The sequence below is a fragment of the Sphingomonas sp. PSPC2-2 genome (assembly GCF_049897725.1).
GTDB lineage: Bacteria > Pseudomonadota > Alphaproteobacteria > Sphingomonadales > Sphingomonadaceae > Sphingomonas.
On the sequence record NZ_JAFCWU010000002.1, the window covers coordinates 448140 to 495754 of the forward strand.

A 47615-nucleotide genomic window follows, 5' to 3' on the forward strand; every position below is an offset into this window, starting at 1 on the left:
CGCGACGCATAAGACGTCGGCCGGAGAGTGACGATGCTGCAGCCAAGCGGCGAGAGACCGCCACCCTTCGTCTGCTCGTGCGTTGACGCGACTGACCGTTTGAAGACGGCGTATCAGCAGAAGGAAACGAGCGCATGACGGATACAGCAAGCGACGCTTTCAAGGAGACAATCGCCGATCCGGCCAAAAAGGCGGCGGAATCGATTCGCGACGCCGGCACGAAGATCGCCGAGAACAGCGCCAGTGTGGGGCTTAAGTTGCTGGACCAGGCCGAAACCAACACGCGAGAGGCGTTTGCCGCGATGCGCGCTGCCGCCTCAGCCAAGGATCTTTCGGAAGTGATGAAGATTCAAGGCGAATTTCTGCGCGAACAGGGCAGCCGCAGCATGACCCAGGCGCGCGAAATCGGTGAAGTGATCCTGCAATTCGGTCGCGACGCAGTGGGGGCAGTGCGCGGGGACGCGTGACCGGACAAGGGCGCTCGCTCCGGGTGCCCTTGTCTGCGGACAATAAGGGGAGGGTCAGGCTGGGTCCTCGGCAGTCCGGGATTTCCCGGCAACGGGCATATCATGGCTGAGAATGGTGAGGTCATAGGCCGTCCCGGCGCGATCGCGGACTTGGCCTTTGAGCAGCGCCTCGGCGCGGAAGCCCAGGCTCTCGAACAGCATCACCGATCCTATCTGATCCGGGGTCATCTGTGCGGTCAATTTGGTGAGGCCACGGTCCATCGCGATCGCGTAAATGCCCTCCAGCAAATCGCGGCCCAGCCCGGCCCCCCGCTTCTCCGGCGAGACGAGCAAACGGACTTCGCCGACATGGCCGCTCCAGCCCAGCGGGTCGCGCACCAACGCCGCCGCGCCGACCAGCCTCCCCTGATCGTCCTCGGCGATGAGGCTGTCGATCGCACCTTCGCCGATCGCCTCAACCCAGGCGGCGATCACGCGCGGATGCCGCAAATCGCGCCCGAGGAACAACAGATCGTGCTCGGGCAAGCGTTCGGCAAACGCTTGCATCGCCGTTTCGTCTTTTGCCGCGAACCGGCGAATGTGATGGCCCATGCTGATCGTTTCCCCAAAGCCCCACGATCAAGCTCGGCCTATGCCACCCGATCGACCGCCCCGGCAGCGAGGCTGGCACGCCTGCCTGCGATTGTCACCTGTGTCCGACGCAAAATGTTGGCGCGCACCGCCTGAGGTGCTCAAGGGCGCGGCGCGGTGGGTTGCGGTCCCGTCGGCGTGACATCCAAGGCCGCATCCCCGCCCAGCGCCCGGTACAGCGTCACCCGATTGGTTGCGCCGGTCAGCCGCGTCGTAACCAGCGAGCGCTGCGCCGAATAGAGCGAGCGTTGCGCGTCGAGGCTTTGCAGGAAGGTGTCGATGCCGCCGCGATAGCGCGCGTCGGACAGGCGGTAATTGTCCCCTGCGGATTTGGTCAGCGCCTCTTGCGCCGCCAATTGGTTGCCGATCGTGCCGCGCCGGGCCAGCGCATTGGCGACTTCCGAAAACGCCGTCTGGATCGATTTTTCATAGCTGGCGAGCGCGGAATCGCGTTGCGCCTGCGATTGCGCGACACCCGCGCGACCGGCACCGGCGCGGAAGATCGGATAGCTTACGCTCGGCGCAACCGAGTAGTTGAAGGCACCGCCGGTAAACAGGTTGCTGAGCGAGGTACTGGCAAGGCCCGCCAGAGCAGTGAGCGAAATGCGCGGGAACAGTGCCGCGCGCGCCGCCCCAATCTGCGCATTGGCGGCGCGCAGCGTATATTCCGCCTGCACCACGTCGGGGCGGCGGAGCAGGATGCCTGAATCGAGCCCGGCTGGCAGGTCGGCGATTGTCGGGGCGGCTTCCTCGATCGACGTCGGCAGCAAAATGGGGTCGACCGGGGCACCAACCAGCAATTGCAAGGCGTTGATGTCCTGCGCGACGGCGGTGGTCTGCGTTGCAAGATCGGACAAGGCGGTTTGCTGCACGATCTGCGCCTGGTCGAGATCGGTGCGCGGCGCGATCCCGCCATCGAGCCGTGCCTTGGTGAGCGTAACGCTGCGCTGCGCGCTGGCCGCGGTATCGCGCGCGATCTTCAACAGGCTCTGGTCCGAGGCATAATTGAGCCAGGCGGAAGCGATGTCACCGACCAAGGTCAGTCGGGTTGCGCGCGCGGCGGATTCGGTCGCGAAATAGCTGTTCTGCGCGGCGGTGGTCAGCGAGCGAACGCGACCGAACAGATCGATTTCGAACGCCGTAATGCCCAGGCTGGCCGAATATGTGTCGCGAACCCCCGATCCGCCGGTCGTTGTGCCGCCGCTCGTCGATCCGCCGGTGCTGCCCGAGGAGACGCCACTGGTCCCGTTGTCGCGATGGCTGAAGCTGAGCCCGCCATCGACTTCGGGCAACAATGCCGCGCGCTGAATGCGATATTGCGCCCGCGCCGTCGCGATATTGGCGGCCGCGATCCGTAGATCGCGATTGTTGACCAGCGCCTGCTCGACGATCTTTTGCAGGCGCGGATCGCGGAAAATGTCGCGATAACTGACGCTCGGCAGCGCCGCTTCGCTCTGTTTCAGATACGCATCGCCGACGGGCCAACTCGGCGGCACGGGCAGATCTGGCCGCACATATTTGGGGGCCATCGAACACGCTGCGAGTGACGTCAGCGCGATCAGCGGGATGGTTTTGCGGATCATGCCGTCGTCTCCGGCTGGCCTGGGGCCGCAGCGGGCGGGGTGGGGTGTTCGTGGTGCAGATGCTTCAACACGTCGCGTGTGCCCCGGCGGACCAGCACGAAGAACAGCGGAATGTAGAAGATCGCGAGGATCGTCGCGGTCAGCATTCCGCCGATCACCGCGGTACCGATGGCGATGCGGCTGTTTGCGCCCGCGCCGGTCGAAATGGCGAGCGGCAGCACGCCGAAGATGAAGGCGAAGCTGGTCATCAAAATCGGCCGCAAGCGAATGCGCGCAGCCTCCAGCGCAGCCTCGATCACGCGCTTGCCCGATTTTTCGGCCTGTTCCGCAAATTCGATCATCAGGATCGCGTTCTTCGCGGCAAGGCCCATCGTCGTCAGCAGCCCGATTTGCAAATAGACGTCGTTCTGCAGCCCGCGCAGCGTGACCGCGAAGATCGCACCGACCAGCCCGAGCGGGATGACCAGCAGCACCGCGATCGGGATCGACCAGCTTTCATACAAAGCGGCAAGGCACAGGAACACGACCAGCAGCGAAATGCCGTAGAGGAACGGTGCCTGTCCCGAGGACAGTCGTTCCTGATAGGACAGACCGCTCCACGCCACGCTAATGCCGGGATAGTGCGCGGCCAGTTCGCTCATGCGGTTCATCGCCGTACCCGAGCTGGTGCCCGGGGCGGCCTGGCCGGACAGCTCATAGGACGAGATGCCCGAGAAGCGGGCGAGCGTCGGCGGGGTCTTGCTCCATGAAATGGTGGAGAAAGCGGAGAAGGGGGCCATTTCCCCGCTCGATCCGCGGACATACCATTGCGCAAGATTCTCAGGGGCCGCGCGGTACTGCGCGTCGCCCTGGACATAGACGCGTTTCACCCGACCGCGATCGTTGAAATCGTTGACGTAGCGGCCGCCCCAGGCGGTCGCCAAGGTGGTGTTGACGTCTGACTGGGTGAGCCCGAGCGCGCTGAGTTTCTGCGCGTCGAGATCGACCTTGAGCGTCGGCTGATCGTCAAGGTCGGTTGGGCGCACGGCGGCCAATGTCGGATCGGCGCGCGCCGCCGCAAGCAAGCTGTCGCGCGCGGCCTTGAAATCGGTGCGGCTCAGCCCGCCGGTATTCTGCAACTCCATCGTAAAGCCGTTGGATTGCCCAAGTCCGCGCACGATCGGCGGGACGGTCGCGTAAAATTCGACGTCGCGCAGCCCGCTCAGGGCCTTGGTCGCGCGTTGGGTGATCGCGTCGGCCCCGTTGACCGCGCCCTTGCGATCGGCCCAATCCTTGAGCGCGATGAAGCCGCGGCCGGCATTCTGCCCGCCGGCCACGCCGCCGCCGCCCGAGCCGGCAACCGTCAGAAATCCGTCCACATTCTTGGCCTCTGGGCCGGAGAAGTATTTCTCGATCTGCATCTGCGCCGCGCGCGTCTGGTTGATCGTCGCACCGGGGGCGAGGTTGAACTGGATCTGCGCGATGCCCTGGTCCTCGGTCGGCAGAAAGCCGGTCGGCAAGCGCACGAACATGATCGCGAGGATCGCAACGACCCCGGCGTAGATCAGCAGGAACAGCCATTTGCGGTCGACCACGCGCGACACGGCATTGCCATAGCGCGTCACCATGCGGTCAAACCCGGTGTTGAACCATTCCGAGGCGCCGCGCGTCTTGCGGTCGAGCCAGCTCTCTTGCTTCGTTTTGTCCTTACGCTTCAGCAACGTGGCGGTCAGCGCCGGGGTCAGCACGAGCGCGACCAGCACGGACAGCCCCATCGCCGATACGATGGTGATTGAAAATTGCCGGTAGATCACGCCGGTCGAGCCGCCGAAAAACGCCATCGGCAGGAACACCGCCGACAGCACCAGTGCGATCGCGATCAGCGCGACGGTGATTTCGTCCATCGACTTGATCGTCGCGTCGCGCGGCGACATTTCGGGATGTTCGTCCATCAGGCGTTCGACATTCTCGACGACGACGATCGCGTCATCGACCAGCAAACCGATCGCCAGCACCAGCCCGAACAGGGTCAGCGTGTTGATCGAAAACCCAGCCAGCGAGAAAATACCGAAGGTGCCGAGCAGCACGACGGGCACCGCAATCGTTGGAATCAAGGTCGCGCGCCAGCTTTGCAGGAACACGAACATGACGACGACGACCAGCGCGATCGCTTCCATCAGCGACTTTTCGACTTCCTCGACCGACAATTTGATGAACGCGGTCGAATCCTGCGGAAAGCTGTAGGCATAGCCATTGGGGAAGTTTTTCGAGGCGCGCTCGATCTCGCTCTTCACCAGTTCGGCGGTGCTGAGCGCATCCGCGCCCGGTGCCAGGCTGACCGCGAGACCTGCGCCGGGATGGCCGTTGACACGGCTGGTGATGCCGTAATTTTCCGAGCCGAGCTCGATCCGGCCGACGTCGGACAGCCGCACCGTCGATCCGTCGGGCTGGGTCTTGAGCACGATCGCGCGGAACTGGTCGGGGGTCGACAGGCGCGACTGCGCCGTGACCGTGGCGTTGAGCACCTGTTCGGGTCCGTTGGGCGTGCCGCCGATTTCGCCGGCCGCGACTTCGGTATTTTGCGCGGTAATCGCGTTGACGACATCGCCCGGGATGAGGCTGTAGCTGGCGAGCTTGTTGGGATCGAGCCACACGCGCATCGCATATTGCGCGCCGAACACGTTGATATCGCCGACACCCTTCAGCCGGCCGATCGAATCCTGCAGGTTGGAAACCAGATAGTCCGACACGTCCTGGTTGGTGGTGCGATCGCTGGTGTCGTAAATCGCGGCGATCAGCAGGAAGTCGGGGTTCGACTTGGTGACGGTAATGCCCTGCTGCTGCACTTGCTGCGGCAGGCGCGGCAGGGCTTGCTGGACCTTATTCTGCACCTGCACCTGTGCGATGTCGGGATCGGTGCCCTTGGCGAAGGTCGCGGAAATGTTGACCTGGCCGCGCGAGGAGGAACTGGTGCTGAAATACAGCAAGCCATCGATGCCGGTGAGCTGTTGCTCGATCACCTGTGCGACCGACGTTTCCAGCGTCTCGGCCGATGCGCCGGGATAGGTCGCGCGGATGTTGACGTTGGGCGGGGCGATATCGGGGAATTGCTCGACGGGAAGCGTATAGATCGCGCCGATCCCGCCAAGCATGATGATGATGGCGATGACCCAGGCGAAGATCGGCCGGTCGATGAAAATGCGCGAGATCACGGGCGGTCAGCCCTTCGACTTGTCAGAGGTCGGTGCCTTGATCGTCTGCGGCGTATCGGCATTGACGGGTTTGATCGGCTGGTTGGGTTTCACCTTGCCGACGCCCTGCGTAATCACTTTGTCGCCTGCGTTCAGGCCGTCGGTAACGACCCAAAACGTACCCTGTGTGCGTGGCGCGACGACCGTCTTCTGGATCGCCTTGTTGCCGGGCCCGACCACGAACACCGTCGCATTGCCCTTGGGGTCGCGCGATACCGCTTGCTGCGGCACGAGGAAGGCCTTGGTATCGATCGACTGCGCAAAGCTGGCGCGGACGAACATGCCGGGAAGCAACAACCCCTGGGGGTTGGGGAAGCGCGCGCGCAGCGTAACGGTGCCGGTTGCGGGATCGACCACGACTTCCGAAAATTCGACATCGCCGGTCGGGCCGTAATTGCTGCCATCCTCAAGCTTCAGCTGCACATCGGCGCGGGTCGGAATAGCCCCGCCCGACGCGAGCGCACGGCGCAGGCGCAGCAGATCCGCGCTCGCTTGCTGGATGTCGACATAGATGGGATCGAGCCGCTGGATCGTGGTCAGCGGGCTCGTCTGGCTTGCCGTCACCAACGCCCCTTCGGTGAAGAGCGAGCGGCCGATCCGCCCGGTGATCGGGGCAGGGACAGTGGTGAAGCGCAGGTTGATCTTCGCCGTATCGAGCGCGGCGCGATTTTGTTGGACGGCAGCCGCCGCTTGGCGCGCGACTGCGGTGGCGTCGGTATAATCCTGTTTGGCGACCGCTTCCATCTCGACAAGCGGCTTATACCGATCGGCCTTCGCCTTGGTTGCCTCGGCATTGGCGGCAGCGCTGGCGAGGTTGGCCTGCGCCTGATTTGCCGATGCGCGGTACAGGCTCGGGTCGATCTGGTAGAGCGGCTGGCCCTGGCGTACCAAAGCCCCTTCAGTGAAAAAACGATGCAGGATCAGGCCGCTGACCTGCGGCCGCACCTCCGAGCTTTGATAGGCGGCGGTCCGCCCGGCAAGTTCGGTGACGATCGGCACACTGGTTGGCTGCACGACGACGAAGCCGACTTCGGGCGACCCCTTGGCGGTGTTTTTCTTGTTCTGCGACGCAGCGCCGCAGCTGCAAAGCAGCAGGGCAGAACCGCCAAGGAGCGCAATTGTTTGCAGGGGGAAAAACCGAACCGTCATTGCTGTCCACCGCTCCGGGCCAAGTCGGCGCACGGTGGATACCCTGCGCAATCGTCGCCAAACGTTGTCTGTTAGGGATTGTTCCGGGCCCGGATCAACTGTCTCGGTTCGGCCCTAACCGACTCTATTGCGGCGCAACATGTCACCGCAGCTTGGCGATGGTCAACCCATCGGCCTTCGCGCGGTCCTTGGTAGATTCCTCGCTGCGCTTGAGCGCCTTTGCAATGGCCTTGAGCGCCATCCCCTTCTTTGCGAGGGTGTGGAGCTTCTGGATCTCGTCGGTGGTCCATGGTTGCCGGTGGCGTTCGAATCGATCTTCGCTCATAGCGGCGCGCTACCCCAATCGCGCGGCCTGCGCCAGCGTATCGCATGCGTGACACACTCTTGCGACACTTGGCGGCTAGGCGGCCAATATTGTCTCTAACCTCCATCGACGGATTTGTTATGGCTGCCACCACGACCTTGCTGACGCTCGCACTCGCGGCGACCCCCGCGCTGGCCAGCGCGCAGGCGGCACCGCAGCCGGGCCAGGCACCGCAGGCACCGGCCAAATCCACCCAGCCTCCGGCGTCGGACGATAATGAGGACGGCCCCGACATCGTCGTCCAAGGGGCCAAGCAGCCGGGCGCGGTGATTGGCGACATCCCGCCCGAGCAACAGTTGGGCCCCGCCGATATTCGTTCCTACGGCGTAAGCTCGGTCTCCGAATTGCTGACGGAACTGGCACCGCAGATCCGCAGCGATCGCGGCAGCGGCGGCGCGCCTGTCGTCCTTATCGACGGCAAGCGCATTTCCGGATTCGCAGAGATTCGCGATTTGCCGACCGAGGCAATCGCCCGCGTCGACATCCTTCCGGAGGAAGTCGCGCTGAAATATGGCTATCGCGCCGATCAGAAGGTGGTCAATTTCGTGCTGCGACGGCGCTTCCGCGCGGCGACGGTCGAGCTGTCGGACAAAAGCGCGACTGAGGGCGGTCGCGACACACCACAAGCCGAACTCGATCTGCTGGCCATTGCCAATAAGGGGCGGGTCAACCTGCACCTGGAATATCTGGCATCCGACGCGCTGACCGAGAGCGAGCGCGACATCCTGCCCACCACCAAAGCGTCGGGCACTGGCGGCAGCTCCACCAGTACGGTCGATCAACGCCCGTTTCGCACGTTGCTGCCCTCGGGCCGCACGTTCAACGCCAACACTACCTATGCGCGGACCTTCGGTGCCGTTTCGGGCACCCTGAACGCGACGCTGTCGGCAACCGATACCACGGGATTGCTTGGGCTTCCGGCCGACGCGGTGGTCGTCAACGGCGTGCCGAGCGGCAATGTCACCCCGCTCAAGCAGCGCAACTCGACCGTTGGAGCGCATCTCGGCACGGCGTTCAACGGGGCGCTGGGCGGGTGGCAATGGTCGGTTACCGGTGCCTATGATCACAATGAATCGAAGACCTTTACCGATACCGGGCTCGGGTCCGCCGCCGCTTTGGCACCGGTCAATCGCGGCTATTCGACCTCGGACGAGGGACAAGTGGACCTTCTGGTCAACGGCGCTTTGTTCAAGCTGCCGGCGGGCGAAGTCTCGACCAGCGTGCACCTCGGCGGCGATATCAGCGATTTCAGCAGCACGTCGTATCGAGCAGGACTGATTTCGCCCGGAAGTGTGTCGCGCAATACCGCCAACGGCCAGCTCAATATCGACGTGCCACTGACCAGCCGCGCCAAGAATGTGCTGCCGGTGATTGGCAGCCTGTCGGTCAACGGCAATGTCGCGGTCGATCAACTGTCGGACTTCGGCACGCTGACGACACTTGGTTATGGGCTCAATTGGTCGCCGGTGGTGCCGCTGCGGATCATCGCGTCGGTCACCGATCGCGACACCGCACCAACCGCGCAGCAACTCGGCAACCCGCAAGTGGTGACGCCCAACGTGCCGGTCTTCGATTATGTGCGCGGCGTGAATGCCGTCGTGACGACGGTTTCGGGTGGCAACCCCAATCTGATCGCGAGCAACAGCCATACGCGCAAGCTGGGTGTCACGCTAAAGCCATGGAGCACCAAGGACCTGTCGCTGTCGGCCAATTATGTCGATGTGCGTACCGAGAACCCGGTCGCCAGCTTTCCGAGCGCGAGTTCGGCGATCGAGACGGCATTTCCATCGCGCTTCACCCGCGATGCCGATGGCAACCTGCAGCGGATCGACACGCGGCCGATCAATTTCGCCGAGACCAGCCGGTCGGAACTGCGCTGGGGCATCAATTTCTCGGTGCCGCTGAAATCGAAACTGCAAAAGCAAATCGAGGCATGGCGCGCGGGCAAGGGGCCCAATCCGTTTGCTGGGATCAAGGTCCCCGACAGCGTCGCGCGGCAGATCGCGCAGGCACGGGCGGAGCGCGGCGGTGGCGCGGGCGGTCCAGGTGCGGGTGGCCCCGGCGGTCCCGGTGGCCCCGGTGGCGGTGGTGGGGGACGCGGCGGCTTTGGCGGGGGCGGGGGTGGCCGTGGTGCGCCGGGCGGCCGTCTGCAATTCGCGCTCTACCATACGTGGCATTTCACCGATCGCGTGCTGGTGCAGCAGGGTGGCCCGTCGCTCGATTTGTTGCGCGGCGATGCGATCGGCGGCAGCGGCGGTCAGCCTCGCCACGAACTGGAAGGGCAGGCCGGTTACAGCAATAACGGCATCGGCGTGCGTCTGTCGGCGAATTGGCAGAGTGCCACCAACGTCAATGGCGGCACCGCCGCCAATCCGCAGGACTTGCATTTTTCGGATCTGGCGACCGTCAGCCTGCGTCTGTTCGGCGATCTCGGGCAGCGGCTTGAGCTGGTCAAGAAGCACCCCTGGATGCGGGGAATGCGCGTCGCGGTCGCCTTCGACAACATCTTCGATTCGCGCCAGCGCGTGACCGATTCGAATGGCACGACGCCGGTCGCCTATCAGCCCGATTATCTCAACCCGCTGGGGCGGACGGTGCGGGTGTCGATCCGCAAGCTGTTCTTCTAAAGGTCGATAGCGGCCATGCTTTTCTGGCATGGCGGCTGAACGGCGCGGGCGGTTGACGCGCGGGGCGGTGGCCGTAAGTGAGGACGCACGTTTCCAGGAGTGTCCGCCATGAAGACCCGCGCCGCCGTCGCCTTTGAAGCCAAGAAGCCGCTCGAAATCGTCGAACTGGATCTGGAGGGGCCGAAGGCGGGCGAAGTGCTGGTCGAGATTATGGCGACCGGCATTTGCCATACCGATGCCTATACGCTCGACGGGCTCGACAGCGAGGGCCTGTTCCCCAGCGTGCTGGGGCATGAAGGTGCTGGCATCGTGCGCGAAGTCGGTGCGGGGGTCACCTCGGTCAAGCCGGGCGACCATGTCATCCCGCTCTACACCCCCGAATGCCGCCAGTGTAAATCGTGCCTCAGCGGCAAGACCAACCTGTGCACCGCGATCCGCGCGACGCAAGGGAAAGGGCTGATGCCCGACGGCACGACGCGGTTCAGCTATAAGGGCCAGCCGATCTTCCACTATATGGGCTGCTCGACCTTTTCGAATTTCACGGTGCTGCCCGAGATCGCTGTCGCCAAGATCCGCGAGGACGCGCCGTTCAAGACCAGTTGCTATGTTGGCTGCGGCGTGACGACGGGTGTTGGCGCGGTGGTCAACACCGCCAAGGTGCAGGTCGGCGACAATGTCATCGTGTTCGGTCTGGGCGGGATCGGGCTCAACGTGCTGCAGGGCGCGCGGATGGCGGGCGCAAGCATGATCGTCGGCGTCGACATCAACCCCGACCGCGAGGAATGGGGCCGCAAGTTCGGCATGACGCATTTCGTCAACCCGAAGGATGTGGGCGACCTGGTCGCGCACCTCGTCGCGCTGACCGATGGCGGCGCGGATTATACTTTCGATTGCACCGGCAACACGACCGTGATGCGCCAGGCGCTGGAAGCGTGCCATCGTGGCTGGGGCACCTCGATCATCATTGGCGTGGCCGAGGCGGGCAAGGAAATCAGCACGCGCCCGTTCCAGCTCGTTACCGGGCGCAACTGGCGCGGGACCGCGTTTGGCGGGGCCAAGGGGCGCACCGATGTGCCCAAGATCGTCGACTGGTATATGAACGGCAAGATCGAGATCGACCCGATGATCACGCATGTCCTCTCGCTTGAGGAGATCAACAAGGGGTTCGATTTGATGCACGCAGGCGAGAGCATCCGCAGCGTGGTGGTGTATTGAGCGCCTTGCGCCTCCCCCGTTGGGGAGGCGCAGCGGTTATTGCCGCGCCCGCAGGGTAACACCGATGACGCGCGGGTCGCTGGGAGTGCCGAGGATCAGGCCGGAATTGCCCGCCTGGATCGTCAGATTCTGGATGTAATTGGCGTTGAACAGGTTGCGCACGAACAGCGCGACTTCGAGCCCGCTTTTGCTGCGCAAGCCGAGGCTGGCGTTGGTGACGTTATAGCCGTCGATCAACGTGTATTTCGACAGGCTGGGGTCGCCATAATAGCTGGTGCGCCAGCTTGAATCGGCGTGCAGGATCAGCGCGGCGCTGCCCACCGGCAGCGTGTAGTCGCCGCCGATCGTGGTCGACCATTTCGGAAGTCCGGCGAGCGGACGACCAGTCAGGTTGCACGCCGTGGTCGCGGCGGTCTGCACCTCAAGCGGGCAGGGGCCAGCGGGATAGTTCGCATACGTGCCATGTGCATAAGCGACGTTGCCGCGCAGTTGAAAGGCGCGGGTGACGTTGGCGGTAACATCGGCCTCGAAGCCCTTCACCGTCACCTTGGGAATGTTGGAAAGGTAACCGCGCAGCGCCACGGTTTGCGAACTGTCGACGATCGTCGCCTGAAAATCGCGGACATCGGTGTAATAGCCTGCGAGATTCGCCACCAACCGGCGGTCGAACAGCGCCGCCTTGATCCCGCCTTCATAGGTGGTGTTGAGCTCGGGCCGGATTACGGCGGTGGTCAGCACCGGCTGGTTGGCGGTGTTGAGCGGCAGACCCGACAAGTTGATCCCGCCCGATTTGAAGCCACGCGCATATCCGCCATAGAGCATCACGGTGTCGGTCGCCTGCCAGGCGAGATTGGCGCGGCCGGACACGTTGCTCTCGCGGTCATGCGCGACATAGCTTTGCGGGCGCAGCACGCCGAGCCGCGCGTTGAGCAGCGTCGTATTGGTCGTGGCGGGGCCGCCGAACACGGTGGTGTCGTACGTACCGTCCTTAATTTCATAGGTGTGGCGCAGGCCGCCGGTCAGGGTAAGGCGCGGCAGGATCTTGTAGTTGAGCTCGGCAAAGGCGGCATAGCTATCTTCCTTCAGCCGGGTGTGGCCGTCCGTGCCATAGCCGTCGAGCAAATTGGCGGGCACCGCGACGGCGGGCGTGCCGGTGGTCTGGCCGATCAGATAATAAGCCGCCGCCGGGCCGTAGATGCTGATCGGCTCTCCCGTGATTTTCTGGTCGAAGAAATACAGGCCAGCGACATAGCCGAGCCGATGCTCGCCATTCGAGGCGAGCCGCAGTTCCTGGCTATATTGATCCTGGCGCGACGGGATGTGCTGGCTGAGCTGGACCGGGATGCCGGTATAATCACGGTCATTGGCGGCATCCCAGTTCCAGAAGCGCCACGCGCTGACCGAGGTGAGAGTTGCGAAACCGACATTCCAGTCGGCAATCGCCGAGACGCCGCCTTCATTGGTGTTCACGCCCAAGGCTGCGTCGATATCGGTGACGCGGTCATACGGGTTGGTGCTGGGCGGGGTGTAGTTGAACAGCGCCGCCAGCGCCGGATATTGCCGGGAAGGGGCCCGCAGGCTCTGGCCGACGCGCAGATAGACCTGGGTGCAGCATTCGCTTTCGAAATTGGTGAAATCGCCGGTCACGCGGAGCTGGAAATCGGCGGTCGGCTTGAACAGAATTTGCGCGCGCACCGCCTGATTGCCGATGCCGTTTTCCTTGGCACCGGTGCGGACATTGTCGATCACGCCGTCGCGCCGCGTGACCAGTCCCGACAGGCGGAAGGCGACGGTATCGCCGATCAGCGGCCCCGAGGCGGAGGCCTTGGCCTGGACGAAGTTGTAGCTGCCAACCGACAGCTCTTCGCTCGCTTCTGGGGTGAAGGTCGGCGCGCGGGTGGTGATGGCGATTGCGCCAGCAGTGGTGTTCTTGCCGAACAGCGTGCCCTGCGGCCCGCGCAGCACCTCGATCTGCTGAATATCCGAGAAATCGAACGCGGCGGTGGCGGGGCGGGCGTGATAGACTTGGTCGACATAGAAGCCGACGCCGGGTTCCAGCCCGTCATTGGCCTGGCTGACCGCGACCACGCTGCTGCCGAGGCCGCGGATGGTGAAGGCGGTGTTGCGCGGGTTGGCGGAACTGTAGTTGAGCGCGGGGACCAGCAAGCTCAACTGGCTGGTGTTGACGGTGTAGGACCGGTCGAGCAGCGCGCCGCCCACCACCGACACGGCGAGCGGCACCTTTTCGAGATCCTCCGCCCGCTGGCGCGCGGTGACGACGATGTCGCTATTGGTATCGAGGGCGGCGTCGGCTTTGGGTGCGTCGGCGTCTGGCCGGGCGTTGGCGACACCGGGCATAAGCGCCATCACGGCAGCCACCGAGACGGTGGCGATAACAAAGGTCGACGGTCGCATACAAATCCCCAGCTTTGACCTGCGGTGCTCCGCATTGGCGACTCGCTATATATAGCCGGATATAGATATTGGTAGCGGCGGTCGGTCTTGTGCTGCTTTTACAGCACGATCCTCCTCATTTCAGCGTCGGGATCCAAGCAGCGTTGGAGCAGGTCAGGGCGTGCAATAGTGGTCGAGAAAGGCCTGATGCGTCGGCATCCGCGCAACCGCGCTTGCGATGTTGCCCTTCAGGTCACCGAGCGCGCGCTGCATATGCTCGATGCTGAGCATATGCCCCATATGGTGATAGCTGGCGGGCTCCAGCCGTTGCCCGAGCATCACCTGCAACCAGGAATCGGCCTGGAACAGATCGTCGGCGGTTTGCGGGGTGAGCGCGGCTTCGCGGAACAGCGCGATGCGCTGCGCGAGCGTCGCCGGGATGTCCATCGTGCGGCAGCGGTCCCAGAACGGATCGTCGCTGCGCTCGGTCAAATGATAATGCAGGATGATGAAGTCGCGCACGCGCTCCAGCTCGGTTTCGGCGAGCGCGTTGTAATGCTGCACCAGTGCGGGCTTGATGCCGTTGAACGGGAAGGACTGGATCAGGCGGGTGATGCCGATCATGATGAGGTGAATGCTGGTCGATTCCAGCGGCTCGACGAACCCGCTGGCGAGCCCCAGCGCAACGCAATTCTTGTCCCACACGCGTTTGCGGCGACCAGTGACATAGCGGATCAGCCGCGGGTCGGTGATGGTCTCGCCGTCGATGTTCGCGAGCAGCTTGTCGTGCGCGGCGTCGTCCGACAGATAATCGCTGCAATAGACCAGGCCATTGCCGACGCGGTGCTGCAGCGGGATCTGCCATTGCCAGCCAGCCTCATGTGCGATCGCGCGGGTATAGGGCAGAGCGGGCTGGACGGCCTTGGTCTGCACCGCAAGCGCGCGGTTGGTGGGCAGCCAGTGGCTCCAATCCTCATAGCCCGCCTTCAGCGTCTGTTCGATCAGCAGCCCGCGAAAGCCGGTGCAATCAATGAACAGATCGCCTTCGATCCGGCGGCCATCGGCCAGATCGAGCGCTTCGATAAATCCCGTTTCGGGATGCTGATGAACCTGGCCGATCTTGCCCTCGACGCGGGTTACGCCGCGCGCCTCGCTGAACTGGCGCAGGAAGACGGCGTAGCGCGATGCGTCGAGATGATAGGCATAGTTGATCTTGGCGTCGGGGCCGGTGGCGAACTTGCCCGCTTCGGCTGCGGTCAGCTCGAAACAATAGTCGCCCAGCGCGCCGCCGGTGCCCTCGGCGCGCGCGCGCAGCCACATATGCTGGAAATCGCCCATCCAGATCGACTGGCCGACGCGACCGAAGGAGTGGATGTAGCGATCCCCCCGCCGCGCCCAGTTTTCAAAGGCAATGCCGAGTTTGAAGGTCGCTTGCGTCGCGCGCATAAAATCGCGCTCGTCGATCTCGAGGAAGCGGTGGAAGGTGCGGATCGTCGGGATCGTCGCCTCGCCGACGCCGACGGTGCCGATTTCGTCGGATTCGATCAGTACGATGTCGAGCAATGGCCCCAGATGCTTGGACAAGGCCGCAGCGGCAACCCAGCCAGCCGTGCCGCCGCCAGCGATGACCACGCGCTTGATCGTCTGCGTATCGGCGCGGGGAGGGGCGGCGGTCATCGGTTCAACCTTTGCAGCAAATGCGCGCGCAAGCGGCGGGCGGTCAGTTCGTCGAGCGGCGCGAGCGGCCCGCGCGCCGCTTCGGGAAGATGGTCGGCCGCAGCATCGGCCGGGCCGAACACATAATGGTCGAACAGCGCGCGCCATGCCTGCTTTTCGGTCAAAGGGCGGTCGCGCAGGCTGAGCAGGCCGTGCAGCAGCGTGGTCATCGGCGTGTCGAGGAAGCGCGGGGCCGCATTCCACCAGTAATTGACCAGCACGTTGAAGGCATCCAGCGCCTCGACATTGTGCCACCACAAGGCCGGATAGACGAGCACGTCGCCGGGTTCGAGATCGAACACCTGCGCGGTCTCGAGCGCGGCGGCGAAGCGCGGGTAGCGATCGAGATCGGGCGCACGGAGATCGACCATGCTGACCACCTGTCCGCCGGGGGTCGGCTCGAGCGGGCCGGGATAGAGGTTGGCGACCTGATCGGGTGGGAACAGCGTGAAGCGCCGCCGCCCGACCAGACAACAGGCGATGTTGTTCGACATGTCGTAATGCGTGGCCGCCGTGGTGCGATTGCCGATCCAGATGCTCGCCAGCGGCGTGGCACCGCCAAACGCCTCGGGTGGAAGGGCCAGATCGTTTTCAGCACGAAAGCCGGGGAGATAGGTGTCGAGGTCGGTCGAGCCGACATACAGGGCCTCTGCATGAGGATCGTCGCGGGTGGCGAGCATCCGGTCGAGAAAGGCATCGAGCTTCACGCGCGTCGCGGTGAAGTTCATCGCGGTCATGTCGGCATTGTAGAAGAACCGGCCGCCAATCTCGGGCGGGCCGCTATACCCGACCACCGCGGTGCCGGTGTAGAAGGACTTGAGATAGGCCACCGCCGTCTCGGGCCCCTCAAGGCCCTTGGCGACCAGCGGCCAATCCCGCACCAAGCCGCGCAGGACGACAGGCTGCTGCTGCGCGATCAAGCGCGCCGGATCGAGCAGCGGCTCCGGCGCGGGGGCGCTCATGCCGGGACCGGCGCGGCCGTTTGGGGTTCGCCCAATTCGGCGCGGCGCTTGCGGTTCTTGAGCTCGATCAATCGCGCGACATTGCCGAGCGATGAGGCAATCTGAAAGGCATGCCGCAAATAGCCGCTCTGGTTGAGCGCGTGCAGCGCCGTGGCGTCGAGCCGGGCCAGACGATCGGTGCCGATCGTGAAGCAGCCGGGCACATCGTACCGGGTATGCGCGTCGAGTGCGATTTCCAGCGTGACGGGTTCGATCAGATCGGCCTGTTCGAAGGCGGCGAACATCGCGTCGTGCTGCTGATGCCCGTCGTGGATGACCTGCAACACCCGCACGATATGGTCGAGATACGGCGACGATCCGCCATGCGGCAGGAACACGGCCTGTGCATTGGGGCTTTGCGGTGCAGCGGCGATGCGCGGATGGTCGAGATCGACATGCAGCATCGGCTCGCGCCGCGCCTGGCCGTCGACCGTGCGATCGACCAGGCCAATCAGGAACGGCCCGCGCTGGTGGATCACCGGGATGTGCCGCGCCTGCCAACCGGTGATATCGAGAAACAGATTTTCGTCGCGGTCGAGCCCGAGCAGCGCGACTGCGTAAAACGTTCCCGCGTCGTCGCGGCGGAACAGAATGGGATAATCGCGCTGCGCCTCATCGATTTCGCCGGGAAAGAGGACGCATTCGTTCACCGCATCGCCAAAGAGAGCGGAATAGCCGATGGCGACGCGCAAATCGGCATGGGCGATGGTGTCGAGAAGAACCGTGTTGGTCATACGCTGTGGTAATCGCCGATCGGGATTGCGCCAAGCGGCACGCGATCCGTGCGACCGAAAGCCTCCAAAAAATTACCGGGTGCTCCGCTTCCGAAGCACCCGGCAAGGTGGAGGAAATCAGAAGCGGTAGCGTGCGCCGAACAGGAAGCGGCGTTGCAATTCCTGGGCGAACCAGACGTTGCTTTCCGAGCGGCCATAGGTCCGCAGGCTCGCATTGGTCAGGTTGATGCCTTCGACCGACAGCGCGATCTTCTTGTTGAGATCGTAGCTGATGTTCATGTCGAGCTGGCCGAACGCCTTGGTGTAGACCGGGTTCTTGTAGCTGTCGCGGTTGAGCTGCGACAGGAACTTGTCACGCCAATTGTAGCTGAGCCGTGCCGAAATGCCGTGCTTGTCATAGATCAGCGTGGCGTTGGCGGTGTTGCTGAGGCCAGTCAGCGCGAACTGATCGACATTGGGGTCGCCGCCATTGTTGAAGCCAACGTCACCCTTCACATACGTGAAGCTGCCCGAAACACCGATGCCGGTCTGGCCGAAGAAATATTGGCCGGCGATTTCGAAGCCGTAAATCTCCGCATCCTTGTTGTTGATCGGGCGCGAGATGGTGAAGTTGTACAGGGGATCGGACGACGAACCGTTGATGTCGACCGCTGACAGGATCTGGTTGACGAAGGCCTGGTCGACCGTCTTGGTGACCGAGCTGTAATGCGCGTTGAACTGCGTCGCCGCCGCCGCTGCGCCATCCCGCTGGATCAGCGCGGAATAGGTGAACAGGTTGACGTCGCTGATATCGGCACCCAGCGCACTCAGCGCCGCCTTGGCCGTTCCCGACAGCGTTCCCGCAGCCCCCGAGCTCGGATCGCGCAGGCCGAACAGCGAGCCGTTTGAAAGCCCCGTGCCGATGAAATTGTGCACGCGTTTGTCGAAGAAGCCCGCCGAGAAATAGCTGTCGGGCTTGAAATAATATTCGAACGACAGATCGAAATTGTCCGAGATCAGCGGCGCGAGATTGGTGTTGCCGGTGTTCGCGGTGGCGACGCCGCCGATCGCGGTTGGCCGCGACGGTGCGAAGACGCTCGTCGAGGCGAACAGATTGTCGTAATTCGGTCGCGCGATCGTCCGGCTGGCCGAGAAGCGACCGATCAAATTGCGCTTGAGTTCGACCTGGAAATCGAACGACGGCAGGATATTGTCGTACGATCCATAGCCGCGCAGCGTCTGCGGCGTGGCTCCGACGCTGATCGTGAAGTCGTTATCGGCAACCCAGGCAATCTGGTTCGGCACCGCCTGCAGCGAAATCGCCTCGTCCTTGGTGTGTTCATAGCGGGCACCGGCGACGAGCGTCGCATTGTGCCCTGCGATCTCGCCCTTCCAGGTGACCTGGCCATAACCCGCGTAGATCGTTTCCTTCACGGTGTTGTTCTGGCTCGCGGTGATCGACACCGCGTTGCCCTTTGCGGCATAAGACGACGACAGCGCATTGTAGAGCGTCAGCGCGTCGCCGCGGAACGCGATCAGATTGGGACCGGTGCCCTTTGGATCGTAGCTGTTGAATTTGCACAGCAGACAGAAGTCCTTGAGCACGCCCGGCGCGATCTTCTGGACGTCGCCGGGGAAATCGACGCTCCAATTGCCCAGCGTCTGCTGGGTCGAGGTCAATTGCTGGTTGGTGTCGGTATCGCGATAGAGACCGCCGAAATCGAAGCGGCTGCCGCCTCCCAGATCCCAGCCGAAATCGGCGCGGATTTCCTTGACCTTCTGGCGCTGGCTGGTGGTGTAGGTGCGCCCGATCGACGAGCCGACATCGTTCACGTCGAGTACGCCATTATGGTTGCCGCCGGGGATCGACGCATCGCTGATCGAGATGTCCTGCACCGGGATTTGACCGCTATAATCGACCGAGTGCGCGGTGATGACGTTGGCACCGAGACCAACCAGCGTCGAGCTGGTGCCGTTGCTGTTGTTGGGCAGCACCGACGATTTGCCGTAATGGCCGTCGATCGTCAGCGTGAAATTGTGCGCGATGTCCCACTTCGCGTTGAGGCCGTAATCCTCAAGCTGGTTCTTCTGCGCGCGCGCCTGTTGCTCGAAGCCGGTGTCCTTCACGCCGGCAATGGTCTCGTGCAGATAGGTAGTGGTGGCGACCGCCTTGTTGCTGTCGAAGGTGACGACGTCGAACGGGCGGTTGAACCAGTTCGATTCATCCGAGCGCTGCTCGTCCTGAAGCGTGCGCGCAAACAGCGCGTCGGCGGTGATGGTCAGCGCGTCGGTCGGCTTGAACTGGACGATCGCCTGGCCGTTCAGACGCTGATATTTGTCGTCCGAAAAATGGTAGCGGCTGTCATTGGGGACCGAGACCAGCTGGTTCGGGTCGCTCGGCTTGTTATTGATCTTGGTCGCGGCGTTGACGAAGCCGTTGCTGGGGTTGAGGAAATCGGCGAGCGTGCGGATATTCCAGGCGTTCGACGTCGCCGACACGGTCGAGAAATGCCGTTCCTGATAGCTGCCGAACAGCGACACGCCGAAGGTCTGGTCGGGGTTCGACCAGCTCGCCAGCCCGGTGATTTCCGGGGTGACTTTCGAGCCGCAATCGACACAGTCATTCGCGCTGGTGTCGTAGTTGAGCTTGCCGCCGAGCGTGCCGTTGAAGCCCGACTGGCGCGAATCGAGTGGACGCCGCGTCACGACGTTGATCGTCGCACCGATACCGCCTGATGGGACCGCGGCACGGCCGGTCTTGTAGACTTCAAGCGTCTTCACGCCTTCCGACGCAAGGTTCGAGAAATCGAACGAGCGCGTCACACCGACGGTGCCGTCGGCGCTTTCGTCGCCGCCCACCGTCTGGACGTAGGACGAGGCCAGCGTACGGCCATTGAGGGTGACGAGATTGAAGCTCGGGCCGAAGCCACGCACGGTGACCTGCGCGCCCTGGCCGTTGACGCGGTCGATCGATACGCCGGTGATGCGCTGCAGCGATTCCGCGAGGTTGGTGTCGGGAAACTTGCCGATATCTTCGGCTGAAATCGCGTCGACAATGCCGGTCGAATTGCGCTTGATCGCGATCGACCGCTCAAGGCTGGCGCGGACGCCGGTGACGACGATGTCGTCGCCCGTCGTCGAGTCGGCAGTCTTGCTCGCGTCCTGCGCCGCCGGCGTGCTCTGCGCATGCGCGGCCTGCGGGAGCGCGAGCCCCGCAGCAAGCGCTACTACCGAAGCCGACCAGACGTAAGCCGACGCTTGACCAAAGCCCTTCATTGAGCCCCCCTCCCAAAATGACGTGGCCTTATCTGGCCACTGAAACCCCATGCCGAGCCCCCAACGAGTTCGACATGATGAGCGCTACCAGATTGTCTTACGTTGTCAACAGCGCTTTGTCGCGTTGCGGGCCTGCGGGCGATCGCCTCGGCGCAGCCTTGCAAACAAAAATCATATGGTGCGGCGCACAAAATCACAGGAAATTCGCCAACTTCCCGGCGTGCTGAGGCGAAGGCAGGGCGCAGGGGAGGAGGTGCCGCCCGCCCGTGGGAGTCCGGTTCGGCATTCCTCGATGCGGCTGCGATGGTGTCAACGTTATCAGAGGCATCTAGCGCGCGGGGTTTTGTTCTGGTCTATTGCGGGCGGATCTGGGTTTGAGTGGCATGAAACGAACGACGATTGTTGATGTGGGGCGGCTGGCAGGGGTTTCGGCCAAGACCGTATCGCGGGTTCTGAATGACGAGCCGCATGTCAGCGCAGCGGTAAAGCAGCGGGTTCGGGCCGCAGCCGATGCGTTGGATTATCATCCCAATGTGTTTGCGCAGGCGCTGGTCCGCCGCAAATCGCATATGATCGGGCTGGTCTATGAAAATCCGAGCCCGAGTTATGTCGTCGAACTGCAAAAGGGCGTGCTGGAGCGGCTCACCAACGAACGCTATCGGCTGGTGGTGATCCCGATCCGATCGGTGCAGGAAAATGCCGCCGAGGTGGTCGGCCTGTTGCGCTCGGCTGCGCTGGATGGGGTAGTGCTGGCTCCGCCTGCGTCGGATCATCCGTTAATTCTCAGTCAGTTGAAGGAAGCGCGTATTCGCTGCGCGCGGATCGCGCCGACACGCATGATTGAGGCTGCGCCCAGCAATCTGGTCGACGACGTCGCTGCTGCGCGCGAGATGGCGGCCTATGTGATCGGGCTTGGGCATCGCGAAATCGCGATCATCCGCGGCGACCCGACACATCCGTCGACCGAGGCGCGCATGCTTGGCTATATGCAGGCCTTCCATCAGGCGGGTCTCGAATTGCGCTTCGACCGGATCGAGCCCGGCATGTTCACCTTCGACAGCGGGCTTGCGGCCGGGCGCAACATCCTCGCACGCGCTGACCGTCCGACTGCGATCCTGGCGCAGAATGACGATATGGCCGTGGGCGCGATGATGGCTGCACGGGAGATTGGACTGTCGATTCCCGAGCGATTGTCCGTCGTTGGTTTCGATGATTCGGAGGTGTCGCGAATCACCTGGCCGCGCCTGACCACGGTGCGCCAGCCGGTGTTCGAAATGGCGGTGGCGGCGACGGAAATGGTGATCGCGCAGCTCGAGGATCGCGAGCCGCTGGCCCGCGTGTTGCATTCCCATACCCTCCTAGTGCGCGAATCCGCTGCTCCGCCGCACGCCTAGCCAAATGCTAAATCGCTGGGAATCTTGGTATTATGCTGCCGGCGACCTTGGCTTCAATTTCGTGTGGCAGTCGATCGAACTGTACCTTCTGTTTTACTATATTCGCGACCTGGGCATGGCACCGGGAGTTGCTGCGGGGATTTTTCTTGCTGGCGCTGCGGTCGATTGGGTGACCGATCCCCTGGTCGGGGCGGTGGCCGATCGGTTGGCACCGCGCGTTCCGCTGCGCGCGTGGGTATCGGTTGGAGGCCCGCTTTCGGTGCTGCTATTGTGCCTGGCTTTCGCACCGCCGCCGGTGCCTGCGGCATGGGTGCCGGGTTATGCGCTGTTGACCTATTTGGGGCTGCGCTTCTTTTATGGCGTCGGAAATATTCCTTATGGCGCGCTGACTGCACGGATATCGCCCGACGCGAACGATCATATGATATTGACCAGCGCGCGCATGCAGGGGGCAGCGCTTGGAGGCTTGATCGCGGCCCTGACCTACGCGTTGCTTCCGACCGGGCGGGTTGGGGGCGCGGATTTTCGGTTGGGCGCGCTCATTCTCGCGGGATTGGCGATGCCGGCTTTTCTGGCGACGAGCTGGGGCACGCGGGAGCGCGTGGCCCCCCCTGCGACCGCTCGCCTGCATCTTGGTCGCACCATCGCCGAAATGTTCACGCTGGTGCTGCGATCCTCCGCGTTGCGGCGGCTGATGGCCACGATTTTGATGGTCGGGTTGGCTGTTACCCTGCTCAACAAGTCGTTGCTGTTCTTGTTCGACCAGGTCGGGGCCGCCGATATCGGCTATTACGTTGCATTGAGCCCATCATTGTCGCTGTTGTTGACGGCACCGCTCTGGAGTCGACTGGCTGAGCGCATCGGGCAGGCGCGCACCTTGCGTTTGGGCGCGGTGCTGCTGTTTCTGGCAATCTTGTTGGCTTTTGTCAGCCAGGGCCTGGCGTCGATGCTCGTTTGCATCACGCTGTCGATCATCGCGGTCCAGGGGATGTCGGTCATGTTCTGGTCGTTGGTTCCCGGGGCGGTAGCGGCGTGTGAACAGGAGGCGCATGCTGCGGGATATGCGGTGCGAGTCTATGCGGTGGCGACGATCACGCGCAAACTGGCTCAGGCGCTCGCGCCGCAATTGATCGCGATCGCGCTGTTCGCGCCGCATGGGTCGATCCTCATGATCCTTGCGGCAGTCGCCTTTCTCACGGTTCTGGTGGTTACCTTTTTCCCGCCTGTCGAAGAGCGTGCGATCACGGCCGGGCCTTGACAGCGCGTTGTCAACGTTGTCAACAACGCGCCACGGATCCGCCGTTCAGGTGATGACCGGTTTTCTGGAGGAGGGGGCATGATCCCGAAGCTTGCGGTTTGCGCTGCATTTTCCGTTGTCGCCGGTGCAGGTGCGCTGCCCGCCGCTGCGCAGGTGGCGACCCCCGTCGTGCACCCCGCCCTCTGGCCCGAAGCCGTGTGGCCGGTGGCGGCAAAGCGCGATGACGAAGCGCGAATCGCGGCCCTGCTTGAGCATATGACGGTAGAGGAAAAGGTCGGTCAGGTGATCCAGGCCGACATTGCCAGCGTCACGCCTGACGACGTGCGTCGCTATCATCTGGGCTCGGTCCTCAATGGCGGCAATTCCGGGCCTGGCGGTGACGATTTCGCGCTCGCGCCGAAATGGCTGGCCTTGGCCGACGCCTTTTATGATGCCTCGGTCGATCGGTCTGCCGGAGGATCGGGTATCCCGATCCTGTGGGGCATCGATGCCGTCCACGGGCATAGCAACATCATCGGTGCGACGTTGTTTCCACAGAATATCGGGCTTGGTGCGACGCGCGACCCTGCGTTGATCGAGCGGATCGGTGCCGCGACCGCCGCCGAAATCCGCACCACCGGCCAGGAATGGACCTTCGCGCCGACCATCACCGTGCCGCAGGATTATCGTTGGGGGCGGGCTTATGAGGGCTATTCCTCCAATCCCGATCTGGTCGCCAGCTATGTCGGACGAATGATCGTCGGCCTGCAGGGCAAGCCCGACGGCAGCCGCATTCTGGCGGGCCCGCACGTTCTGGCGAGCACCAAGCATTTCCTCGCCGATGGCGGCACCTTCGAGGGACGCGACCAGGGCGATGCCAAGATCAGTGAAACCGATCTGCGCGACATTCACGGCAAGCCGTATCTCCCCGCCATTGGGGCCGGGGTCGCCACCGTGATGACCAGCTTTTCAAGCTGGCAGGGACAAAAGATCGCGGGCAGCAAGGGGCTGGTCACCGACGTGTTGAAGGGCCGGATGCATTTCGGCGGGTTCGTCGTCACCGACTGGAACGCGCATGGCCAGATTGCCGGGTGCAGCAACGAAAGCTGCCCGCAGGCGATCAACGCGGGCGTCGACATGTATATGGCCCCCGATAGCTGGCGTCCGCTTTACGCCTCGTTGCTCGCGCAAGTGAAGGACGGCACCGTGCCGATGACGCGGCTCGACGATGCGGTCGCGCGCATTCTGCGCGTGAAGTTCCGGCTCGGCCTGTTCGAGGTCGGCAAGCCCTCAACGCGTCCGCTTGCGGGCGACTGGAGCGTGCTTGGCGCGGCGGCGCACCGCGCGATTGCGCGCGAGGCGGTGGGCAAGTCGCTGGTGCTGCTCAAGAACAACGGTGTCCTGCCGCTGAAGCCACAGGCCAACGTCCTGGTCGCAGGCGATGGTGCCGACGATATCGCGCGGCAATCGGGCGGCTGGACCATCACCTGGCAGGGCACCGGGCTCGACAATAGAAAATTCCCCGGTGCGACCAGTCTTTGGGCCGGCATCGAAAACGCGGTCAAGGCAGGCGGTGGCCATGCCGAATTCGCGCCCGACGGCACGTTCAAGACGCGGCCCGATGCCGCGATCGTCGTGTTTGGCGAAACGCCCTATGCCGAGTTCCAGGGCGACATCAAATCGCTGCAGTTGCGCGCCGACCTGCGCGGGCCACTGGAGACCATGCGCCGTTTGAAGGCGCAGGGGATCCCGGTCGTGGCGGTGATGCTGACCGGGCGACCGCTGTTCGTAAACCCAGAACTGAACGTCGCCGACGCGTTCGTCGTCGCATGGTTGCCCGGCACCGAAGGGGCGGGGGTGGCCGACCGGTTGTTTGCCGCCAAAACCGCCGCCGCGCCGTTCACCGGCAAATTGCCCGCCGCCTGGCCGATGACCGCAAAGTCTGGCGATGCCCCGTTGTTTCCCTTCGGTTACGGCCTGACCGGACGAGAGGCCGCGATGCCTTGGAGGGCTTTGCCGGAGGACCCCGGTGTCGCCGACGCCGGGACCGATGGCGTCTATTTTACAGCCGGGCGGGCAACGCCGGGCTTTTCCCTGGAAATTGGCGATGGTAGCGGTTCCGGCACCCGCATCGCCACCGTGCCCGCGCAGGCGCTTGGCGGGCGCGTAAAGGTGACGGCAGTCGACTATGGCGTGCAAGAGGGCGCGCGGCACGTCTCCCTCGCTGGCGGCGGGCCGCAGACGATTGCAGTGCAGGCGACGGAGCCGCTTGATCTCGGGCGGCAAAACAATGGGGACGTGATGCTCGTCACGACGCTGCGGGTCGATCGACCGGTCGGATCGGATGTGACATTGGGGGTTGCGTGCGCCGGGGCGTGTCGCGGCACCGTTGCCATTCCGGCCGCCGCGCTCCCGGTGGGGAGCTGGCGCTCGATCGCCGTTCCGTTCAAATGTTTCGGCAAAGCCTCCGAGATGACCCGGGTTGCTGCGCCCTTCGTTCTGCGGACCGCATTGCCGCTGGAGATCAGCGTGGCACGGATCGCGACCGGGATGAATGCCGATACAGTTTTGCGGTGTGGAGGATAATACCGGGCGAGCTTGCGCCGGATTCGGTGCCGAAATGGCGAGCGGCAGTGGCGGCAAATTACCGAGAATGCGTTGACCTGTCGCCCACGAATGTGCCAGTGACGCCGGATCGACGACGCGGCGGGCAGCGAGGGAGATAACCCCTTCGATTTGCACGCAACGCGTCGGCTTTGCGGGTGTAGCTCAATGGTAGAGCAGAAGCTTCCCAAGCTTACGACGAGGGTTCGATTCCCTTCACCCGCTCCATCCTACCATCCACCGACGTCCATGCGGGGCTTTGCAACCCGCTGAAATCCGCGGTATTTTCTCTCCATCGGGCCAGTGAAGGTTGCGCGCATCCATGCGTAGCCGGGCAGATTGGGGGCCTTTCGGGGGCCTCAACCGAGCTGGTCAATGTGGGAGGCCCCCAAAGTGGGGGCCTCGTGTCAGGAGACCCGGAGAATATGGCACTGAGTGACATGGCGATCCGCAAGGCAAAGCCGCGCGAGAAGCCTTACAAGCTGGCGGATGGCGGCGGGCTCTATCTGCAGGTTCAGCCGAGCGGCGGGAAGCTGTGGCGGCAGAAATACCGGATCAACGGCAGCGAGCGAAAGCTGAGCATCGGACCCTATCCGGAAATCAGCCTCAGCGAAGCCCGGAAGCGACGCGATGCGGCGCGTGAGCAACTTGTCACCGGCAAGGACCCCTCGCGCGAGAAACAGAGGGAGAGGCTGCGCGCGCAAACCCTCGCCGCGTGCACCTTCTCAATCGTCGCCGCCGAATATTGCGACAAGCGCAAGCGCGACGGGCACAAGCCCTGGGCACCAGCGACCGCTGCCCGCAGCGAATATTTGTTGAGCCTGTTGGAGAGCTCGATCGGACGGCTCGCGATCACCGACATCGAACCTGCTGACGCGCTCGCCGCCATTCGCCGGATCGAGCGCAAGGGCAATCTGGAGAGCGCCCGGCGCACGCTGCAACTGGCGGGCGCGGTCTTCCGATACGCCGTCGCGACGGCGCGTCTGGCGTCAGACCCGACGCGTGATCTGCGTGGGGCGCTGGCGGCGCCCAAGGTCACGCACTACGGCGCCATCATAGAGCCGAAACGGGTCGGCGCACTGCTGCGCGCCATCGATGGCTATGAGGGCTTCGGCATCACCAAGAATGCGTTGCAGATCGCGCCGCACGTCTTCGTCCGCCCCGGTGAGCTACGCCACGCGGAATGGAGCGAGTTCGATCTGGAAGCTGGCCTGTGGATTATCCCTGCCGAGAAGATGAAGATGCGAAAAGCCCACCATGTCCCACTGTCGCGGCAGGCAGTCGAACTCTTTAAATATCTGCAAGGGATCACAGGGCCTTCGGGTTATGCCTTTCCCTCGGTCCGCAGCCGGGCGCGGCCGATGAGCGAGAATACTCTGAATGCGGGACTGCGACGGCTGGGCTATACCAGCGACGAAATGACCGGTCATGGATTTCGCGCGATGGCAAGTACCCTCCTCAACGAGTCCGGAAAGTGGTCGTCCGACGCCATCGAGCGCGCCCTTGCGCATGGTGATAGCGACAAGGTGCGCGCGGCTTATCATCGCGGGGCCCACTGGAAAGAACGCGTGGAGATGGCCCAATGGTGGTCGGATTACCTCGACGACCTGCGCAAACAGGATAGCAAATCCAGGGCAGCGGCCTTTGGGACGATCGACATCGTCGTCCTCGACGTGTCCGAATCCGCCGCTTCAGGGCCCAAAGTCGTTGCCTAAGGTTGTCCCATCGGCAGGGGCCGACCCCGACGATCCCACGGCGCTATTGGCGAATAGCGAGCTTGGGCGGCAATGGCTCGCGCAGTTCGAACCCGCAGATGTCGAGACAGCAAAGCGTCTTCTAAGCGCACTGACGCTCGTCTCTCATAATGCCTTTGAACGTGCCATTACCGCGCAAATCGTTGCTGAGGCCGAGAAGGTTGACGGCTCCGTCGCCCTTTATGCGACACGGGAATGTGATGATGAACTGGACTTGTTTAAGTTTGCAAAGGGCGGTGAAGGCGCCAAAGCATTGGACGCGGTCGATCGGGGAGCAGACTTGGGAAGCGAGGCGCGCGTCGCTGCTATCATTCGAAACCTCGCGAAAGTGAATTCGGATAAGCTGCTGAATCATCCGACGCTCGAAGTCATGCGCGAGAAACGGTGCCGCTCAATTTTTGTGATCGACGATTATATCGGATCCGGAAAAAGGACGGCAGATTTTCTCAGTGCAATCTGGCGATCCTCAGCAATCAAGTCTTGGCACAGTTTAAAGTGGATCGACTTCGTCTCCATCGCATATTCAGCGACTGCGCGAGGCGGTGCTCGCGTCTGTCGGCAAAGAATGCATCCGCGCCTCGTTCTTGAGCGCGATTGCCCTACCTATCCAGAAATGCCCTGGAGGGCGGAAATCAAGGACGAGGTACAATCTCTTTGCTGGCGTTACGGAGCCAGGACGTCACGGCGATCGATGCGCCTAGGATTCGATAAAGTGATGGCCGCGCTCGTTTTCGAACATGGCTGCCCAAACAATGCGCCTGCGATTCTGTGGGCACCGACGCCCGTCAATAAAAAATGGATGCCGCTATTTCCCGACCGCAGCGTCGTTCCTGATCATGCCTCGGCGTTTCCGCCCGACATTCTGGCACGCGATACGGCCGGCCTGCTTGTGGATCTCAAGCCAGCGGGAAGCGTGGACGAGGTCAAACTTCGAGCAAGTCCTCTTGGCGACGGTGGGATAGCTTTACTCGCCTTACTGGGCCAAGGCGTCCGAACGCGCTCAGCGCTCGCATTTACGACCGGTTACACTGCTCTCGAATGCACCCGTTTGCTCGATCAATGTACGCAACGGGGCTACATTTCAGCCAATCTTCGCCTCACGGCGGCGGGGCGCGCGGAACTGGCGGAAGCTCTGAAGGGTGACCCGGCTGTTTCCCGGGTTCCCGAGCGAGGCGATGATTGCTATTATCCAAGACAGTTGGGGGGGCCACATGGAGGCTAGTGCGCGCCGTCTCATTTGGCGGTGCATAGACGGGTATCCAGCTGTATCCGTTGGGGCGCGGATTACCGTTGCTCTTAGAACAAGTCCACGCTTGGCAGGAGGTTGCGTACGGCTTCTCCGCGAGCGTGAGCCTTCGGGTTCAGCCGCACGCATCCGCCTGCGGCGGAGATCAAAGTAGTCCTCCATGTGGTCTCCTCAACGCTACATTGAACACGGCCTGACCGAGGGGTACGATGCGGAGCTCGTCCGATCGGCTGCTGGGCAGATCGACGACTTCCTCGAAAAGCATCCCGACCTGCCGCCAATTTTGACGCTGGGCCACCTCGGGAAGCGGACAAGCCTTCCATATGCGCGCCTGCGAAAGCTCGTCAGCGGACTGCGGTCGAATGACTACAGCTATTTCCGCATCCGCAAGCGGTCTGGTGGGCATCGCCAGATTAGCGTCCCCGAGGCTGACCTCATGTGGCTCCAGCGTTGGGTATCGGCCCACATCCTTTCAAAGCTGAAACCGCATCGCGCAAGTTATGCTTTCGCGCCTAAGGCTTCGATCGTTTCGTGCGCGAAAGCCCATTGCGAGGCACGGTGGCTCATCAAACTCGATATCAGCGGCTTCTTCGGCTCGGTCAGCGAAATCCAAGTGTACCGGGTATTTTTAGCCGCTGGGTACGCACCAATGGTCGCGTTCCAACTCGCGCGCCTGACAACCCATGCCCCCTATTTCAGCATGCGGTACAAACGCCCCGAGTGGCGCGCGGTGCCAGACCGCGCTCGCTTGCCTTATCTCTTCAGGACCCGGCTCCTGGGCTTTCTGCCTCAGGGAGCGCCCTCCAGCCCAATGTTATCCAATCTTGTGATGCGGCAGATTGATGCGAAGTTACACGCCATCGCGTTGAGTGCTGGGCTTACGTACACGCGGTACAGCGACGACATAACCTTCTCGACGCGCGGAGGGTTTGACCGCGAACGGGCGCGGGCCGTTGTCTCTAAAACGCGCCGCATCCTCGCGAAAGAGGGCTTCACCCTCAATTCGAAGAAGACGCGTATCGTCCCGCCAGGCGGCCGAAAGCTTGTGCTTGGCTTGCTTGTGGATGGATCGGAGCCGAACCTCACCAGGGCGTTCAAGGATTCCTTGCGGCAGCACCTACATTATGTCTGTACGTTTGGGCCTGATGCGCATGCGAAAAGGAGAGGATTCGATACCGTTTCGAGTCTTTATCGCCACCTCTTGGGCCTGATAAATTATGCAAAGTCCGTCGATGAAGATTACGCCCTAAGGGCCAGGACAAAGCTCAATTCCGTACAATGGTCTCTCTAGTGCAGATCTTCACTTAAATTGATTAATCAGCGGGCACCTATCTGTTGAAGCAAAAGCGATTTTCCAGATAAATGTGGCTCTTCCGCGATGCCGGAAGCAGTATATGGAGCTCTGGCAGAAGCGCAATCTTGGGAGGGGTGATGCAGACCGCGATTTATTATCCCCATACAACGCCTGCCAGCAGTCAAATTCTGCGAACAGCGCTTCTGCTGTGGGATGAAGTCGAATTCATCGTACCATGGGAAGGGTTCGTTCCTCATCACGCCAATAGTCAGGTGGCGGAGATCGTGGAGCTTATCGGGCGACAACGCGTGCCAAGTCACGAGGCGATGCGGCTTGCACATGATCGCATCGAAGAATTTGCAACCCAGCCACTACCGGACGCCTTTCGCTATCAGTCGACCGAGAAAGACGTGCAATCGCACTACATGTTCGCGCGAAAACTTCTTCCGGAAACCTGGGCGATGCTGCGCGAATTACGTCTGGTCGGCGGGTCGAACAGCCGCGCTCAATCCCTTCAAGACGAGACTGGCCTCGCCTTGATGTCAATCCTCACTGACTGCTGCGCCGGAGAGCAAAAGGCGAGGATTACGGACCGACAATTGGCATATGCCCAACTCTCGAACATCTTGGTGCATGACACTGCCGAATCCGCCGGCGCTGAGGTTCTGCAGCAATGCATCGTGCCGATTACGATGGGCATCGTTGAGGCGGGGAGCTTGCCCTTGGCTGAGCTCATCGCATTTAGGAAACGCGAGGCGAGATCTGGCGGAGACGATTTGAGACGCCTTCGCCAGCGATACCGTAGCCGCATAGAAGGCCAAATCGAAGCGCTGACGGCGACCACTTTGGCGAGTGATCGTGAAGAGCTTCAGCGCGGCTTCGAAATCGCGATGCGCGACGACCTAGCCGACCTGAAGGGCGAACTCAGGCTCGCGCGACGTGATATGCTCACTAGCAAGGATACGATCATTCTCGCGCTTGCCACTCTGACCGCTGGCGCCGCAGCTGCAAAAGGGATGCATCTGCCGATCGAGCAGGTGACGCTCGCGGGCTCTCTTCCCGTCCTCGGTGGTGTTCTCAACGCCCAGTCGAAATACGCCCAAGCCCGCCGCTCAATCATCGCAAAGCATCCAATGGCGTACATGCTCGAATTGGCTGCCAAGTAGGAGATCGGACGGGCCGACCAGTGAACCTCAACCGGCCGTCCCTCAATAGCCTCTCTGTCCCAACGGGGTGAGGCCGCGATTTCGCGAACAAAAAGAGACCGACTCGATCGGGTCTTGACGAAACGGGAATCATTCACCATCTTCATTTTACAAAGTGAGGATGGTGAATTGCGACATCGTGTGTTGAAATTGGTGAATGGGCAGACGATCCTCTCGGGCAGCATAGCCGGCAGGAGGTTGCTGAATGCACTTATTGCCAACACGCAGTCCGTGGACGCTCCGACCAGAGCGTTCATGGATTTCAATGGTGTCGAACTGGCCACCGCCTCGTTTCTCCGAGAGTCGGTCGTAGGCTTTCGCGATTATGCGCGTTTGGCGTCACCTCATCTCTATCCGGTAGTCGCCAACCTAGCTGAGCCCGTTTTCGAAGAGCTCGATTTCTTCCTGCGATCGAGGACGGATGCGCTCTGGGTATGTACGCTCGACGAGTCGGACTGTGTCACCGACGCACGTCTGATTGGCGAGCTTGATTCCACCCAGCGGGCGACTTTCGAAACGGTGTCGCTGATCGGCTCCGCGACCGCCCCAGAACTTTCCGTCCGATCGCCGGACGAGAAGATTGGCGCGACTGCCTGGAACAACCGCCTTTCTGGACTGGCTGCGAAAGGTCTTCTCGTCGAGCGCCGCCTTGGGAAGACCAAGTCATTCAGCCCTTTGCTGGAGTTTACGTAATGGGTGTAGACTACATTCGCGCGCAGACTGGCAAACCGTGGAAGAAGCGGTGGGACGGCGGCCTCAACCGGCTGAAGCAACCCTCGCTGTTGGATCTCACCATGTCGGAGGCGGCGCGGACGGTCACCGCCGACCTTGAACCGGGAGCCAAGGTGGCGATCGGAGACACGGTCATCGTTCAACAAAGCGCGGGTCGTCTGACGATCAGCGACGGTCTCTACGCCATCGGAGTGATCTCCAACCCCTCGGCCGAACTCTCCGCTGGAGTAGCCAGAGGTGGAGGCTATGCGGAAGCGACGCTCCAGCGCATCGGTCTCTTCGGCGATACGGCGGAAGTCAGCATCCGATGAACCAGCGCCCCCCAAATGAGCCTTCCCGGCGCTTTCCGCATCCGCACCGTCTCTGGGACGATCCTTCGCGCCACGCACCGTCGCTAGGTTGTCCGTCCTGTCAGGAATTTCGCCGATGTGGCGGGGTCCACACCGATGCGGGCATAGTGGACTGCCATGACCTGTGCTCATGCACGGACCGGAGCCGCTGCGATAATGTCTGTCGGTTCAATCCGGCCCTATTCGTAGCCCGCATGCGCGAAATCGATGGCCTTGGGTTCGAAAATGCGCCGCGTGTCCCCATGCGAACCATTCCTATCCTGCCTTTGATCGCACCTTTTGTGGACCATCGCTACGCGCGTTCGTCGATACTCGATGAGCCGACGGTCGCTCTCTCGCTCTACGAGGTGGTCAACATGGCGACTGGCCAAGCGCATGTCGCTTCTCGCCAGGCGCTTGCCGATCGCTTCCGGATTCCGGTCAATTCAACTGTCATCCTGAGCGGGGTGAATAAGGATGCGCCGATCGAAAGCTGGTGGGCCCTGAAAAACCGCCCGGAGATACTGGCAAAGCTCTGCGAGCTCGGCATCGGTGTCGTCACCTCGCCCAACTATTCCGTTCTCACCGACGTGCCGCGCACGGACAACCTTCATGCGATGAAACGGATCCTGCTTACGTGGACAGAAATGGCGGCGGCAGGACTATCTGCTGCGCTCCATGTGAATAGCCGGACAGAGCGGGACTATCAGCGTTGGGGCGACCTTATCGCTGAGCGACCTGAAATTCAGATTCTTGCATTCGAATTTGCCACAGGTGGTGGCCGCGGCGAACGCATCGACTGGCATGTCGAGCAACTCTGCAAATTGGCCGATCGCGTGGGCAGAGGGCTGGCATTGGTCATTCGCGGCGGCGGTCGGAAACTTCCGACGCTTCGAAAGCATTTTGCCCAGGTCACGTTGATAGAGACGGACGCCTTTTACCGAGCGCATCGTCGGCGCCGAGCCTACCTCACTGAGGCGGGCCGATTGAAATGGGCAAAGCAACTAACGCCTCCAGGTGCTGCCATCGACGAACTCCTTGCAAATAACGTCGCAGTGGTGCGGGCTCATTTTGAGATCGGACCGGAGCAGGAACCTCGACTAAGACCTGCGCGGCGCGCAACGAACGGTAATGATGAAGCCGCCCAATCCGGCTTTTTGCGATATTTCGACCTGGCCGGTGAGGCTGGGGGCATCCCCCGAGAGCCGCATCACATGATCGCCGCTACGAAAACGTAGGTCTCCAGCATCATGCGCCAGCGATCGGAACAGCCGTCCAATGCCAAAGCCGCGACCGGTGCTACGCGCGTAGCGCGACGCACCATCAGACGCCGCTGCACGCAAAGCCTCTCCGGCATCGACAAGGCCGGCGAACTCGGGATTCTGTCGCAAGCTTGCCAAGACACCAATGCCCGCATCAGCAACGACAAACTCAAATGCGCCTTTTCCGGCAGCATATGCGACGACCCCGGATTGGGGTCGGCCGCTGTGCTGCATCACGTTTTCCTGGAGTTCGCCCAGCGCTCCCATCAGCCCTGCGACCAATCCGCGCGCAAGGCCATTAGCACCGGCAGCATTTTCAACGTGGCTGGCCCACTGATCCCACAGCACATTGGCATCCGCTTCGGGGTCGTAGTGCACCAACGGGAACACACCCGATACATCTCTCGCGCCCGCGCCGCTTACTCGGGATTGGGATATGCTCTCGCAAACCTGCGTGAAGAATGGAGGCGCCTTAGCCAAGCCGGTATAGGCTTCTGGCAGAGCCGTTGCCGCAAACGCCAACTCAACAAGAGGGCCAATCTGCCCGGAACGTTCGATCACGAGTTGACCGCGCCCCTCAAGGCGACCCTCCCGCGCCTGCCAAAGCAGATCGTCGACGACGTCAAACGTAGCCGGAAGAGTATGCGTCGTTCGAAGACTCAAGAATGCCCCTCCATGCCTCGCTTCGGCCCTACGGTCGGAAAGCTTTGCCGCGCCCTTTCATGTTCACCATGCAGGTGGGTGTTACGCAACCGTAATCAAGTGAGCCGCCTGCCCTTCATGCCCAGTATCAAGACGGCAGCACCAAAAAAGAAAGCGATCGTCCGATGAGTAGTACTTTGGCTTCAGTCGCGAGCGACGAACTTTTTAAGTCTAATGACGCGTCGGCTGCACAAGATGCGATCCTTCCCTTGGACGCCTTCATTCGCTCAGTAACTGTTAATGCCCAGGTCGGCCACATGCTGTTCTTGGGCGCAGGCGCATCGATCTCATCGAACGTGCCGTCCGGGGCTAACTGCGTCTGGCAGTGGAAACGGTCCATCTTTCTTTCGAACCATCCTGGCGTTGAGCAGAGTTTTGATGAACTTTCGCTCGGTTCGGTACAGGAGCGCATTCAAATCTGGCTGGACGCTCAGCCCGACTTTCCGGCACCCGGAACGGCTGAGGAGTACGGCTTCTACATCGAGCGATGCTATCCGCTTGTCGACGACCGACGGGCCTTCTTTCAGCGCCATGTGCAGGTGGCTCGTCCGAGCGGCGGCTATAGGCTGGCAGCACGTTTGGCACAGGCAAACCTTATCCGCTCGGTTTGGACAACAAATTTTGACGGCCTAATGCCTCGGGCGCTTGCGGAAACATCCGTGACGCCGATCGATGTCGGAATGGATTCGGCAAATCGCGTGGTTCGTACTGATCGCGTCGGCGAGATGTCCTGCGTCGCTCTTCACGGCGATTACCGCTACGACGCGCTCAAGAATACTGACGCTGAGTTGCAGCGATTGGATGAGGGACTGCGCACCGCACTGATTAGCCAGGCGGCGTCCTCACCCTTAATCGTCCTTGGTTATAGCGGCCGGGACCATTCTATTATGGAAGCCCTGTCAGAATGCTACAGTCGGCCAGGCGCTGGCGTCCTTTATTGGTGCGGCTATGGAGACGGCCCTCCGCCGGAGCCCGTTGCTGCACTCATTGCCAAGGCACGTGCCAGCGGTCGAACGGCCTTTTACGTTACCGGCGCGGCCTTCGACGATGTAATGCGCCGCCTCGCCCTTGCAGCGCTGTCCAGTGATGCGCGGTCAGATGCTTTGTCGATTATCGCCCAGTGCGGAGCAGACAATCTCGCGCGCGCGCCCTTCAGCACGCCATCGGGACGGATCGGCGGTATCCTCAAAAGCACCGCCTTCAGTCTGAGATGTCCGGTCGAAGCTTATTGCTTCAAACCCAACGAGATGCCTGATCGCGGCGCGTGGGCATGGGTGCGCGAACGCTTGATTGATCGGGGCGACCTCGTCGCAGTCCCGTTCAAAGGCCGGATCTGGGCCTTAGGCACGCTAACGGCGATCCATGAAGTGTTCGGCGACACCATGACAGAAAAACCGGTCCGGACGCCGCTCGACGCCAGCGAGTTGCGTCATGAGGATGGGGCAATCACCCACTTGCTCGTTCGTGCGTTGGCCGCGTCTATTGCTGGGGCACGCAATCTTCCATCAGATGGGTCGCTTTTATGGGATCCCAGCACAGCTCAAGATCGCCGCCTGAACGGCACTGTTTTCAAGGTCCATGATGCCGTTCTCCTATATATTCGAAGACTCGGCCGGAACGTCACACTTGTGATCAAGCCCACCGTGAGGGTGGTTACATCAACAGGATCGGCAGCTTCGAGCGAAGACGAGAAGGCAATTAAGCTCAGCATTTTCGGCTACCAGCATAACGACAAGTTCAATGACGCAGTCGAAGGCTGGCGACGTAAGTTATTTGGACCGGGTACTAAGCTGACATGCCCCGCTGGTGAAGAAACCGGATTTGTGTTTATCGTCGACAGGGCTCCCATCTCGGCGGCCATTCTCGCCGGGCAGGGAGAACCGTCTCTGCCCGCCGCTGCGGTCAATAAAACCACGCAACGCGGGTTCAAGGTCATGGAACCACATCTGCTATTCGGCAGCAAAAGCATGACTGGGGTGCCCTCTGATCCGCATCCGATCCGGGGGCTAACCTCCAACCGTCCCTTTGACTTCAGCCTTACCCGCTCGGGCCTTTTGCCGGACGTAAAGTTGGGTGTAGTTTGTCCCGAGCAGGAATCTCGTACGGTCGCGCCGCGTCTACGGATGCTCGAAGAGTCAGCTACTCCCAGCGACACCGAAAAAGACTATCTGATGGATTTTCCAGGGTTTCATCAAGCCTTTGGACTGCCTCTCACTATCCCCCAGCCAGGCGACCTTGCGTGGCAAGCGCCTGACGAACCTCCGGCCGATGCAGGAAGGGAGCAAGGTGCGAGACATGCCGCAAGTGCCATTGTCCAGGCCATCGAAGAGCTGCGCGGGGCCAATCGGGTCAACGTCATCCTCATCATCACCCCGAGACGGTGGGTGAATTGGCGCTGGTATGAAAACGATGACGAGCGTTTCGATCTGCATGACTTTGTCAAAGCCTATTGCGCCCGTAAGGGCATTGCGACCCAGTTTATCGACGAGGAAACCCTGAGTGATCCGCAGACCTGCCGGATCCGATGGTGGCTGTCCCTAGCACTCTATGCAAAAAGCTTCCGGACTCCATTCGTCCTGAAAGCAGCGGCGGATGATACCGCCTTTGTGGGCTTCGGCACGAGCATCGACCGACATGGTCAAGATGGACGGAAGGTCGTGCTCGGTTGTAGCCATATCTTTAATGCTCAGGGTCAGGGTCTACAATACCGGCTGAGCAAGATAGAAAATCCTACTTTCGACCGTCGCCGGCGCAATGCCTTCCTTTCACGCGATGATGCGCGTCGCGTGGGGGAGTCTATCAAGCAATTGTTCTTCGAAGCCCGCGGCGCACTTCCACATCGCGTGGTCATCCACAAACGCACTGAGTTTCGGAAAGATGAGCGGGAAGGTCTGATCGAAGGTCTGGCCGGCATCGCAGCGGTTGATATGATCGAGATCAACGTCGACGACGCCTTTCGCTACCTAAATTCGAAGCTTGTCGGTAGCGAGGTTCAGGTCGATAAATTTCCAGTAGCCCGTGGTACCGTCATTCCGGTGAGCGATTATGAGGCGCTCCTATGGGTCCATGGCAGCGCCGCAGCGATCCGCAATAATTGGCGTTACTATCAAGGCAAGCGGCGAATTCCGGCGCCGCTGCTAATACGGCGGCACGCAGGATCGACCGAACTACAGACCCTGGCTACCGAAATCCTTGGACTTTCGAAGATGAACTGGAACACCTTCGATCTTTACACCCAGGTGCCGGCGACGATTGAAACTTCGGGAAAGATTGCTCGCATAGGGAAGCTCATGGAAGGATATGGGGAAGCGAGCTACGATTACCGGCTGCTAATGTAGGCAGTATTTTCGGCGAACAATCTGACCAGTTCCTGCTCGCATATCAGATTCCAGCGCGTCTGTTCGGGCGTCGCAAGGATTGCCGTGATAACGGCGCGCATGAGATGCGGATGCGGGATCACTTCAACTCCCCCTGCCTGCCGCGATCAATGAGCCCACGTAGGCTTTCGACCGGCACCAGCGTCATGACCCCTACCTTGACGATCTCAATATGCCCGTCGGAGATCAGTTCGTAGAGCTTTGAGCGACCGATGCCGGTAAGCCGGCAGGCTTCCTTGATCCTGACAGCGATGGGCTGAAGCTGGGTATCGGTCATATTTCGTCCTTCCTGCCGCTGCTGCCATCGATTGCCGCGACCAGTCTCGGCATGCCGCGGTTGCTCGCAAGCCGGCGCGCGACCTGATCGATGAACTGCTGGTAACGCTGGCGGCCGAGCTGCCCGGTCTCGGTATCGAACGGCGGTTGGTGGGCGGTGAGCGTGAGCTGATGCGCCACGAACAGGTCGAGCATTTCGGCGATGGCGCCCAGCATGGCTTCGCTGCGCTGGGCTATACGCTGCTGCCGGTCCAGCCGCGGCCCGAAGCGTTCGTCGATCTCGTTGCCCGCCTTGCGCTCCATCCAGGCACGCAAGGCATCGGTGAGGATTGCCGTCTTCGACGCGCCGGGCTTCGACGCGAGGTCGTCCAGCGCCCGCGACAGATCGTCGGGCAGATAGAATTGGTGGCGGATCTTGCTGGTCTGCATCGGACTACAATAGCCGCCGCTGCCATCCCTGATGATGGTGCTGATGGGCGCTGTTGGGCTCGGTGCGGGCAATCAGGAGATGCCCAGCCCCCGGCTGCGCCCGATCGTCCAGCTGATTCCGCCGGTCTCGCGCATGATGCCCGATACCTGTTTGCCGATCGCCTTCTCAAGTACCGGTCGCCAGGGGACGAGCGTGAAGTCGCGGGCTTTCTCGATGAGCGCATATTTCCCGTCGCCGATCTGAACCAGCCGGCGACAGATGCCCTCGATCGGCTGGCCGTGTTTCGTCTCCGCGAAGGGAATGCCTAGCTCCTCGCTCAGTTGCCCCGCAACCCGGCGCAGTTCGCGCTGGCGGAGTGTCGCGAGGAGATTGGCGCGCACGCGGATATTCTCGCCATCCCCATCGGCCAGTTGCTGCTCGACCAGCCATTGCCGGCGAAGGTCGAGCGCCTTGCGTAGCTCGGCGCCAAAACCTCTCCCCGTCGATGTCGGGTTCGGGGCGGTCAGTTCCCGATCGAGCCAGGTCACGCCATCATGCCGGGCAAGCTGCTCGACCGGCATGGTGGACAGCGTCTCGATCGTGACCGGCTGATCGCGCAGTTTGCCGCGCTCCCAGGCTTCCACCCGAGCCAGATGATCGGGTGCGATGGCCCAGCTTCCGTCGGACCGCCGCTCGACGTCCCCCGTACTTCGGCGGAACGCTTCGAGCCGGCGGACATGCGTCTCGGCAAAGGCCTCAGGGTCATGTTGGAGATGCAGGTCGACGCTGTAGCTGCCGCCATGCGCGGCGGCGATCTCGGCGACCGTGCGATCGACCGGCCGCACCGTCACGGCGGCGGGCGCAATCCTGACGAGTTCTCGTGCACTGGTGGCCGAAGCATCGATCCCAATATCGACATAATGGCTGAGACCATCGGCGCCATCGACGATCAGGTAATGACGGTCGGCAATTTCGTCGGCGAGGCCCCGCGCGACCACTTTGCCGATGATCGGGGCGGTTCCGCCTTCGTCCGGATCATAGATGGTGTAATCGGCCGGTGATCGCTCGGGCGCCCGCTCGATCATGGCGCGCTGCATCGTCCGGATGATGTCGCCGCGCTCGCCCATCGCGCGCAGCGTCTGTTCGAGGTCGACATCAAGCCGCCAGCTTCCCCGTCCTTCCTCGCGCGCCAGCCCCATCCGTCCGAGCGTCTGGAGCCGCCCGGCGCGTAGCGATTGCTCGACGCCCTCGTGATGAGCGGGACGGACCAGCCCGTCCTCGCCGACAGCCTGCAACAGACGCCGGTCGATCCCGGTGAAGCGCTCCTGTTCGACCTCGCGCAAATTGGCGCGCATGATTTCCTGTGGACTTCGCGGCCCCAGATCGAGGTCGACCAGTTCGGCAGCGCGGGCGCGCAAACCCTGGGTCATATATTCGCGAGCGATGATCAGGTCCTTGCCGCGATCGTCCTTGCCCCGAACGATGACATGGCTGTGCGGATGCCCCGTGTTGAAGTGATCGACCGCCACCCAGTCGAGCTTCGTTCCCAGGTCCTGCTCGACCTGCGCCATCCATCGGCGCACCAGTGGCTTCAGATCCTCATATTCGGCGCCATCCTCGGGCGCGACGATGAAGCGAAACTGGTGGCGATCACCGCTGCCGCGTTCGAGAAAGACCTTGCCATCGATGGCCTCATCGGCCCGCCCATAGAGCAGGCCGCGCTCGCCCTCGCGCGTGGTGCCATCGCGTTGGAGATAGCGCAGATGGGCGATCGCGGCGCCCTGGCCCTTGCCGCCCAGCTTTACGATCCGGGCCTTGACCACGACGCGGCGGCCCGTCCAGCCGCCGCGCGAGGCGAGTATCCGCCCCACCCCAGAACCGCGCCCGATCCGCACACCGGTAAAGCTGCTTGCCTTCCGCGCCACCGTGCCGCCCGCGCGGTTGACGGCGCCGCGCATGCGGTGTGCGAACGGACGGTCATTTCCCAAACGGCCAAGCCAGAGTTCGAACGGATCATCGGGCATCACTGGAACCTCATCACGGCAGAACCACCGCGATGAAGGTATGATCGCGCTACCGTTCAAGGTGCTCCAAAGACGGCACCGTCGCAGCCCCCGGAACTGCGCCATTCCTGGCCGGCATGGCACGGGGGTGGAGGCAATTATCGGGACAGCCCCGGCTTATGCCTCCCCCTTAAACGACGTGCAGACGCCACATTCTGGGCCTCATGGAGGCACAGCTTTCAATCTTGCCATCGCCTTTTGACCCTCTTCTTGCAAAATGTTCTATGTTTGTTCTATACTTGCTGCCCTGCCAAATTATGATGAGAAACAGGCCAGTGGGCGTCCAAATCGAAGCAAGCGATGGCCATCAACTGAGGCTGACTGGTGATGTCGAAACGCTGCTCCACCTGCCCACGCGGGCCAAAACCGAAGGCTTTTCGCTGGCGATTTCCGACGGCAGTCTGATCCGCGGCGGCTATGATGTCAGCAGCGATTGCTGCCGGTTTTCCATCGGCGCGGAAGGTGCCGCCATCATCAAAATCATGCGCGCCGATGATGGCGATCGGCTCGACATTGGCTGGCGGATCGACTGGATTACGCTCGCATGCGGCAGCGATACGCTATGCCCGATCGATGCTGGTGACGCGCAAGATATGCGACAACTGGTGCTCGATATCAGTGTCATACAGGCGGTCGGCGTCGTAACTCACGCCTGAATTCGTGTGGATTGCGGACGTTATGGAAGCTATGCACTCTGACCTGGGGGACGATGTGGCAGGCTTAACGACCGACATAATAGCCGTTCGCGCTGCAATTGGCTGGGCGGCTGGTCTCATCGGCACCGGATTGATCGGAGGCTATTTGGCGTCCCTGCCAAACGGGCCTCGGTCCGGTTGGGTGGTCATCCCAATCCTTGCGACAAGGATACCCCTACTTCTCGGTCCGGCAGGCGTCGGGTTAATCGTAGGGAGGTTGACCAGCGGCCTTGTCGAAATCGCGGCGTATTCGGCCATTGGCGTATCTGTCGTCGCCTCAATGTGGTTGTCTGCAATCGCGGCTCAATTTGCGCAGAACATAGCTTGTCGCCTGTTCGGGGCGAGACAGGCACCCATTCGATGGTGGTCGGGCGATACTGGCAAACGGTCCCGCCGTCGAAAGCGGCAGCCCAGCCAGAAGAAAGGTACTGTCCGCTAGCGCGGTCGCCTTTCGCCGGAGTGGCTATCCATCTCAGGCCGCCTTGGCGAGGGTCTCGATCCGCATTTCACATGCTTCGCGCACGAGGGTCTGGAGCAGCATCACGCGGGCCGCGATCCAGTCGAGCTGCTCGGCGGTAATGCGGTAGGATCGTGAGTAACGCGCCTTCACATAGGCATCGCGCAGCAGCGCATAGCAGCGTTTCTCGAACCGGGTTTCGCGCGGCCAGACGGCTTTCAGCGAGGGCTCAAGCTCTTCGGCTAGGTCGCGCAGCCGGTTCAAATTATGGGTCTTGGGCGAGTACAATGTGCGGACCAGAAAAAGGCAGTGATAATAGCGCTCAGTCGCTTGATGGAGCAGGAACGCAGCCAGCTTGCCCTTGCCTTTTCCTATCGCATCGGTAGCGCTTTCGAGGAAATCGTCAGCGCTTTCGACCCACTCATCGAAGTAGTCCTGCGTCTCCCGCAACGCCTGTTCCGCCGACAGCGGCTGCGGATCGGCGAAGGGATAGCCCGGCTCCTCGAACAGCATGATGCCGTCGCGCACGATGTCCATGAAGAAGTAGCGGCCGAGCCTCAGCTTCTCGTTCACCTCGTCGAGACTGTGATAGATCAGGCTGAAGGGCGTGCGCAGCACGGTGCCCGCCGACAAGTCGGCGAGCAGCTGGCTCTCGGTCTTCTCCCAGAATTCGGCGAGGTCGGTGAGATCGTCATGATTGACGACGACCAGCAGATCATAGTCCGAGAAATAGCGCCCGACCGGATCCTCGACCCAGTCGCCGCGCGCGTATGAACCGAACAATATGATCTTGAGCAGCTTGCCATTGCGGAAGCGCGGCTGGGTCCGCTGCGCGGTCGCGCGCGCAAACCCAGCGCGCACGATCTCGACCACATGCGCCAGTTCGCGCTGCTTGCCGTCGGGCAGATGATCAAGGCCGGTCTTCATGGGAACAGTCCTAACCCGGCATGACACATCCGCCAACCGTGCCGCGCGTAGACGGCAAGATTGGCGGTAAAATCATCGCCCTTGCCGCCATCTCTGCCACCAATGCCGGGGCGGTGGGGCTTCGCCATGTCGCAGATTATAATCAAGGTGACATAGGGCACTGGCGAATTGACGCTCGACAGCTTTGACAGAAAGGCCGGTTACTTTGGCGATCTGATCATAGGACATCGCATCCAGACGCACCGCAAGAAATATCTCGCGGCGGAGCTTGGGCATTGATAGCAACGCCGCTTCAAGTCGCGCCAATATTTCGGGATCAGGTGCCCCGCTTGGGATCGGATCGACCGGCTCGATCGATCGCTCCAGCGCGCGCCGGGCGCGCTGCGTCATGTCGGGTTCGGGGGTGTCGGTCATGGGATATCTCCCGTACAACAAGGGACCGGCGGCCCGCAGACCGCCGGTCAATGAAGGTCACGCAGCCTGCGCCATGGGCGCGACATCGCTCCCGGCTGTGCCCGCCTGGGTCATTGCCTCGGTCGCGCTGGCCGTCCGGTTGACGCTCGCGACGCCACGACGTTCTGTGTAGCTGGTCGCCGGGAACCGTAGCCAGCGCGGCACCCAGCCCTCGACCTTGGTGCGGCCATTGGTACCGTCGAGGCAGTCGCGGATGATCTGGCGTTTGACCTTGCCGGTTTCCTTGATGTTGGCGTCGGCAATCTCCTTGCCCGCCACCTCGGCCAGCATCGCGTCGGTAGCCTCGCGGTCGCGAATGCCGTCGAGCAGGGCAGCATCGGCCTGCCAGACATCTGCCATGTCGATGCCAAGCTGCATCCCTAGCGCGTCGACAAGCTCGCTGCGGGCATCGAGCGTTTCGCCCATCACAACCGCCAATATGTCCATGACCGTCGCATCGTCGAGGGTGGACAGCTTGGCGAGCAGGCCGGTCAGCGTGCCGCCGCCCCGCGCGATGGTCGGGCTATCGGGGTCATAGTCCAGCACCGCCAAGAGCTTGCGCCGCTGGGCATCGAACCGCGCCTCGGACAGGCTGTTCTCGACGCTCTCGACAATGGCATCGGGGCCACGCTGCGGTTCGATCCTGACCGTCCACAGCGATGATCCCGCGATCATATGCGCGACCGCGACGCGCAGGCAGATGCCGGGCATGGCGATCATCCGCGCCCTGACGGCGGCATGACGGTGCAGGTCGATGTAGTCCTGTTGGCTGCTGCTGATCTCGGGCCGCTTGGGAGTGTCGATGGCTTCGCCCTTGGCGAGCTTGCGCGCCTCCCTGACGGTCACATAGCCCTCATGGAAGGCAACGTCACCGCGCGCACTGGTGACGATATAGACCTTGCCGCCCTTGCGCTTCGGGCAGCGTTCATGCTCCCAGCTGTGGAACGGTTCGCCCTGCGGCAGCACGACGACATCGTTCCACCCGGCCTCGCGGTAGGTCTCGATGCGGGCTTCGATCGCTTCGTTCTGCACGGTCCAGAAGGCCGCGACATCGGCGAAAAAGCGGTCGTCGCCGAACAGGTCGGAGACGATGCCGCCGCTGTAGCCATCGATATCGAACAGCGCAGCGCTGACCGGGATCGACACGCCGCCGAACACCCACGCCTTCAGGGAATGGCCGGTTGGACAATAGCTGTTCGGATCGTCGAGCAATCCCAGCCATTGCTGCTGCTGCGCCTTGGTCGCGAGGGTCAGATGCCGCACGGTGGCCGGGTCGATCTCACCGCGCCGATAGAGGTTGCGGATGCGCGGGAGCAAATTGCCCAGCGCGAGCGTCCGCTTCACCTGCAACTCTGTGAGGCCGAAAGTGGTCGCGATATGCTCGGGGGTTCGGCCTTCGCGCACCAGCCGGGTGAAGCATTCCCAGCGGGTCACTTCATCGGGATCGAGCCGGGCGATATTCTCGATCAGCGACGCTTCGAGCGCCGCCGCGTCGTCGCCAGCCTCCATCACCGCGCAGGGTAGCGCTTCGGCTTCGCCGGTTTCCTGCGCCACCGCCAGCGCAGCCTGATATCGCCGCTTGCCCGCAACGATCTCATAGGTGTCGGGTGTCCCGTTCTGCCGCACAATCAGCGGCACCAGCACCCCGCGCGCCCGCACGGATGGTAGGATGTTGGACAGGTCGGCCTTGCCCTTGCCGCGCATGTTCACGCCGGAAATGGCGAGGTTAGCGATGTCGATATGCTTGAGTTCCATTGTCTTCACTCCTCTTCAAACCGCCGCAACCGGCGCCGGAATGGCGGGTGGGCGGCGGGAGCGAACCGGCAGGCCCGCCGGCAGAGCCGGGGTGCATCCGAAGGACCGGAACGAAGAGGAGGACTCGGCGAAGCCGAGTTGCGGCCCGGCGCGGCGGGCCTAAAGGGTAGCGACGCCCACCCGCCAGATCGACGCCGCCAGGCCAACGCCGCCGCGCCCACGGCGCGGCGACCGCCGGGGTGGCGCGCAGCGCCGGCCCCATGCGTTACTGATCGTCACTCGAATGAGACGAGACGCGCGCAGCGTGGCTCGGTGGAGCGCAGCGGAATAGAGCAGGGTCGCGCCAACGGCGCGAAACGCTCATCTTATATGGAGACAGTCCGCTGACCATGAAACTTCATCAACTATTCATAGACTTAGCTGAATATTCCGGCGTCCACAGGGACACGGGAAACGTTTCGCCGTAACCTCGCTATAGGCGCGCTGGCCAACAGTGCGACCTAGCTTCCCAAGGTGGTGCACGCTCCCCGTTCGATAGTTGGAGGTCACGGTGGAAATGCAACAATTCTGGGCCGGGCTGGACATCGGAGAAGGCAAAACAGCGGTCTGCGTCACGAGCGATGCTGGTGAGGTGCTGCTCGAGCAAATGGCGACGTCGGACATTCCTGGCGTTGCTGAAGTTCTCGAGCCCTTTACCCAGATCGGCGGCGTGCGCGTCAGCATCGAAGCCGGCATGGGAAACCAGCTCGCGAGAAAGCTGCGAAAGCTCGGCTACCCGGTCGTTGTCTTTGACACGATCACGTCGAACAAATTCCTTACGATCAGGCGGAACAAGACCGATGCGAACGACGCGCGCGGTCTGGCTGACCTCGGTCGGATGCGTCGGACGGCGGCGGTCTCAGTTCACGTAAAAAGCGTCGAAATCCAGCGCCTGCGATCCCAACTGGTATTCCGCGACCAGTTGCTTCGACAGCGGACCGCGCTCGACAGTGCCTTGCGCGCACTGCTGCGCGAGAACGGAGCAGACCCGAAGGCCGCGCCACCCAACAAAGGTTGGCGGGTCAGGCTCGAACAGGAAATGACCCGGCTAAGGCAATATGAAGAAGTGGATCTCACCGCACAGGCGAGGCCAATGGTCGAGGTCCGGGAAGCCCTGGATCGGTATGTGAAAGCGGCCGACAAGCAAGTGCTGCAGACGGCCGAATCGAACCCGATCACCAAGAGATTTCTGCAGATACCCGGCGTCGGACCAATCAGCGCACTCTCATTCTACAGCGCGATCGAGAATCCGATACGCTTTGCAACGTCCGCGGACGTCGGCGCGTATCTGGGGCTCGTCCCCAGGGTGAAGCAGTCGGGAACGATCTGTCAGCGTTCGCGAATCACAAAAGCGGGCAACAAACTGACCAGGGGTCATCTCGTTATGGCCGCTGGAGTGTTGATCAGCCGAACCAAAACCGAATGCGCCATAAAGGATTGGGGCCGGCAGGTGGCGGCTCGCGCGGGGCACGGGAAGGCGAAGGTGGCAGTTGCCAGAAAACTCGCGACCGTGATGTTGAGCTTGTGGAAATCCGGTCGAGACTTCCAGCCCTTCCCAATCCCCAGTTGAACTTGAAGCCTACAGGCTTGGACCCCGTCCACATGTCTAGAGCATCACTCAGTACCAGGAGCTGGGGCCAAGCCTGTAAATCGTTTATGTGGAATTTCGCCGGGTGGTCGGCGCGGATGTCCAAGTCTTCTGACCAAAGGCGCCGACACGCACTCAAGGGCGTCTCAACACCCGGCTCGTGATCGCATGGCCTGCTTGGACTGTGTCGGAGCCGGCCCGCGGGCGGGTGAGATTCTCGAGCCTTTCGAATGATTCGGCTTCCATCGGCCACCCTGGCGTAGGCGCGGAGGGCGCCGTCCGGTCAGCCGACCCCGAGACATAGATGATGGGCGCCCAATCAGCCGGTCAACGACTCATCGGCTTATATTGTGGACGTTGCCGTCCATGGACCTCGGAAATCTTGCCGCGCTGACAACCAAAGCGGTGGCCCCAACATCCCGGAGGCTCGGGCGGTTGCCCAAGCAGGCCAGCCAATATGAACTGCGCTTTCTATCCGTCGATTTGCAGTTATCTTCCCGCACAGGCTGGAGATGATGTCGAGCATGGATAGCTTCCCGAAACGCGTAGCCGAGAATATCCTTCCTTTGTCGGTCGCAAGGACTTTGCCTGCTGCCTTCCGGGAATGGCACTTCACCGGCCAAACAGTTGATCACGAAATTCCGGAGGAGACCTGCCGCCTTTGTGACAAGGAGGGGCTTCGATACCATTTCGAGATTCGGAACGACCAAACGGGTCATCGCCTCGACGTCGGTTCCGAGTGCATCCTCAAATTCCAGGTCGCTGTCTTCGACGAGGGCCGCGAGCTCGAACCGGACGAGGCGCGTAAAGCCCTTGCCGAACGGATGCGGCAGATGCGGCTCGAAAGCTGCCTGCGCGCGCTGGAACGGCTTGCAGCGGCCGAAGCGAATGACATCCTTTCGAATGCGCTCACTTACTACAGGCTTCATAAATCGCTGACGCCAAAATTCGCGAATGTCGTGTTCTGGCGATTGCAAGCCAACGCGATCGATCACGACCCCACGTTCTTCAAGGTGCGGCTCGATAAGTCGAGCTATGTTACCGATCTTGGGGCAATGCCCCGGCGCAACATCCATCGTATCTGGAAAGCGCTGACTTCAGCCCAGCGCAAAAAGGCGATTGAGCTCGGCCACTCCGCTCCGCCGGAGTGAGGGGGCGGACAGGCAACGGTCCGCGACGCAATCTCAGGGCCGCCAGACGATCTGCTGGTTGACGATGTCGCCGATGTTCCAGTTGCGCGCGCGCAGCAGCACGAGTTCGGCGTCCGTGAAGGCATCGTTCCGCATGGCCAGGCTGAGCTGCTGCCGGTTTCGTGGACACCAAGATAAGGTGTTTTCGGAACCGGAGGGTGTAGATGCAACGACGGAAGTTCAGCCGAGAGTTCAAGCTCGAGGCGGTGAAGTTGGTCCGAGATCGCGGCGTGGCGGTAGCGCAGGCCGCGCGCGATCTGGA

At 62.2% G+C, this 47615-nt stretch carries 35 protein-coding genes and 1 tRNA gene; 20 read left to right on the forward strand and 16 right to left on the reverse strand.

What is annotated here, in order from left to right:
* The first annotated feature begins 134 nt into the window (after nucleotides 1–134).
* Nucleotides 135–467 (forward strand): phasin family protein, encoded by a 333-nt coding sequence (locus ACP7BY_RS06355; RefSeq protein ID WP_052192537.1) that lies wholly within the window; start codon nucleotides 135–137, stop codon nucleotides 465–467.
* Nucleotides 468–521: 54 nt separating this feature from the next.
* Here the strand turns inward: ACP7BY_RS06355 and ACP7BY_RS06360 are convergent, their stop codons facing one another.
* The 5 genes from ACP7BY_RS06360 to ACP7BY_RS06380 form a co-directional block, all read right to left on the reverse strand.
* Nucleotides 522–1058: a GNAT family N-acetyltransferase gene (locus tag ACP7BY_RS06360; protein ID WP_033967122.1), complete on the reverse strand. Its 537-nt coding sequence runs from the start codon at nucleotides 1056–1058 to the stop codon at nucleotides 522–524.
* Nucleotides 1059–1198: 140 nt separating this feature from the next.
* Nucleotides 1199–2680 carry an efflux transporter outer membrane subunit gene (locus ACP7BY_RS06365; RefSeq protein ID WP_033967123.1) on the reverse strand — a complete coding sequence of 494 codons (1482 nt, stop codon included), beginning with the start codon at nucleotides 2678–2680 and terminating at the stop codon, nucleotides 1199–1201.
* Nucleotides 2677–5871, reverse strand: coding sequence for an efflux RND transporter permease subunit (locus ACP7BY_RS06370; RefSeq protein ID WP_033967125.1), 3195 nt, complete (start codon nucleotides 5869–5871; stop codon nucleotides 2677–2679). The genes ACP7BY_RS06365 and ACP7BY_RS06370 overlap by 4 nt, the downstream gene beginning before the upstream one ends.
* 6 nt (nucleotides 5872–5877) lie before the next feature.
* Nucleotides 5878–7059, reverse strand: coding sequence for an efflux RND transporter periplasmic adaptor subunit (locus tag ACP7BY_RS06375; protein ID WP_052192538.1), 1182 nt, complete (start codon nucleotides 7057–7059; stop codon nucleotides 5878–5880).
* A 142-nt stretch (nucleotides 7060–7201) separates the two neighbouring features.
* A complete protein-coding gene (locus ACP7BY_RS06380) occupies nucleotides 7202–7384 on the reverse strand; it encodes a hypothetical protein (protein WP_033967126.1) in 183 nt (60 codons plus the stop codon).
* Nucleotides 7385–7503: 119 nt separating this feature from the next.
* On the opposite strand from ACP7BY_RS06380, the gene ACP7BY_RS06385 reads away from it, so the two are divergent.
* Both ACP7BY_RS06385 and ACP7BY_RS06390 read left to right on the forward strand, forming a co-directional pair.
* Nucleotides 7504–10050, forward strand: a complete 2547-nt coding sequence (locus tag ACP7BY_RS06385; RefSeq protein ID WP_209516529.1) for a TonB-dependent receptor — start codon at nucleotides 7504–7506, stop codon at nucleotides 10048–10050.
* Between the two features lie 108 nt (nucleotides 10051–10158).
* A complete protein-coding gene (locus tag ACP7BY_RS06390) occupies nucleotides 10159–11265 on the forward strand; it encodes an S-(hydroxymethyl)glutathione dehydrogenase/class III alcohol dehydrogenase (RefSeq protein ID WP_137903250.1) in 1107 nt (368 codons plus the stop codon).
* A gap of 36 nt (nucleotides 11266–11301) precedes the next feature.
* On the opposite strand, the gene ACP7BY_RS06395 is transcribed toward ACP7BY_RS06390, so the two are convergent.
* From ACP7BY_RS06395 to ACP7BY_RS06415, 5 genes are all read right to left on the reverse strand, one after another.
* Nucleotides 11302–13680 carry a TonB-dependent receptor gene (locus ACP7BY_RS06395; RefSeq protein WP_137903251.1) on the reverse strand — a complete coding sequence of 793 codons (2379 nt, stop codon included), beginning with the start codon at nucleotides 13678–13680 and terminating at the stop codon, nucleotides 11302–11304.
* Between the two features lie 153 nt (nucleotides 13681–13833).
* A complete protein-coding gene (locus ACP7BY_RS06400) occupies nucleotides 13834–15336 on the reverse strand; it encodes a tryptophan halogenase family protein (protein WP_137903252.1) in 1503 nt (500 codons plus the stop codon).
* Nucleotides 15333–16337, reverse strand: coding sequence for a cupin-like domain-containing protein (locus ACP7BY_RS06405; protein ID WP_137903253.1), 1005 nt, complete (start codon nucleotides 16335–16337; stop codon nucleotides 15333–15335). The genes ACP7BY_RS06400 and ACP7BY_RS06405 overlap by 4 nt, the downstream gene beginning before the upstream one ends.
* Complete coding sequence (locus tag ACP7BY_RS06410) at nucleotides 16334–17110, reverse strand: SapC family protein (RefSeq protein ID WP_137903254.1); 777 nt, start codon at nucleotides 17108–17110, stop codon at nucleotides 16334–16336. Before ACP7BY_RS06410 ends, ACP7BY_RS06405 begins: the two co-directional genes overlap by 4 nt.
* Before the next feature lie 117 nt (nucleotides 17111–17227).
* Nucleotides 17228–20365 (reverse strand): TonB-dependent receptor, encoded by a 3138-nt coding sequence (locus tag ACP7BY_RS06415; protein WP_033964015.1) that lies wholly within the window; start codon nucleotides 20363–20365, stop codon nucleotides 17228–17230.
* Nucleotides 20366–20748: 383 nt separating this feature from the next.
* Between ACP7BY_RS06415 and ACP7BY_RS06420 the strand changes: the two genes are divergently transcribed.
* From ACP7BY_RS06420 to ACP7BY_RS06480, 13 genes are all read left to right on the forward strand, one after another.
* Entirely contained in the window at nucleotides 20749–21759 is a 1011-nt protein-coding gene (locus tag ACP7BY_RS06420; protein ID WP_081988630.1) for a LacI family DNA-binding transcriptional regulator, read from the forward strand.
* Nucleotides 21760–21763: 4 nt separating this feature from the next.
* Nucleotides 21764–23017: an MFS transporter gene (locus tag ACP7BY_RS06425; protein ID WP_033964014.1), complete on the forward strand. Its 1254-nt coding sequence runs from the start codon at nucleotides 21764–21766 to the stop codon at nucleotides 23015–23017.
* A 78-nt stretch (nucleotides 23018–23095) separates the two neighbouring features.
* The gene (locus ACP7BY_RS06430) at nucleotides 23096–25582 is read left to right on the forward strand and encodes a glycoside hydrolase family 3 protein (protein ID WP_137903255.1); all 2487 of its coding nucleotides are present in this window, start codon (nucleotides 23096–23098) and stop codon (nucleotides 25580–25582) included.
* A gap of 172 nt (nucleotides 25583–25754) precedes the next feature.
* Nucleotides 25755–25828: transfer RNA gene (locus ACP7BY_RS06435), tRNA-Gly, on the forward strand.
* A gap of 197 nt (nucleotides 25829–26025) precedes the next feature.
* Nucleotides 26026–27315: a tyrosine-type recombinase/integrase gene (locus ACP7BY_RS06440; protein ID WP_137903256.1), complete on the forward strand. Its 1290-nt coding sequence runs from the start codon at nucleotides 26026–26028 to the stop codon at nucleotides 27313–27315.
* Nucleotides 27308–28576: a phosphoribosyltransferase-like protein gene (locus tag ACP7BY_RS06445; RefSeq protein WP_249340907.1), complete on the forward strand. Its 1269-nt coding sequence runs from the start codon at nucleotides 27308–27310 to the stop codon at nucleotides 28574–28576. Before ACP7BY_RS06440 ends, ACP7BY_RS06445 begins: the two co-directional genes overlap by 8 nt.
* A gap of 184 nt (nucleotides 28577–28760) precedes the next feature.
* Complete coding sequence (locus ACP7BY_RS06450; protein WP_033964029.1) at nucleotides 28761–29891, forward strand: reverse transcriptase family protein; 1131 nt, start codon at nucleotides 28761–28763, stop codon at nucleotides 29889–29891.
* A 140-nt stretch (nucleotides 29892–30031) separates the two neighbouring features.
* A complete protein-coding gene (locus tag ACP7BY_RS06455) occupies nucleotides 30032–31060 on the forward strand; it encodes a hypothetical protein (protein WP_137903257.1) in 1029 nt (342 codons plus the stop codon).
* Nucleotides 31061–31174: 114 nt separating this feature from the next.
* The gene (locus ACP7BY_RS06460; protein ID WP_197057708.1) at nucleotides 31175–31792 is read left to right on the forward strand and encodes a hypothetical protein; all 618 of its coding nucleotides are present in this window, start codon (nucleotides 31175–31177) and stop codon (nucleotides 31790–31792) included.
* Entirely contained in the window at nucleotides 31792–32142 is a 351-nt protein-coding gene (locus tag ACP7BY_RS06465) for a hypothetical protein (protein ID WP_033964011.1), read from the forward strand. The genes ACP7BY_RS06460 and ACP7BY_RS06465 overlap by 1 nt, the downstream gene beginning before the upstream one ends.
* A gap of 233 nt (nucleotides 32143–32375) precedes the next feature.
* Complete coding sequence (locus tag ACP7BY_RS06470) at nucleotides 32376–33398, forward strand: DUF4417 domain-containing protein (protein ID WP_052192197.1); 1023 nt, start codon at nucleotides 32376–32378, stop codon at nucleotides 33396–33398.
* A gap of 12 nt (nucleotides 33399–33410) precedes the next feature.
* Nucleotides 33411–34253 carry a hypothetical protein gene (locus ACP7BY_RS06475; RefSeq protein ID WP_137903258.1) on the forward strand — a complete coding sequence of 281 codons (843 nt, stop codon included), beginning with the start codon at nucleotides 33411–33413 and terminating at the stop codon, nucleotides 34251–34253.
* A complete protein-coding gene (locus ACP7BY_RS06480) occupies nucleotides 34250–37462 on the forward strand; it encodes an SIR2 family protein (protein ID WP_137903259.1) in 3213 nt (1070 codons plus the stop codon). The genes ACP7BY_RS06475 and ACP7BY_RS06480 overlap by 4 nt, the downstream gene beginning before the upstream one ends.
* 118 nt (nucleotides 37463–37580) lie before the next feature.
* On the opposite strand, the gene ACP7BY_RS06485 is transcribed toward ACP7BY_RS06480, so the two are convergent.
* The 3 genes from ACP7BY_RS06485 to rlxS all read right to left on the reverse strand — a co-directional run bounded on the left by ACP7BY_RS06485 (nucleotide 37581) and on the right by rlxS (nucleotide 40210).
* Nucleotides 37581–37778, reverse strand: coding sequence for a helix-turn-helix domain-containing protein (locus tag ACP7BY_RS06485; RefSeq protein ID WP_033964009.1), 198 nt, complete (start codon nucleotides 37776–37778; stop codon nucleotides 37581–37583).
* Nucleotides 37775–38206, reverse strand: a complete 432-nt coding sequence (locus ACP7BY_RS06490) for a CopG family transcriptional regulator (protein WP_033964008.1) — start codon at nucleotides 38204–38206, stop codon at nucleotides 37775–37777. The genes ACP7BY_RS06485 and ACP7BY_RS06490 overlap by 4 nt, the downstream gene beginning before the upstream one ends.
* A gap of 72 nt (nucleotides 38207–38278) precedes the next feature.
* Entirely contained in the window at nucleotides 38279–40210 is a 1932-nt protein-coding gene (rlxS, locus tag ACP7BY_RS06495; protein WP_137903260.1) for a relaxase/mobilization nuclease RlxS, read from the reverse strand.
* Nucleotides 40211–40524: 314 nt separating this feature from the next.
* Here rlxS and ACP7BY_RS06500 point away from each other — a divergent pair, with 314 nt between their 5' ends.
* On the forward strand, nucleotides 40525–40905 hold the full coding sequence (locus tag ACP7BY_RS06500; RefSeq protein ID WP_033964007.1) for a hypothetical protein: 381 nt from the start codon (nucleotides 40525–40527) through the stop codon (nucleotides 40903–40905).
* 511 nt (nucleotides 40906–41416) lie between these two features.
* On the opposite strand, the gene ACP7BY_RS06505 is transcribed toward ACP7BY_RS06500, so the two are convergent.
* The 3 genes from ACP7BY_RS06505 to ACP7BY_RS06515 form a co-directional block, all read right to left on the reverse strand.
* Entirely contained in the window at nucleotides 41417–42328 is a 912-nt protein-coding gene (locus tag ACP7BY_RS06505) for a HEPN domain-containing protein (protein WP_033964004.1), read from the reverse strand.
* A 72-nt stretch (nucleotides 42329–42400) separates the two neighbouring features.
* Nucleotides 42401–42742, reverse strand: coding sequence for an RNA polymerase sigma factor (locus ACP7BY_RS06510; RefSeq protein WP_231564943.1), 342 nt, complete (start codon nucleotides 42740–42742; stop codon nucleotides 42401–42403).
* A gap of 57 nt (nucleotides 42743–42799) precedes the next feature.
* On the reverse strand, nucleotides 42800–44536 hold the full coding sequence (locus ACP7BY_RS06515; RefSeq protein WP_033964003.1) for a ParB/RepB/Spo0J family partition protein: 1737 nt from the start codon (nucleotides 44534–44536) through the stop codon (nucleotides 42800–42802).
* 556 nt (nucleotides 44537–45092) lie between these two features.
* Between ACP7BY_RS06515 and ACP7BY_RS06520 the strand changes: the two genes are divergently transcribed.
* The 3 genes from ACP7BY_RS06520 to ACP7BY_RS06530 all read left to right on the forward strand — a co-directional run.
* The gene (locus tag ACP7BY_RS06520) at nucleotides 45093–46145 is read left to right on the forward strand and encodes an IS110 family transposase (RefSeq protein WP_249340908.1); all 1053 of its coding nucleotides are present in this window, start codon (nucleotides 45093–45095) and stop codon (nucleotides 46143–46145) included.
* A gap of 542 nt (nucleotides 46146–46687) precedes the next feature.
* On the forward strand, nucleotides 46688–47314 hold the full coding sequence (locus ACP7BY_RS06525; RefSeq protein ID WP_137903262.1) for a hypothetical protein: 627 nt from the start codon (nucleotides 46688–46690) through the stop codon (nucleotides 47312–47314).
* A gap of 203 nt (nucleotides 47315–47517) precedes the next feature.
* Nucleotides 47518–47615 (forward strand): transposase (locus tag ACP7BY_RS06530; protein WP_426287999.1); only part of this gene is annotated, 98 nt, incomplete at its 3' end.

Coding starts and splice junctions, on each gene's coding strand:
- ACP7BY_RS06480 (WP_137903259.1), top strand. CDS start 34,250: ATGAGTAGTACTTTGGCTTCAGTCGCGAGCGACGAACTTTTTAAGTCT.
- ACP7BY_RS06420 (WP_081988630.1), top strand. CDS start 20,749: ATGAAACGAACGACGATTGTTGATGTGGGGCGGCTGGCAGGGGTTTCG.
- ACP7BY_RS06505 (WP_033964004.1), bottom strand. CDS start 42,328: ATGAAGACCGGCCTTGATCATCTGCCCGACGGCAAGCAGCGCGAACTG.
- ACP7BY_RS06490 (WP_033964008.1), bottom strand. CDS start 38,206: ATGCAGACCAGCAAGATCCGCCACCAATTCTATCTGCCCGACGATCTG.
- ACP7BY_RS06485 (WP_033964009.1), bottom strand. CDS start 37,778: ATGACCGATACCCAGCTTCAGCCCATCGCTGTCAGGATCAAGGAAGCC.
- ACP7BY_RS06440 (WP_137903256.1), top strand. CDS start 26,026: ATGGCACTGAGTGACATGGCGATCCGCAAGGCAAAGCCGCGCGAGAAG.
- ACP7BY_RS06465 (WP_033964011.1), top strand. CDS start 31,792: ATGGGTGTAGACTACATTCGCGCGCAGACTGGCAAACCGTGGAAGAAG.
- ACP7BY_RS06380 (WP_033967126.1), bottom strand. CDS start 7,384: ATGAGCGAAGATCGATTCGAACGCCACCGGCAACCATGGACCACCGAC.
- ACP7BY_RS06360 (WP_033967122.1), bottom strand. CDS start 1,058: ATGGGCCATCACATTCGCCGGTTCGCGGCAAAAGACGAAACGGCGATG.
- ACP7BY_RS06450 (WP_033964029.1), top strand. CDS start 28,761: ATGTGGTCTCCTCAACGCTACATTGAACACGGCCTGACCGAGGGGTAC.
- ACP7BY_RS06405 (WP_137903253.1), bottom strand. CDS start 16,337: ATGAGCGCCCCCGCGCCGGAGCCGCTGCTCGATCCGGCGCGCTTGATC.
- ACP7BY_RS06475 (WP_137903258.1), top strand. CDS start 33,411: ATGCGCCAGCGATCGGAACAGCCGTCCAATGCCAAAGCCGCGACCGGT.
- ACP7BY_RS06425 (WP_033964014.1), top strand. CDS start 21,764: ATGCTAAATCGCTGGGAATCTTGGTATTATGCTGCCGGCGACCTTGGC.
- rlxS (WP_137903260.1), bottom strand. CDS start 40,210: ATGCCCGATGATCCGTTCGAACTCTGGCTTGGCCGTTTGGGAAATGAC.
- ACP7BY_RS06415 (WP_033964015.1), bottom strand. CDS start 20,365: ATGAAGGGCTTTGGTCAAGCGTCGGCTTACGTCTGGTCGGCTTCGGTA.
- ACP7BY_RS06390 (WP_137903250.1), top strand. CDS start 10,159: ATGAAGACCCGCGCCGCCGTCGCCTTTGAAGCCAAGAAGCCGCTCGAA.
- ACP7BY_RS06515 (WP_033964003.1), bottom strand. CDS start 44,536: ATGGAACTCAAGCATATCGACATCGCTAACCTCGCCATTTCCGGCGTG.
- ACP7BY_RS06470 (WP_052192197.1), top strand. CDS start 32,376: ATGCGCGAAATCGATGGCCTTGGGTTCGAAAATGCGCCGCGTGTCCCC.
- ACP7BY_RS06355 (WP_052192537.1), top strand. CDS start 135: ATGACGGATACAGCAAGCGACGCTTTCAAGGAGACAATCGCCGATCCG.
- ACP7BY_RS06375 (WP_052192538.1), bottom strand. CDS start 7,059: ATGACGGTTCGGTTTTTCCCCCTGCAAACAATTGCGCTCCTTGGCGGT.
- ACP7BY_RS06430 (WP_137903255.1), top strand. CDS start 23,096: ATGATCCCGAAGCTTGCGGTTTGCGCTGCATTTTCCGTTGTCGCCGGT.
- ACP7BY_RS06365 (WP_033967123.1), bottom strand. CDS start 2,680: ATGATCCGCAAAACCATCCCGCTGATCGCGCTGACGTCACTCGCAGCG.
- ACP7BY_RS06410 (WP_137903254.1), bottom strand. CDS start 17,110: ATGACCAACACGGTTCTTCTCGACACCATCGCCCATGCCGATTTGCGC.
- ACP7BY_RS06455 (WP_137903257.1), top strand. CDS start 30,032: ATGCAGACCGCGATTTATTATCCCCATACAACGCCTGCCAGCAGTCAA.
- ACP7BY_RS06510 (WP_231564943.1), bottom strand. CDS start 42,742: ATGACCGACACCCCCGAACCCGACATGACGCAGCGCGCCCGGCGCGCG.
- ACP7BY_RS06395 (WP_137903251.1), bottom strand. CDS start 13,680: ATGCGACCGTCGACCTTTGTTATCGCCACCGTCTCGGTGGCTGCCGTG.
- ACP7BY_RS06525 (WP_137903262.1), top strand. CDS start 46,688: ATGGATAGCTTCCCGAAACGCGTAGCCGAGAATATCCTTCCTTTGTCG.
- ACP7BY_RS06385 (WP_209516529.1), top strand. CDS start 7,504: ATGGCTGCCACCACGACCTTGCTGACGCTCGCACTCGCGGCGACCCCC.
- ACP7BY_RS06400 (WP_137903252.1), bottom strand. CDS start 15,336: ATGACCGCCGCCCCTCCCCGCGCCGATACGCAGACGATCAAGCGCGTG.
- ACP7BY_RS06520 (WP_249340908.1), top strand. CDS start 45,093: ATGCAACAATTCTGGGCCGGGCTGGACATCGGAGAAGGCAAAACAGCG.